Source organism: Amphritea sp. 1_MG-2023 (genome assembly GCF_030547545.1).
Classification (GTDB): domain Bacteria; phylum Pseudomonadota; class Gammaproteobacteria; order Pseudomonadales; family Balneatricaceae; genus Amphritea.
On record NZ_JAUOQE010000002.1, the window covers coordinates 57672 to 115342 of the forward strand.

At 47.8% G+C, this 57671-nt stretch carries 57 protein-coding genes (2 of these 57 cut by a window edge); 47 read left to right on the forward strand and 10 right to left on the reverse strand.

All coding sequences use genetic code 11. The features are described 5' to 3' along the window. From pqqE to Q4488_RS01620, 3 genes are all read left to right on the forward strand, one after another. Nucleotides 1-136: the final stretch of a pyrroloquinoline quinone biosynthesis protein PqqE gene (gene pqqE, locus Q4488_RS01610; RefSeq protein WP_303578701.1), read on the forward strand. Its footprint begins 1028 nt before the window's first position; the window shows 136 of its 1164 coding nt (coding positions 1029-1164); its start codon lies beyond the left edge, outside the window; the stop codon is at nucleotides 134-136. A gap of 47 nt (nucleotides 137-183) precedes the next feature. Further along, nucleotides 184-2217: a S9 family peptidase gene (locus Q4488_RS01615; protein ID WP_303578702.1), complete on the forward strand. Its 2034-nt coding sequence runs from the start codon at nucleotides 184-186 to the stop codon at nucleotides 2215-2217. A 467-nt stretch (nucleotides 2218-2684) separates the two neighbouring features. Continuing rightward, the gene (locus Q4488_RS01620) at nucleotides 2685-3731 is read left to right on the forward strand and encodes a hypothetical protein (protein WP_303578703.1); all 1047 of its coding nucleotides are present in this window, start codon (nucleotides 2685-2687) and stop codon (nucleotides 3729-3731) included. A 29-nt stretch (nucleotides 3732-3760) separates the two neighbouring features. Here Q4488_RS01620 and Q4488_RS01625 read toward each other — a convergent pair whose 3' ends face one another. Further along, entirely contained in the window at nucleotides 3761-4711 is a 951-nt protein-coding gene (locus Q4488_RS01625; RefSeq protein WP_303578937.1) for an IS110 family transposase, read from the reverse strand. A 260-nt stretch (nucleotides 4712-4971) separates the two neighbouring features. On the opposite strand from Q4488_RS01625, the gene Q4488_RS01630 reads away from it, so the two are divergent. The 3 genes from Q4488_RS01630 to Q4488_RS01640 all read left to right on the forward strand — a co-directional run bounded on the left by Q4488_RS01630 (nucleotide 4972) and on the right by Q4488_RS01640 (nucleotide 6130). After that, nucleotides 4972-5334, forward strand: coding sequence for a hypothetical protein (locus tag Q4488_RS01630; RefSeq protein WP_303578704.1), 363 nt, complete (start codon nucleotides 4972-4974; stop codon nucleotides 5332-5334). 235 nt (nucleotides 5335-5569) lie between these two features. Next, nucleotides 5570-5836 carry a type II toxin-antitoxin system Phd/YefM family antitoxin gene (locus Q4488_RS01635; protein ID WP_215951059.1) on the forward strand — a complete coding sequence of 89 codons (267 nt, stop codon included), beginning with the start codon at nucleotides 5570-5572 and terminating at the stop codon, nucleotides 5834-5836. A gap of 3 nt (nucleotides 5837-5839) precedes the next feature. Beyond that, the gene (locus tag Q4488_RS01640; RefSeq protein WP_303578705.1) at nucleotides 5840-6130 is read left to right on the forward strand and encodes a type II toxin-antitoxin system RelE/ParE family toxin; all 291 of its coding nucleotides are present in this window, start codon (nucleotides 5840-5842) and stop codon (nucleotides 6128-6130) included. A gap of 397 nt (nucleotides 6131-6527) precedes the next feature. Here the strand turns inward: Q4488_RS01640 and Q4488_RS01645 are convergent, their stop codons facing one another. Next, a complete protein-coding gene (locus tag Q4488_RS01645) occupies nucleotides 6528-7433 on the reverse strand; it encodes a LysR family transcriptional regulator (RefSeq protein WP_303578706.1) in 906 nt (301 codons plus the stop codon). A gap of 132 nt (nucleotides 7434-7565) precedes the next feature. On the opposite strand from Q4488_RS01645, the gene Q4488_RS01650 reads away from it, so the two are divergent. The 4 genes from Q4488_RS01650 (at nucleotide 7566) to Q4488_RS01665 (ending at nucleotide 9824) form a co-directional block, all read left to right on the forward strand. Next, on the forward strand, nucleotides 7566-8114 hold the full coding sequence (locus Q4488_RS01650; protein WP_303578707.1) for a carboxymuconolactone decarboxylase family protein: 549 nt from the start codon (nucleotides 7566-7568) through the stop codon (nucleotides 8112-8114). A gap of 55 nt (nucleotides 8115-8169) precedes the next feature. Continuing rightward, a complete protein-coding gene (locus Q4488_RS01655; RefSeq protein WP_303578708.1) occupies nucleotides 8170-8634 on the forward strand; it encodes a nuclear transport factor 2 family protein in 465 nt (154 codons plus the stop codon). A 90-nt stretch (nucleotides 8635-8724) separates the two neighbouring features. Further along, entirely contained in the window at nucleotides 8725-9339 is a 615-nt protein-coding gene (locus Q4488_RS01660; protein WP_303578709.1) for a pyridoxamine 5'-phosphate oxidase family protein, read from the forward strand. Continuing rightward, a complete protein-coding gene (locus Q4488_RS01665; protein ID WP_303578710.1) occupies nucleotides 9336-9824 on the forward strand; it encodes an exonuclease domain-containing protein in 489 nt (162 codons plus the stop codon). Before Q4488_RS01660 ends, Q4488_RS01665 begins: the two co-directional genes overlap by 4 nt. A 59-nt stretch (nucleotides 9825-9883) precedes the next feature. On the opposite strand, the gene Q4488_RS01670 is transcribed toward Q4488_RS01665, so the two are convergent. Next, a complete protein-coding gene (locus Q4488_RS01670) occupies nucleotides 9884-10570 on the reverse strand; it encodes a tRNA (adenine(22)-N(1))-methyltransferase TrmK (protein ID WP_303578711.1) in 687 nt (228 codons plus the stop codon). A gap of 607 nt (nucleotides 10571-11177) precedes the next feature. Then, a complete protein-coding gene (locus Q4488_RS01675; protein WP_303578712.1) occupies nucleotides 11178-12059 on the reverse strand; it encodes a LysR family transcriptional regulator in 882 nt (293 codons plus the stop codon). 205 nt (nucleotides 12060-12264) lie between these two features. On the opposite strand from Q4488_RS01675, the gene Q4488_RS01680 reads away from it, so the two are divergent. The 16 genes from Q4488_RS01680 to Q4488_RS01750 all read left to right on the forward strand — a co-directional run bounded on the left by Q4488_RS01680 (nucleotide 12265) and on the right by Q4488_RS01750 (nucleotide 25914). Then, the gene (locus tag Q4488_RS01680) at nucleotides 12265-13440 is read left to right on the forward strand and encodes an MFS transporter (protein WP_303578938.1); all 1176 of its coding nucleotides are present in this window, start codon (nucleotides 12265-12267) and stop codon (nucleotides 13438-13440) included. Nucleotides 13441-13482: 42 nt separating this feature from the next. Continuing rightward, nucleotides 13483-14400: a TIGR03571 family LLM class oxidoreductase gene (locus Q4488_RS01685; RefSeq protein WP_303578713.1), complete on the forward strand. Its 918-nt coding sequence runs from the start codon at nucleotides 13483-13485 to the stop codon at nucleotides 14398-14400. A 788-nt stretch (nucleotides 14401-15188) separates the two neighbouring features. Next, nucleotides 15189-15755 carry a YceI family protein gene (locus tag Q4488_RS01690; RefSeq protein ID WP_303578939.1) on the forward strand — a complete coding sequence of 189 codons (567 nt, stop codon included), beginning with the start codon at nucleotides 15189-15191 and terminating at the stop codon, nucleotides 15753-15755. A 365-nt stretch (nucleotides 15756-16120) separates the two neighbouring features. After that, nucleotides 16121-16243, forward strand: coding sequence for a hypothetical protein (locus Q4488_RS01695; protein WP_303578714.1), 123 nt, complete (start codon nucleotides 16121-16123; stop codon nucleotides 16241-16243). A 107-nt stretch (nucleotides 16244-16350) separates the two neighbouring features. After that, complete coding sequence (locus Q4488_RS01700; RefSeq protein ID WP_303578715.1) at nucleotides 16351-16581, forward strand: hypothetical protein; 231 nt, start codon at nucleotides 16351-16353, stop codon at nucleotides 16579-16581. Between the two features lie 424 nt (nucleotides 16582-17005). Continuing rightward, complete coding sequence (locus Q4488_RS01705) at nucleotides 17006-17326, forward strand: hypothetical protein (protein ID WP_303578716.1); 321 nt, start codon at nucleotides 17006-17008, stop codon at nucleotides 17324-17326. 61 nt (nucleotides 17327-17387) lie between these two features. Next, nucleotides 17388-17855, forward strand: coding sequence for a hypothetical protein (locus Q4488_RS01710; RefSeq protein ID WP_303578717.1), 468 nt, complete (start codon nucleotides 17388-17390; stop codon nucleotides 17853-17855). Between the two features lie 294 nt (nucleotides 17856-18149). Next, nucleotides 18150-18596: an META domain-containing protein gene (locus Q4488_RS01715; protein ID WP_303578718.1), complete on the forward strand. Its 447-nt coding sequence runs from the start codon at nucleotides 18150-18152 to the stop codon at nucleotides 18594-18596. Nucleotides 18597-18946: 350 nt separating this feature from the next. Beyond that, on the forward strand, nucleotides 18947-19555 hold the full coding sequence (locus Q4488_RS01720) for a MarC family protein (protein WP_303578719.1): 609 nt from the start codon (nucleotides 18947-18949) through the stop codon (nucleotides 19553-19555). Between the two features lie 288 nt (nucleotides 19556-19843). After that, nucleotides 19844-20422, forward strand: coding sequence for an alkylphosphonate utilization protein (locus Q4488_RS01725; protein ID WP_303578720.1), 579 nt, complete (start codon nucleotides 19844-19846; stop codon nucleotides 20420-20422). A gap of 601 nt (nucleotides 20423-21023) precedes the next feature. After that, complete coding sequence (locus tag Q4488_RS18825; RefSeq protein ID WP_368411565.1) at nucleotides 21024-21209, forward strand: cysteine-rich CWC family protein; 186 nt, start codon at nucleotides 21024-21026, stop codon at nucleotides 21207-21209. A 115-nt stretch (nucleotides 21210-21324) separates the two neighbouring features. Further along, on the forward strand, nucleotides 21325-22176 hold the full coding sequence (locus Q4488_RS01730) for a transglutaminase family protein (RefSeq protein ID WP_303578721.1): 852 nt from the start codon (nucleotides 21325-21327) through the stop codon (nucleotides 22174-22176). Between the two features lie 870 nt (nucleotides 22177-23046). After that, the gene (locus Q4488_RS01735) at nucleotides 23047-23718 is read left to right on the forward strand and encodes a peptidase (RefSeq protein ID WP_303578722.1); all 672 of its coding nucleotides are present in this window, start codon (nucleotides 23047-23049) and stop codon (nucleotides 23716-23718) included. A 314-nt stretch (nucleotides 23719-24032) separates the two neighbouring features. Continuing rightward, nucleotides 24033-24440, forward strand: coding sequence for a hypothetical protein (locus tag Q4488_RS01740; protein WP_303578723.1), 408 nt, complete (start codon nucleotides 24033-24035; stop codon nucleotides 24438-24440). 336 nt (nucleotides 24441-24776) lie between these two features. Next, nucleotides 24777-25604, forward strand: coding sequence for a pyrroline-5-carboxylate reductase (locus Q4488_RS01745; protein WP_303578724.1), 828 nt, complete (start codon nucleotides 24777-24779; stop codon nucleotides 25602-25604). 43 nt (nucleotides 25605-25647) lie between these two features. Further along, the gene (locus Q4488_RS01750; protein WP_303578725.1) at nucleotides 25648-25914 is read left to right on the forward strand and encodes a DksA/TraR family C4-type zinc finger protein; all 267 of its coding nucleotides are present in this window, start codon (nucleotides 25648-25650) and stop codon (nucleotides 25912-25914) included. 103 nt (nucleotides 25915-26017) lie between these two features. On the opposite strand, the gene Q4488_RS01755 is transcribed toward Q4488_RS01750, so the two are convergent. Then, nucleotides 26018-28066: an NADH:flavin oxidoreductase gene (locus Q4488_RS01755; RefSeq protein ID WP_303578726.1), complete on the reverse strand. Its 2049-nt coding sequence runs from the start codon at nucleotides 28064-28066 to the stop codon at nucleotides 26018-26020. 239 nt (nucleotides 28067-28305) lie between these two features. On the opposite strand from Q4488_RS01755, the gene Q4488_RS01760 reads away from it, so the two are divergent. Further along, nucleotides 28306-28983: a TetR/AcrR family transcriptional regulator gene (locus Q4488_RS01760; RefSeq protein ID WP_303578727.1), complete on the forward strand. Its 678-nt coding sequence runs from the start codon at nucleotides 28306-28308 to the stop codon at nucleotides 28981-28983. Here the strand turns inward: Q4488_RS01760 and yjeH are convergent. Continuing rightward, nucleotides 28978-30237: an L-methionine/branched-chain amino acid transporter gene (gene yjeH, locus Q4488_RS01765; protein ID WP_303578728.1), complete on the reverse strand. Its 1260-nt coding sequence runs from the start codon at nucleotides 30235-30237 to the stop codon at nucleotides 28978-28980. The genes Q4488_RS01760 and yjeH overlap by 6 nt on opposite strands. Before the next feature lie 129 nt (nucleotides 30238-30366). On the opposite strand from yjeH, the gene Q4488_RS01770 reads away from it, so the two are divergent. Then, a complete protein-coding gene (locus Q4488_RS01770) occupies nucleotides 30367-30792 on the forward strand; it encodes an Lrp/AsnC family transcriptional regulator (protein WP_303578729.1) in 426 nt (141 codons plus the stop codon). A 157-nt stretch (nucleotides 30793-30949) separates the two neighbouring features. Here the strand turns inward: Q4488_RS01770 and Q4488_RS01775 are convergent, their stop codons facing one another. After that, a complete protein-coding gene (locus Q4488_RS01775; protein WP_303578730.1) occupies nucleotides 30950-31864 on the reverse strand; it encodes an AraC family transcriptional regulator in 915 nt (304 codons plus the stop codon). Between the two features lie 207 nt (nucleotides 31865-32071). On the opposite strand from Q4488_RS01775, the gene Q4488_RS01780 reads away from it, so the two are divergent. The 15 genes from Q4488_RS01780 (at nucleotide 32072) to Q4488_RS01850 (ending at nucleotide 49925) form a co-directional block, all read left to right on the forward strand. Continuing rightward, the gene (locus Q4488_RS01780; protein WP_303578731.1) at nucleotides 32072-33565 is read left to right on the forward strand and encodes a CoA-acylating methylmalonate-semialdehyde dehydrogenase; all 1494 of its coding nucleotides are present in this window, start codon (nucleotides 32072-32074) and stop codon (nucleotides 33563-33565) included. 160 nt (nucleotides 33566-33725) lie between these two features. Further along, nucleotides 33726-34883 (forward strand): acyl-CoA dehydrogenase family protein, encoded by a 1158-nt coding sequence (locus tag Q4488_RS01785; RefSeq protein ID WP_303578732.1) that lies wholly within the window; start codon nucleotides 33726-33728, stop codon nucleotides 34881-34883. A gap of 92 nt (nucleotides 34884-34975) precedes the next feature. Further along, nucleotides 34976-35752: an enoyl-CoA hydratase gene (locus Q4488_RS01790; RefSeq protein WP_303578733.1), complete on the forward strand. Its 777-nt coding sequence runs from the start codon at nucleotides 34976-34978 to the stop codon at nucleotides 35750-35752. 21 nt (nucleotides 35753-35773) lie between these two features. Beyond that, a complete protein-coding gene (locus Q4488_RS01795; RefSeq protein ID WP_303578734.1) occupies nucleotides 35774-36877 on the forward strand; it encodes an enoyl-CoA hydratase/isomerase family protein in 1104 nt (367 codons plus the stop codon). Nucleotides 36878-37077: 200 nt separating this feature from the next. Beyond that, the gene (mmsB, locus tag Q4488_RS01800) at nucleotides 37078-37968 is read left to right on the forward strand and encodes a 3-hydroxyisobutyrate dehydrogenase (RefSeq protein ID WP_303578735.1); all 891 of its coding nucleotides are present in this window, start codon (nucleotides 37078-37080) and stop codon (nucleotides 37966-37968) included. A gap of 79 nt (nucleotides 37969-38047) precedes the next feature. Next, on the forward strand, nucleotides 38048-39934 hold the full coding sequence (locus Q4488_RS01805; RefSeq protein WP_303578736.1) for an AMP-binding protein: 1887 nt from the start codon (nucleotides 38048-38050) through the stop codon (nucleotides 39932-39934). A 161-nt stretch (nucleotides 39935-40095) separates the two neighbouring features. Next, nucleotides 40096-40845: an electron transfer flavoprotein subunit beta/FixA family protein gene (locus Q4488_RS01810; RefSeq protein WP_303578737.1), complete on the forward strand. Its 750-nt coding sequence runs from the start codon at nucleotides 40096-40098 to the stop codon at nucleotides 40843-40845. Further along, nucleotides 40845-41774, forward strand: coding sequence for an electron transfer flavoprotein subunit alpha/FixB family protein (locus Q4488_RS01815; RefSeq protein ID WP_303578738.1), 930 nt, complete (start codon nucleotides 40845-40847; stop codon nucleotides 41772-41774). Before Q4488_RS01810 ends, Q4488_RS01815 begins: the two co-directional genes overlap by 1 nt. A 265-nt stretch (nucleotides 41775-42039) precedes the next feature. Further along, the gene (gene fabV / locus Q4488_RS01820; protein WP_303578739.1) at nucleotides 42040-43233 is read left to right on the forward strand and encodes an enoyl-ACP reductase FabV; all 1194 of its coding nucleotides are present in this window, start codon (nucleotides 42040-42042) and stop codon (nucleotides 43231-43233) included. Between the two features lie 174 nt (nucleotides 43234-43407). Further along, the gene (locus tag Q4488_RS01825) at nucleotides 43408-45075 is read left to right on the forward strand and encodes a methyl-accepting chemotaxis protein (RefSeq protein WP_303578740.1); all 1668 of its coding nucleotides are present in this window, start codon (nucleotides 43408-43410) and stop codon (nucleotides 45073-45075) included. 439 nt (nucleotides 45076-45514) lie between these two features. Beyond that, the gene (mqo, locus tag Q4488_RS01830; RefSeq protein WP_303578741.1) at nucleotides 45515-47011 is read left to right on the forward strand and encodes a malate dehydrogenase (quinone); all 1497 of its coding nucleotides are present in this window, start codon (nucleotides 45515-45517) and stop codon (nucleotides 47009-47011) included. A gap of 160 nt (nucleotides 47012-47171) precedes the next feature. Next, entirely contained in the window at nucleotides 47172-47753 is a 582-nt protein-coding gene (locus tag Q4488_RS01835) for a rhodanese-like domain-containing protein (RefSeq protein WP_303578742.1), read from the forward strand. Nucleotides 47754-47806: 53 nt separating this feature from the next. Beyond that, nucleotides 47807-48247 (forward strand): DsrE family protein, encoded by a 441-nt coding sequence (locus Q4488_RS01840; RefSeq protein ID WP_303578743.1) that lies wholly within the window; start codon nucleotides 47807-47809, stop codon nucleotides 48245-48247. 116 nt (nucleotides 48248-48363) lie between these two features. Next, nucleotides 48364-48927: an LON peptidase substrate-binding domain-containing protein gene (locus tag Q4488_RS01845; protein ID WP_303578744.1), complete on the forward strand. Its 564-nt coding sequence runs from the start codon at nucleotides 48364-48366 to the stop codon at nucleotides 48925-48927. Then, nucleotides 48927-49925, forward strand: coding sequence for a class I SAM-dependent rRNA methyltransferase (locus Q4488_RS01850; RefSeq protein WP_303578745.1), 999 nt, complete (start codon nucleotides 48927-48929; stop codon nucleotides 49923-49925). The genes Q4488_RS01845 and Q4488_RS01850 overlap by 1 nt, the downstream gene beginning before the upstream one ends. A gap of 87 nt (nucleotides 49926-50012) precedes the next feature. Here Q4488_RS01850 and Q4488_RS01855 read toward each other — a convergent pair whose 3' ends face one another. Together Q4488_RS01855 and Q4488_RS01860 are read right to left on the reverse strand one after the other, a co-directional pair. Beyond that, entirely contained in the window at nucleotides 50013-50330 is a 318-nt protein-coding gene (locus tag Q4488_RS01855; protein WP_303578746.1) for a DUF3301 domain-containing protein, read from the reverse strand. Further along, on the reverse strand, nucleotides 50330-51193 hold the full coding sequence (locus Q4488_RS01860) for a DMT family transporter (RefSeq protein WP_303578747.1): 864 nt from the start codon (nucleotides 51191-51193) through the stop codon (nucleotides 50330-50332). The genes Q4488_RS01855 and Q4488_RS01860 overlap by 1 nt, the downstream gene beginning before the upstream one ends. Before the next feature lie 61 nt (nucleotides 51194-51254). On the opposite strand from Q4488_RS01860, the gene Q4488_RS01865 reads away from it, so the two are divergent. From Q4488_RS01865 to Q4488_RS01880, 4 genes are all read left to right on the forward strand, one after another. Then, complete coding sequence (locus tag Q4488_RS01865; protein WP_303578748.1) at nucleotides 51255-51965, forward strand: DUF599 domain-containing protein; 711 nt, start codon at nucleotides 51255-51257, stop codon at nucleotides 51963-51965. A gap of 117 nt (nucleotides 51966-52082) precedes the next feature. Next, nucleotides 52083-53990 (forward strand): molecular chaperone HtpG, encoded by a 1908-nt coding sequence (gene htpG, locus Q4488_RS01870; RefSeq protein ID WP_303578749.1) that lies wholly within the window; start codon nucleotides 52083-52085, stop codon nucleotides 53988-53990. A gap of 146 nt (nucleotides 53991-54136) precedes the next feature. Next, nucleotides 54137-55300 (forward strand): alcohol dehydrogenase-like regulatory protein ErcA, encoded by a 1164-nt coding sequence (gene ercA, locus Q4488_RS01875; RefSeq protein WP_303578750.1) that lies wholly within the window; start codon nucleotides 54137-54139, stop codon nucleotides 55298-55300. After that, nucleotides 55284-57047 carry a NahK/ErcS family hybrid sensor histidine kinase/response regulator gene (locus Q4488_RS01880; RefSeq protein WP_303578751.1) on the forward strand — a complete coding sequence of 588 codons (1764 nt, stop codon included), beginning with the start codon at nucleotides 55284-55286 and terminating at the stop codon, nucleotides 57045-57047. The genes ercA and Q4488_RS01880 overlap by 17 nt, the downstream gene beginning before the upstream one ends. 185 nt (nucleotides 57048-57232) lie before the next feature. Here the strand turns inward: Q4488_RS01880 and Q4488_RS01885 are convergent, their stop codons facing one another. Further along, a protein-coding gene (locus Q4488_RS01885; RefSeq protein ID WP_303578752.1) for a hypothetical protein crosses the window boundary here: on the reverse strand, nucleotides 57233-57671 show its 3' end. It continues 887 nt past the right edge of the window; 439 of the gene's 1326 nt are visible here — the last part of the coding sequence; the start codon falls outside the window, past its right edge; it ends in the stop codon at nucleotides 57233-57235.

A 57671-nucleotide genomic window follows, 5' to 3' on the forward strand; every position in this document is an offset into this window, starting at 1 on the left:
TAATGCCGATCCGGTGTGCAGTAAATCCCCCCATCACGATCTCATTGTGCAGGCACGTGAAGAAGCCGAGTTACCCACGCATCAAGAACCGATCTTCCGTAACGAGCGCAACTCACGGGTGTTTGCCAAGAGTTGATATGTTAGCCTGCAAGGCTTAGTTAACCCTGTGGATGAGAGCCCGTTATGCCCCAATATGGTTTTTTAAACTCGACACTATCCGCCGCCAATGCGGTGGCTGCAGGACTGGAATACGGCCAATTACAGGCGGTGGCTGAGGGGCTTTTCTGGGTTGAATATCGGCCAGATGAGGGGCGGAATTTACTGATTCAGCGTGGCTGGAACGGCGATATCCATTGCTTAACTCCGGCGGGATTCAGCGTACGCAGTTGCGTATATGAATATGGGGGTAAAAGTTGGTGCCCCGTGGGCAATCGGTTGGCATTTGTGAATGCCGCGGATCAGCAGATCTGGCTACAGCAGGGCGGTCAAATGCCTTTGCAGCTTACCCAAACTCTTGATTGCCGTTATGGCGACCTAATCTTTGATCAACCTCGTCAACGATTGCTAGCGGTGCAGGAACAAGCCAGCGATGATCCTACTCAACCGCTACATCGAATAGTGGCGGTGGATATTAACACTGGGGCGGTCACTGTGTTGGTCAGCGGCGATGATTTCTATGCCGCGCCCGTGCTAAGCCCCGATGGCCAGCAGTTGGCTTGGATCAGTTGGAATCATCCGCATATGCCTTGGGTGAGCACCCAGCTCAATCTGGCCCGTATCGCTTCAGCCAGTACACCTAAGCAAGTGCCTAGTGATACGCAGAGCGATAAAATAAACCCCGCCAGTGGCTTAATCGAGCATCGAGTGCTGGCCGGTGAGACGATGCAAGAGTCTTTGCAACAGCCGCGTTTCTTAAGCGATAACAGTTTAGTGGCGATCAGTGATATTTCTGGCTGGTGGAATTTATACCGTTATCTATTTGATGATGTTAATAATAAACCACAAAAACACGCCGTAGAGGCTGCAGCACCTACGCTCAATACATCCGAAATATCAGCATCGAACAACCTGTTAACAGGGAGCGGGGCAGATGGCGTTCGAGCCGAGCTTCTGTGGTCTCGAACAAATGACTTCGGTTTGCCATCCTGGCAACTGGGTGTGTCCACCTGGGATCAACTGGATGAACAGCGCCAAGTGGCCTGCTATATGCAACAGGGAGAGGGGCGCTTGGCTATCAACACCGCCTCGGGTGAGGTTCGGCTAGCCGAGCAGTTTAGCCTGTTTCGTCACATCTGTTGTTATCAAGGGCGTATCTACTGCATCGCATCGGCGAAAGATCGTTCCGCGGCCATCGTCGAGTTAGTGCCAGCGCAACTGGGCGAGCAAAGTCAGCTTAACCTGATAGCCGGCGGTCAGCGGCCCGAGAGTAAGGTCGCCTTACCGCAACCGATCGGTTATCCGGTGGCGGGGGAAACCGCCTATGGCTTTCTCTATCTGCCCTTATCGGCCACTGAATCGACTGAAGACTCGACCGTGCGGCCACCCTTGCTTGTGTTCAGTCATGGTGGCCCAACCGCGGCGACCTATCCACTCTATAACCCGAAAATTCAGTTTTGGACCAGCCGGGGCTTTGCCGTGGTCGATCTTAATTATCGTGGCAGTACCGGTTATGGCCGTGATTATCGCCTGCGGCTGGCGGGGAGTTGGGGGCAAACCGATTGGCAGGATGCCGAAGCCGCAGTGGATTATCTGGCTGAAAAGAACCTGATCGATCCCGCCCATGTGTTTATTCGCGGCGGTAGTGCCGGCGGGTATACCACCCTATGTGCACTGGCCTTTAGTGATCGCTTTAAAGGCGGGGCGAGTTATTACGGCGTCAGTGATCCGATGGCACTCACCCGCGATACCCATAAATTTGAAAGCCATTACTTAGATTGGCTGATCGGTGATCCACAACAGCAGGCCGAGCTATATCGGCAACGCAGCCCACTTGTGCATGCGGATCAAATCAACTGCCCGATGATCTTCTTTCAAGGTGGCCAAGATAAAGTCGTGGTGCCACAGCAAACCGACGTGATGGTGAATGCTTTAAAACAGCGTGGCATCGCGGTGGAATACCATCTTTACCCAGATGAACAGCACGGCTTTCGCCAAGCCAGCAACCAAGTGCACAGCCTCGAAGCGGAGCTGCAATTTTATCAGCGTCTTCTGACTTGATGCGCTTATCTTCTGCTACAGTGCGCGGCACCGGGACATGAATAGCGATCAAGCGTACAGCGCAAGCATGCTGGGAGCGCAGCGAATCTAAATATGAGCACGTATGGGGTGACGCAATCGATCGATAAAAAGGGAACTCATGGTGTACATCCTTGTACTGTCTTTCTGCAGTATGATTTGAGTTTTTCAAGGAAAGAGGACACACTGAGTTTTCGTGCTTGCCCGTTTATTCGGTTGGTGATAATTTGATCATCTATAAAATCAATAGGTTATTGATTTACACGTTTATAGGCCACTCGTCATCGAAATAGTGTGCACGCACGCTTTTCTGGAAGGGAATAGTCAAACTATGGAAGGTTTCAGAATGAAATCAGTTGGTTATAAGCACAAGCCCAGTGAGTTCTCGCCAGTATATCAGGCACGCGCAGGAATAAGCTGTTAACCTCTCGTCATAGATTGGAGAAATCTTGAAACGAATTAAGCGAAATCCAGAGAAGTTCGAAGTAATAGATTTATTTACTGCTTTGGGCCGTGAGCATGGATACAAACTAAGCGTTGAAGAAGATGCGGATGACTTTATTGAACGCATTGGTAACTCTCTAAAGGCGTCTAAGGATAACCCTAACCTCTTACACGGAAAGAGAGTTGAATCGCTTTTTGCTCATGTCGCTGGGGCATTAGGTAATTGCCGCCTAATAAAACAAGAAGATAGTGGAGAGGCATTTACTACAGAGCAGGATATTCAGGCTCCGGATTATAAGGTAATACTCAACGACGGAAGTCAGTATTTTATTGAGGTGAAAAACTGTCACTTCCCTAATTTCAAGTCGCCTTACCCTTTCAAAAAGGACTATCTAAGAAAGGTTGAGAACTACGCTGAGCTGCACAATACGCCTCTATTATTCGCAGTTTACTTTTCACGACACAATAAATGGTTCCTGTTACGTAAAGAATCTCTAATCGAGCAGAAAAATCGATATGTTACAGATTTCATAAATGCTACGGCACAAAACGAGATGGCTTTATTAGGTGATCGTACAATCGGTACAGAACCAGATCTATCAATAGAGTTACTTGCTGACCCCACAAAAGAGGCAAAGGTCAACGAGAATGGAGAAGCAAATTTTATTATCGGTGGCGTGAAGATATATAGCTCTGATCGGGAAGTCACGGATAACTTGGAAAAGTCGATTGCTTTCTACCTCATGAGATTTGGTACTTGGGTTGAGAGTGAAGCTGAAGGTTTATTTGATGATGGTGAGTTTTCAGGTGCTAAATATATATACTCGCCAGATTGCCCTCCTGAGGGACAGAACTTTTCCATGATTGGTGAGTTAAGCTCAATGGTAAGTGCATCGTATGGAGAGCAAACCACTTACGAACAGAGTGTCATTGCATTAGATACGAATCTGGACCCTGGTGTATTTTCCGTAAAGATCCCTGAAGGTTATAAAGGGAAGGACTTGCCACTATGGCAGTTTATAATGCAACCAAATCCAGATTTTAAAGGCTAACAAGTGACTGTGGTGTTCTGTCAATAATATCAGGCTGATTTTTCATTCCAGCGCTCCTCATTTTTCAGCATAGTATTTAGGATGACGATCAGCTTTCTCATGCAGGCGATCAGGGCCACTTTAGGGAGCTTCCCTACGGCCTTCAGGTGCTCGTAATGGCGTTTAAAAACAGGATTGCACTGTATCGAAGAGAGCATTGCCATAAACATTACTGTGCGTATGCGATGGCGGCCACCTCGGATACGACGTTTACCGTTGTACGAACCGCTGTCGCGGTTCATTGGCGCGACGCCGACCAGGGCGGCAATCTCTTTTCGGTTTAGTTTTCCAAGTTCTGGCAGTTCGCTGAGCAGGGTGTAGGCCAGAACTTTACCGACACCGGGAACACTGGTCAGTATTTCGGTTTTAATGCGCCAGTGCTTGACTTCAGCCACAAGCTGATCGAGTTTCAGAGTGAGCTTTTCGATCTGAGTTTGTAGCGATTTAAGTAAGGCTTTGATGGATGAATGCAGCTCCTTTGGCATGATCTGGAGACGGTTTTTCTCCATAGTTTGCATCTCTAAGAGCTGGGCGCGCCGGATAAGTAAATCCTTGATTATACGGGACTGTCTGTCGGGTATAGGCTTGATATCAGGTTGAATAGTGGCTGCGAATTGCGCAATCACTGTGGCATCAATTTTATCGGTTTTAGCCAGTACGCCGATGGCTTGAGCGTAGCGTCGGATATTAGTGGGATTGACCACCACAACAGGAAGATCCGCTTTGTCGCAGGCAAAGACAAAAGCGTGCTCGTAACGCCCGGTAGCTTCGATTACGATACGTTTAACCTGATGAGTTTTAAGAACTTGAACGATCTTTTGAATATGTTCATCATCGTTGGGTATTGAGAAATGGAGATCTAATGGATGAAGGACTATATCAAGCTTCGACTTACCGACATCAACACCGACGTTGATTTCAATGTGACTTTCCGTATTCATCATAATAAGCTGACTCTGCCTTGCTATGCGGGCTCGAGGCCCCAATGACTGTTCGAGTTATTGCTTCGGAGTTATGCAGCGCTACCCACTTGTTATCGGTCTCTCGCAAGAGGAGCCGGCGCACAATCGAGCTACTGCATAAAGACCCTCAATGGCCGTTGAGGGTGGGCCTCCAATTTACCCTGAAATGGAACGGAATTAACCATACAAACGCATTAAATCTGACGTCGCACATTGTCCGTTTTTTTGCTTAAAAGAAAATGACGCAAAAAAGCGTCCAACATACTCCGCAGTTTATGCGGGCGTTAAATTTAGAGGAGTGGATCATCGATATTTCAACGGGCGTAAATATAATTGTAGGTTTAATCGCAGCCTTGTCCGCAATTTATGCAAGCCGCTCGGCTAAACAAGCTGAAAAATCGAACTACATTGGCCGTTTGAATGCTTTGTTAGCACTCCGTCTGCATTATCTAGAGTTAATTGGGAAGAGACTGTCATTCATGGAGCAGTTTAAAGATACTGAAGGTGGGGAAAAAGCATTCGAATCATTTGCTAATCTTGATTCAAAACTACGTCAAGTAAATAAAGAAATTGAAAGTTACCATGATAAGGTAGTGAAATAATGAATTTAACAAGGCACAGCAGTTGCTCTAGTGGTCATTACACGATGAAGGAGGTAGGCGATTATGTTGGGGTTCTTCTACAATGAGTCAAAGAATAGCGGGTACCGCACGATGCAAAACCTGACCCTTAAGTGCTTAAGTTCCTCGCTTTACGTGCCACTTATCAGAGCGTCCGCTCTTTGACGAGACCTGCTAACAGGTGCTATACATAGGTCTTTAAAGAAAGGCTTTTATCATGAAAACAAAATTTTCCGAAGATATTATTCCGTTGTCTGACCTAAAGGTTAATCCTGGTAAGGTTGTAAACCATGCAAAGGACACGCATAGACCAGTACTAGTCACTAGCCGAGGGCGTGGAGTTGCTGTTGTCCAAGGACTCGATGATTACGAAAGCACCCAAGAAGAACTTGAATTCGTTAAGGCTGTGGCTCAAGGGTTAATAGAGATAAAGGAAGGTGAAGTTACCGATATCATTGATGTGAAAAAACAATTGGGTCTATAGTTCGTGAACATTTCTTTTTCTAAGTCAGCGATTGATGACCTTAAAAGTATCAAAGAGTATTACCAGGAGCAGGGTGTACCGCAAATAGGCCAAAACTTCGTAGAGGTAATTGTTGAACACATAGAAACGCTTAAGACCCATCCTGATATCGGTAGGGTCGTCCCCGAGTTTAGCGATGACTCTATCCGTGAACTTATTCATTCTCCGTTTCGGATTGTCTATCTTCGTGAAAGTGAATCAATCAATATTATTAGAGTATGGCGTAGTGAACGGTTGCTTAAGTTACTAAGTTAGAAGAGTTAAAAGGGTCAAAGCCCTTTTTTACAAGAGCGAGCAGAGACCGGCATACCTAAACGGACGTTGGCATATCAAGAGATAATTAAAGGGGTCAAAGCCCTTTTCTGAGGATCTCATCTGGACAGCAGCTACAGGCTATTTTCAGATAAGTGAGAAAACGGATATTAACGTGTCAATATGACTGGATAAATTTATGGGTGTCCCAAATTTTCCTTCTGCAAATTCTCGTATGTCTTTCTGTCTGTGTTTGTTTCGTTGCCACGCTCCCGCGTGGGAATGTATACGGAACCTGAATTATGCGGTGTAAAGGTTGCAGACCTTTTTCACTACCTCCCTCAACGGTATGATCGCTGATGGGAGTAGGCCAATAGGTTCCCCTGTAGACAGAGGGCTCTTAAGCGTGGTCTATATAGGGATTGGCTCTTAGTCGCTCAATCGCCAGGTCGATAAAGGCTCTGATCTTTGCGTTGGCTTGTCGCCCTTCGAGATGAACAATGCTGACCGGCAGTGGCTGGCTTTCATAGTCTTGCAGGATGCGCGTCAGGGAGCCGTTTTTTAATTCCTCGCCAACCTGATAGGACATCAGGCGGGTGATGCCAAACCCCTCTCTGGCCGCTGTTATTGCTGCACCATTCTGGGAGCAGTGCAGGCGTGGAGAGAGTTTTACGGCTTCCCTGCCTGTGGGGGATTCAAATTGCCACGTGGTTGACGGTTCAACCGTTGAAGCCTGAATGATTTCATGATCTCTGAGCTCGGCAGGGTGCCTGGGGGTGCCATGCTTTTGCAAATAGCTGGGCGAAGCACATACCAGCCGCTGCACGCTTCCGACTGGGGTGGCATAGATGCTTGAATCCTTGAGGTGGCCAATGCGGACAGCCACGTCCAGACCCTCATCGAGTATATTGCTGATGCGATCGTAGAAAACCGCTCTGACGGTTACCGCTGGATTCTGCTGCAAATATTCCGTCAGAATCGGTGCGATATGTATCTGACCAAACAGTACCGGAGCCGTCACCGATAACACCCCTTTGGGCTCGGCGTAACTTCCGGATGCGGTAGCCACGGCCTGTTCGACATCTTCCAGAATACGTTTGGCGTCTTCGAAAAACCGGGCTCCCGAATCCGTGAGCCGGACATGACGGGTGGTTCTGTTGAACAGGCGCACCCCCAGGGTCTTCTCAAGCTGAGCGACCGATCGGGTTACTGCTGGTGCTGACAGGTCCAGTGTGCGGCTGGCGGCAACGAAGCTCTGACATTCCGCAACCTCGATAAACACCCGCATCGCTTCAAGTTTATCCATTCTGTTTCACACAGTTTTATCGCATATATTATTTCACTAACAGTAATAGATAATTAAATTTCAGTCTAATTATCTTTATTCTTGTTACTTGTATGCTGGGCTCTCCAATCCGATAACATTTAGGAGTTAATTATGTCCCGTATACCTACACCGGCATCTGTGATGGCTGCACCGGAAGCCTCCCGAGAATCACTTGAAGCGGTTAATTCCCTTCTGGGCAGTGTGCCTAACCTGTTTCGCATTGTTGCCAACAGCCCGCAGACTCTGGAGGGCTACCTGGGTCTGAATGGTGCACTGAGTAACGGTTCGCTGGATGCCCGGACGCGTGAGCGTATCGCCCTTGCGGTTGCCGAGATCAATGGCTGCAACTACTGCCTCGCAGCACACCAGTATCTTGGTTCCAATCTGGCCGGACTGAGTGCAGCTGAAATTGAAGCCAATCGCCGTGGTACCTCCAGTGACGAAAAAGCGGCAGTTGCCGTGAGCTTCGCCGCCAACATTGTGAACAACCGTGGCAAGGTCTCTGACCGTGACGTCGGGGCGGTTCGTGCTGCCGGTTATAGCGATGCAGAGATCGTGGAGATCGTGGGCCACGTTGCCCTGAATACCCTGACGAACTACGTGAATGAAGTGCTGGGTACTGAAATCGACTTTCCAGCTGTTGATACCCTGGCGGCCTGAATCAGTGTGAGGGTGGCGCTTTCGCCACCCTTTACCCTTAAGAGGAGAATTTACTATGTCCAGACCCCCTTTACCGCCGTTTGATGAAGCTGCGGCCATCGAAAAGATCAGACTCGCCGAAGATGGCTGGAATGGATGCGATCCCCAGAAAGTCGCTCTGGCCTATACCGAGGACTGCTTATGGCGAAATCGTGCTGAGTTTGTAACAGGGCGCGAAGCCATTGTGCAGTTGCTGGCACGCAAGTGGACCCGTGAGCTTGACTACCGGCTGATCAAAGAACTATGGGCATACACGGATAATCGAATTGCAGTCCGTTTTGCCTATGAGTTTCATGATGACTCCGGACAGTGGTTTCGTGCCTATGGCAATGAAAACTGGGAGTTCGATTCTAATGGCCTGATGAGTCGACGCATCGCCAGCATTAATGAGCATGCGATCAGTGCTGAGGATCGTAAATTTCACTGGCCTCAGGGTCGTCGCCCTGATGATCATCCCGGCCTCAGCGATCTGGGCCTGTAAAAGGCACCTTAAAAAACCGTAACGAGCGGGCTTAGAGGCACGGCGCGCAGTAGGTTGTTCGAGGAGCCCTGGAGAAAGAGGTATATAAAGTTGACCTATACAAGCGATATCGCCTTTACCGCGAGTGTAAAGGCTATTCAGGCCAGAAAGGGGTCCAGGGATATTTATGCCCGAATGGAGCAGGGCGGCGGATGGCAACGTGACATCACGCCCGATCTGGCGGGCTTTATTGCGGCACAGAGGAGTTTCTATCTGGCGACCGCTAATGCTGACGGTCAGCCTTACATTCAGCATCGTGGCGGTCCACCGGGTTTTCTGAAAGTACTCGACAGGCAAACCCTCGCTTTTGCAGACTATAAGGGAAACAAGCAGTTTATTACTCAGGGAAATTTAACCGATAATCCCAGGGCGTTTATCTTCTTAATGGACTATGCCAACAGCGTCCGAATCAAAATCTGGGGTCGTGCAAAAGTGATAGAGGATCAGCCAGCGCTGTTAGCTGAACTGATGCCCAACCAGGACCAATACAGGGCGCGGCCGGAACAGGTATTGCTGTTTAGCGTTGATGCCTGGGATCGGAACTGTCCACAACATATTCCACAACGGATGGATCGGGAAGCGGTTGAAGCACTGTTGCAGCAACGTGATCAGCGGATCGCAGAGCTGGAGGAGCAACTGCGTCTTCTACAAGGAGAGACCCGATGAGTGATATATGGGTTTTAGATATCGAAGCCAGCGGCTTGAGTCCTGTTAGTTATCCGATTGAGATCGGTCTGGTGAACTCTGAACAGACCTATCAGACACTTATCCGACCTGAAGAGTCCTGGGAACACTGGAGTCTGAAAGCACATGAGCTGCACGGACTTTCGCGTCAGGATCTCTTCGACAAAGGCAGACCGGCGGATGTGGTCGCAAAGGAGCTTAACAGCTTATTGGCGTCTAAAGTCGTGTATTCCGACCATCAAGACTGGGACGGTTTCTGGATAAGTCGCCTGTTTGAAGCGGTGGCTATTGAGCAAACATTTAATGTTGCGGATCTCAGTACATTGCTGGGTGGTCACCGGGCGGGTACCTTCGCTACCTGTTTTGATGAATTGTCAGAAGCGAGTGATTATCGTGCACATCGCGCTTTGAACGATGCCCGTCTTATTCATCAGGCAGCTATGTTTGCCCTGAATAGTGATGAATAACCGGAGTCATTGACCTGACGGTAAGCTGTCCAGAGGGCATCGGTTCTGCGGTTTTCCCGCTACTCTATAAGGCAAATTGACAACTGAGTGGCAGCATCACAATGTAATCGCCCGATACGCCGCAAGGATATGGTCCACCACGACCTTGTCGCCTTGCTGAATCCGTTGGTAGTGGTTGAGGGTTTTACGCAGATAGGATTCGACGATCCGTTTTTGTGCAGCGGTTTCTGAGTGCCAAATTCTGTTGCCCACGGGGCTGATGATACCAGTATCGCTTCATAGAAACGTTGATTCTCTGCAATCAGAATTTCATCTTTTAAACTGCAATTCAGTTCGATCAGTTTCTCGCGCAAAGCATACTGCTGATAGACCGGGCAGAGCAGCAGATCAACATTCAATTGGGCATGTTGCTGATGGATCGCTTCAAGAAAATGAATCATTAGATCACCGCCGACCCCGGCAATAATGATCAGTTGTTTGCCACTGTATTGTGCCAGAGGCAGTGTCGCTACATCGATGCAGTGTGTTTCCCATCTTTCCCTGGCGTCGGGGTAAAACCGTCGCAGCCTGTTTTCCAGCTGTGTTATGAGCTGAGGCACGATATCCACAAAGTGGATGGTTGCGCTGGTTGGCCGAGATAGCAGCTCAGCCCCAAGAAAGCCATGATCACAGCAACAATCCCAGATATGGTCATAGTCTGAAGCCACTAGCTGTTCAATCTGTTGTAGTCGTTTGCTGAGTTTCAATGCATCGCCCAGGTGAGGTTTTCAAACGCGCATTGTAGAGTTTTTTAGATTTTGGCGAGCAAAAGAGCCGTTGGCCTTTTATAGAAAATGTCCGGAGATCCGACTGTCCGGACTGCTGCGCAAGCGCTGTGATTAACGCGTTTTTAGTGTTGAAAAAGCGCTGTCGGGTGCCGGTTTCTGGCTGAAAATCTTTGCTGTCATCTTCATTTCACCTTGAGGACTCGCCTGTTAGCAACTACTACTTAAGGTAATCAAATATGAATTCTGGTAGCGCAGAAGGTTGTCGTGCTGGTCAGTTTAGGGAGGCATTTCTATGGCTATAGAGGAAAACCGGGACACCCATAATTTAATCCTACCAAAATCAGCCGTCTGACCTATGAGTTATCTGGCCATTATCGTTGGTCGAGCTTGTGCCACAACAGCGGAATAAAAAATATCGATTTTTTCATACCGCACCCATCGTATGAAGCACTTGGTAAGAGTCAGGAAGCAAGGCATCGAAAGTGTCTGGAGCTATTCAAAGGGCAGATTGATGAGGATGCGACAGGGTTAGCGATGATCGATCGCCTATGGATCGACGTGAGCAACGACGCGTAAAAAGTCGACACTACAGCGATAACTTAGGTTGAATGAAATCAATAAAGGCGGAGATCCGTTTAGCGACCGATGAGGATTTATAGAATACGGCGTTAATCTGTTCTCTGTCGGTATGGGGCAATCTTTCATTTTCAAGCAAAGTGATTAAACGTCCCTCTGCAAGGTCTTTCTTGATCATGAAGCCCGATAGGCAAGCGATACCATTGCCCGCTAAGGCCAGCTGTCTAACGGTTTCACCATTACTGGAGGTCAGTGCCGGCGCTAAGGTTTTAAAGCCTTTCAGTGGCCAATTATTAAGTACCTTAGCACCGGTAAAGCCAAGGGTGTCATGCTGCACAAGATCGCTGGTTTTGTTTGGCAAGCCGCGTCTCGATACATAGTCGGGGGCTGCCACGATATATAACAAACTTCTGCCCAGCGGGCGCGCATGCAGAGTTGAATCGCTTAATTGTCCAATTCGAATGGCTAAGTCGGTTTTCTTTTCGAGCAAATCGACAAACCCTTCATTGGAGGTCAGTTCTAATTCGATATCGGGATACTCCTGACTGAAGGCTCGCATTAGCGGGACTATCTGATGAAAAACAAATGGGCTAGCGGCATCCACACGTAACCGACCTTTTGGTAGTTCGCCTCGGGCAATAATATCCTCTTCTGCTCGTTGAATGTGGATCAACCCCTCACGAACCGATTCAATAAACTGACGCCCTTCATCGGTCAGTTCTATCCGTCTAGTCGTGCGGTTGAGTATAGAAACCCCCAATTGTTGCTCGACTTTACTCACGGCCCTAGATACCCGCGCCACTTGAATATCTAATGTCTCTGCGGCAGCCGAAAACCCACCGCTATCCACCACCGTCAATAATATCTCTAAATCATCAGATCGTGTCAGCATGTCTCTATCCTATGGACGTTAGTATTCATGCACTGCCTATCAGCTTTATGTTTATTGCATTTATAACAAATATCATTTGTTAAAACCTCTATTTTTAACAAATAAGATCCGACGCATAATGCCCTTCATCAAAATCAAGCAGGATATGACGGTTATCTTCTTTCATATCGTGCTGTGTAATCCATTAACTGTAGTGAGTAATATTATGCCTTTAGCTCTTTTTGCATTGACGCTCAGCGCCTTTGCTATCGGGACCACCGAGTTTGTGATTGTTGGCTTAATTCCGACCATGGCCGCTGATCTGAATGTCTCTTTACCTTCCGCCGGGTTACTCGTTAGCCTTTATGCTTTGGGGGTTGCCATTGGTGCCCCAGTATTAACGGCGTTAACGGGGAAATGGAACCGTAAATATGTACTGCTTGCGGTGATGTCACTGTTTGTCATGGGTAACCTATTAGCATGGCAGGCGCCGGGCTATGACACCTTAATTATCGCGCGTATCTTGACTGGCCTAGCCCACGGGGTGTTTTTCTCGATTGGCTCAACGATCGCGACTGGCTTAGTGGCTAAAGAGAAGGCCGCCAGTGCTATCGCTATTATGTTTACAGGTTTAACGGTGGCATTAGTTACCGGTGTGCCGCTGGGTACTTATATTGGGCAAGTGTTCGGTTGGCAGGCAACCTTTCTAATTGTGGCGTTACTCGGCCTGATTGCATTGATCGGTAGCGCTATTCTCGTCCCTGCAAACTTAAAACAAGCGGCACCTGCGAAGCTATCTGAGCAGCTAAGTGTGTTAACGCAACCTAGGTTGTTACTGGTGTATGCCATGACGGCAGTAGGTTATGGCGGTACATTTGTCGCGTTCACTTACCTTGCGCCTATCTTAGAGCAAGTATCGGGTTTTGCCTCTAGCTCAATTGGTTTGATCATGTTGGTTTACGGTGTATCGGTGGCCGTGGGTAATATCTGGGGCGGAAAATTGGCTGATAAGTTGGGACCAGTTAAAGCGCTGCACATTATCTTCACTGCTCTGGCACTGGTGTTATTAGTCTTTACATTCACTGCGGGTCATCAAATAGGTGCAGTTTTAACCGTACTGATTTGGGGTGCCTTTGCGTTTGGTAATGTCCCTGGGCTACAGGTCTATGTGGTGCAGTTGGCAGAGAAGTACACACCGAATGCCGTGGATGTGGCATCAGGTCTGAATATCGCGGCTTTCAATGTGGGTATTGCTATTGGCTCTATTCTTGGCGGCATGGTCGTTGAGGACATGGAATTGATGGACACAACTTGGATCGGCGCATTGATTGTAGTGCTGGCTATTATCTTGACCAAAATCTCAGGTTTTCTTGATTCACGCGATCAAGCTAGAACAGCTTAAGACAAATATCAGGGGGGGCTTCCCCCCCATAGAGGAGTGCATATGAGTTTCGATAAATTACAGCATTTAGGCTTCTCAATCGGTATTGAGCTGCCTTTAGATAACGACTGGTCTCAAGACGGGCAGCATAAACGAGTCAAAGCGGGTAGACCATTTGGAGTGCCAGACATGCGCTTGCACAAAGAGCGTATTCAACTAGCCGATCGTTTAGGCTTTAGTACGGCATGGGTCAGAGATGTACCGTTATATGATCCTCAGTTTGGTGATGCCGCTCAGGTGTTTGAAGCGTTTACTTATCTGGGGTATTTAGCGGGCGTGACTGAGAATATTTTGTTGGGTACGGCGGCTATCGTGTTACCACTCAGACAACCTTGGTTAGTGAAGAAAGCCGCGAATACCACGGCAGAGTTAAGTCATGAGCGTTTGATACTAGGGGTAGCGAGTGGAGATAGGCCATCAGAGTATCCATTATTTGGGGTGGATTATGAATCCAGAGGGCAGCTCTTTCGGGAGGCGATCGACATCATTAAGGATCAATCAAATACAGCATTAACTGAAGGTCAAAAAATTTATCCCGAGGTCGATAAGTTTCCCGTGTATGTGGCTGGGCTCGCACAACAATCGCCTGAGTGGATAGGCAAAAACCTAGATGGCTGGTTGGCTTATCCCGGAACACCAACAGAGCATCAGCAGCGTGTCGCTTTATGGCGTAAAGTCGCCGGTTTAAAACCGTATGTCAGCTTCATTCATTTAGATTTAGTGGCTGATATTGATGCCCCTATCACACGACAACGTTTTGGAATAAAAACCGGCGTTAACGGTCTTATCAAAGAGCTTGAAAGCATGAAAGCGGCGGGAGTCGATCATATCGGTCTGCATTTCAGAACAAACGAAAGGCCGATAGAAGAGAGTATGACGGATATAGCCAACAGCGTGCTCTCCAGTTTTCATCAAAGGTGAGTCACTTATGAAAATTCAATCAAGGATCAATCAGCTCAACGATGATTGATCTGTTATTGAGCTCATGCGTTAGCGAGGCCGAAATTTTATATGACGCATCAAAAGGAGGTAATGTCTTTTTAAGCGTGGCAATTGCGGTGACTTTTAGTGTTACCGCCTAGTGTCACCGCTGATCGCATTAGCCTGTCGATGGACCTATGAGAGCGATCAACGAGAAAGTTTTTAGACTTTGATATTTAAACAGATATGTTATCGCCTATGCGACGTTATCATTAAGGCAGGCCGCCATTCTATGTACATGCGGCCTGAACTCGCCATTGCTCGTGTTTACGAACGGCGTTAGGCTAACACCATGAGCTTTTTCGATATCCTTGGCGTTGCCGCGATCTTTATCACGCTTTTCGTTTTCGGCCTTCCAGCGAAGGTAAAGATTGTTAATGGCTATATTCACTTTAAGGTTTGGCCCTTTTTCCGCCGAACCCCAAAACACATTTCTGAGTTACGCTATTTCCACGTAAAAATAGGTGCAATGCCTGTGTGCTTCAAATTCAAAGATGGTACGGTATTCCGTTGGACATCCTTTCCCATTTCTCAGCACAACCGATTGAAGAAGGACGTGGAGAGCTGCATTCGACAATACAGAGATAACCCTCATCAATAGCGATCGCTTTTCAAGCACAGTATCAGCGTCCCTCATCACTCACGTTAGACCCGTGAAACAGCAAACCTCAAAAAAAGTAATATACTGGTAGTTACGCGCGTGTAAAGGAGAGATTATTGTGAAAAAAATGTGCTTGATACTGTTGGCTATGCTGGTGTTGACGCCCAGTGCATTTGCTCAATGGGAATTGCTAAATGATGAATCGACTCTTAATTTCGTTTCAGTTAAAAATTCAAAAGTAGGAGAAATACATTATTTTAAGAAGCTGAGTGGGGTGATTGAGAAAAACGGTGCGGTGTCGATTAATATTGATTTGAGTAGCGTGGAAACGAATATTCCGATTCGTAATGATCGAATGAAGACAATACTTTTTGAAATCGCAGACTTTGCTGATGCAAAAATCACAGGAACTGTTAACGTCGATGATGTGTCTAGCTTGGCCGTTGGCGGTACCTATAGTGATTCAATCAAATTAACGCTGTCTCTACATGGCGTTTCACAAGATCTTAACAGCGATGTACAGGTCACTAAGTTAACCCAGCAAAGCGTACTCGTCACCACCTTGAGGCCGATTCTGATTAATGCTGAAGACTTTAACTTAGCTGACGGAATAGAAAAACTACGTTCAGTTGCAGGCCTTTCTACAATAAGTACCGCTGTACCGGTTACATATAGCTTAGTGTTTAAGAAGTAATTTATTTAACAAAAGCGGTTAAGCGGATGGTCTTGGTTCTCTGCGGTGTTCGTTTATGCTTAATAGCACTAAGGAAGGTGCGAATAAGTCCGATATGTTCTCTGCGGACATTAGAATGGCCAGATACGCGAAAGCCAGAGGCGTAATTGACTTTTTCGCACCTTCCCTAAGAGTAAAGCCCTTTTCTATATTCTGACGGTAATGAGATACATTGAGCTGAATCCGGTTCGGGCAGGTATGGTTGAGTTACCCGATCATTACCGTTGGTCGAGCTTTTGTCACAACAGTGGAATAAAAAATATCGAGCTTTTCATACAACATGCATCGTATGAAGCACTTGGAAGAACCAGGAAGAAAGGCATCAGATGTATCAGGCGCTATTCAAAGGGCAACTTGAAGAGGATGCTATGAAACGTATTCGAGAAGCTTGGCAGACAGGTGCCCCGCTGGGTAATGATATATTGCGGGACGAGATTGAGCGGCAGTGACACTGTAAAGTGGGATATGCAAAACGAGGACGCCCAAAGAGGAGAATTGATCAAAAAGGGCTTTTATCCCTTTACTCTTCAATTGAATTAATATATTTGAGGCGATAATGGATAACTATAATCCAAATAATTCAATAACTGCACAAGAATGGTTAGCACTCGATGAAGCTAAACAAATAGAATTGATTAGCGATTTTCATGCTGAATTCGTTAAGGACTTGCCCGATGATGCACTGATGGTACATTCATCAATTCACGTTATAGTTGAAAACCAGCTAGCTATGGGTGTTGATTTAATACCTGAAACAATCGCTAAACTTATAAGGCAGGGTGGATAGGCATGAAGCAATTCATGCAGTAGGTGCAATAATATCAGAAGATATTTTTGATGTTATCAAGGGGAATGTTGAGGAGCTTTCGCCTACTAAGTACCGAAGAAAACTTGAAAAAATAACAGCAAAAAGGTGGCGTAAAGGCCAATATTAAAATCAGCACCTAACAAGCCAATACGAGGTTTAGGGAAGGTGTAAACTTCATAAAGCCGCTGCTTAGTATGGTGCGATTCGCAAGCTCATCTGTACACTACGTATGGGGAAGGGACGTCATGGCAGGCGTCAGTAGGATATTCAGTGTCAGGGTAAAAAATATAGGGATATTGACTGATTCTGCTTGATAGCCGAGTATTACTGTTTTAATAACCCATTATCAAGGACGATCAATGCCGGTTCACCTCTCTTATAGCGCTTCGGAGACTAGCGATTTATGAAAGTAAGTAATGATTTTAGGGGTGCGCTTCGAACGTTTGCATATTTCATGGCAAGCGGTACGCATTACATGCTTAAAGATGTTGAATACTTGGATTTATATGGCGAAGATCCCAGTGCTATCGAAATGGCATATGCAATTTTTTCAAATGTTATAGAAATGGATTCAAAGGGCAACGTGTTAAATTTTACGGTTGCTCAAAGAAGAGCAACAGATTATATAAAATCATATTGCATACCTTCATTTGAAGTTTCTCCACCTTACGAAGATTGGGAAATAGAACTATATGATCCACCAGCTATACATGAAAAAATATAGTGTTATCGAAAATTGATCAAAAGAGCAAAAATAGTTGGCCTTTATTTCTTCGTGATATGCAATGGTGAATATTAAAACAGTAATAACACAAACAGCGAGAATGAAAATCTGTGTTAATGTTATTTTGACGCTTTTAGTGTCTAGTTGTGCATTAGTTTTTATTCCACTTACATATGAAAAAGCGATGGTTTGGTTTGTTGGGGTTTCAATTGCTACTTATCTCTTTGTTCACTTTGGAATGGTGCTTCGTAGTCGAATAACTCTAGATAAAAATCTAAAATATACCATGAGTATTCCAGATTATTATTCAAATGCAAATATTTATATTCCAATAGAGTACATTGCAAATATTGAAGTCTGTGAATATAAGCTATTTGAAAAAGATTGTTGTTATCCCGATGGCGTCAATAAAGAATATTATTACAGGAAAAAATTATTTGGCTACTTAGGCGCTGGATTGATTGTATGCTATCAGCTTCCTAAAGCTATGACGGGAGATTCAATTATTCGAGGCATAAAGTTTCCCTAATGAAGTCATTGATTTCATCAAAAAAGTCAGGACTGATACTAAACATGAGAATATTTTGTGAAAAATCACTCAATCAATGACGCTGACTGCATTCATCACAATGCACATCAGTTTAGTCTATGCGCTTGCTATCGTGACGGACACGCATATGTTCGCACAGTTTATGAATAGAAGGAGAGCTTTTAGGGGTAGGCTTGTAGTGTGTTTATGAAAAGTGTTCAATGAGGTAGAGGTTTGGGATTAGTTGGCCACGACAATTAGTCTCATTAATCGTGAAATAACCTAGGAGCGAAAATGAAAACGGCTTTACTTCCTTTTTTGATGCTTATGTTAGCCTCAGTGCTGACGGGCTGTGTTACTAAAACGCCGCTTTCGGATACGACGGTTAAGGGCGTGAAGTTAAGCGGTGATTGGCAGATCGAAATGATTGATCAAGGCGGTATTATCGATAATAGCCTGATCACATTGCAATTTACAGAAACCAACCGCATCGCCGGTTCTACTGGATGTAATCGATATGTTGCGGCAGTCGATACCCGTAATAATGCCTTCCGTGTCTCTCAGGCAGGGGTCACTCGGCGCGCTTGTTTAACCGCCTTAGCAAAGCAAGAACAGCGCTTTTTAGCCGCGTTAGATGACGCGGTGGCTTATAAGATGACAGCAGCAACCGGCTTAATAATTTACGATCAACAGCATCATCCACGGCTTAAGTTGATTCAGATAGTCCCTAAAGTTGATTAATCGTTATCACGGTGAAGGCGTTTTCACTGTGAATTATTAGGCTCGTTTGTTAGCCGTTTTATCGGGCCTGAAAGTATTGAGTTATGGCTAGCAAAATGGCTGGCGTTTCAACTGTATATTTTAATGGCCATGCTGTTTGCTGTTCGTTACAAGGGTGTGTCCGTTGGTGCAATGGGATGAGAGGCTGACAAGATTGATAGCGAGTATTTGAGCGGCTGAGGTAACGCTTCTGTTTGCAGGGCAAAGCGATAATGAGTAGAGGGTAAGGAGTACATATAGGGGCGCTAGATGAGTGTTTTTTTGCCAATATGTCTAATCAGACTGTCTCGTGATACAGAAGGTACTTCGACATGATTGATTTTGTAGCAACCTTTATTACTTTTTTCGCCGTCATTGATCCTATCGGTACTGTGCCGGTCTTTATTGCCGCTACGTCTCATTTCGGTACCGCTGCGAAAAACAAGATAGCGCTGATGTCGATCGGTGTGGCTGCCTTGATTTTGCTGTTTTTCGTCGTCGCGGGTGAATTCATTCTGCTTGCCATGTCGATACCGCTACCGGCATTTCAAATTGCCGGTGGCATCGTTCTGTTTTTATTTGCCTTGACGATGATCTTTGGTGAAAGTAAACCGGACGAAGAGTTAAAGCTGGTTCGTGATCACCGTGATACGGCTATCTTTCCGCTCGCCGTGCCATCCATCGCCAGCCCCGGTGCCATGTTGGCCGCCGTGTTGTTGACTGAGAACAAACGCTATAGCACTTGGGAGCAAGCGCAAACCGTTTCTATGATGTTTGCGGTACTGGGAGTGACATGCCTGTTTATGCTGCTTGCCGGTAAAATCAATCGACTCATTGGTGCGAGTGGCGCAAGTGTCGTGAGCCGAGTGATGGGGCTGATACTGGCGTCGGTGGCTACATCCAATACCCTCGCAGGCATCAAAGCGTATTTTGGTTTATGAGTGCTGACGGCATAACAAAAGCACTCTATCAGACACCGAAATGGACTGCTTCCTTGGTTGGAGGGGTAGCTTGTGAATGTGGTGAAATACCATCTTTAGCCTAATTAATAGCGCGGTTTTCGCCAAACAAGCAACTAAAAGCATCCTTTGAAACCGAACTTCTGCTTTTTTGTAGGCAAATAGCCTGATCGTGAGACAATCTTCTGGTACAATGCGCGGCTTCAAAAATCGGCCTTTATCCTGCGGCTCTGGGGCAGAGGCATGGTGACTAACCTAACAGGAGTGAACATGAGTACAGAACAAGCCCTTCGGGATCGCAGCGAATCCAAGTGTGAACTGTGTAGCGCAACCGATAACCTGAGTGTTTATGAAGTACCACCGGGTTCGCTTGGCGGTGTTGATGATTCTGTTTTGCTATGTGGCACCTGTAAAGGTCAGATTGAAAATCCAGAAACTACCGATGCCAATCACTGGCGTTGCCTTAACGATAGTATGTGGAGTCAGGTGCCAGCCGTTCAGGTAATGGCTTGGCGGATGCTGAATCGTTTGCGCAGCGAAGGTTGGCCGCAGGATCTGTTGGATATGCTTTATCTGGATGATGAAACCACTCTTTGGGCGAAAGCCACAGGCGATCACCTAGATGACTCTGAAAAAGTTATTCATCGTGATAGCAACGGCGCGATTTTGACCGCCGGCGATAACGTCGTCTTGATTAAAGATCTGGACGTTAAAGGCGCAGGCTTTACGGCTAAGCGTGGCACCGCTGTACGGGGTATCTCGCTGGTGCAGGATAACGCTGAACATATCGAAGGCCGCGTTAATGGTACGCGTATCGTTATTTTGACTAAGTTTGTTAAGAAGTCTTAAGTCTCGATAATGACGACAGATAAAACGCGCCAATCGGCGCGTTTTGTTTAAGGAAGATGCGAATAAGTCCGATATGTTTTCTGCGGACATTAGAATGGCCAGATACGCGAAAGCCAGAGGCGTAATTGACTTATTCGCACCTTCCTTATCCATTGCCTATTTGTTTATCGCTTGCCTAATAGGCTAATGCGTAACGCGTGAACGATTTACTTTCTGTATATGGCTAGGCTTAATCAGAACCCCGCGCCATTCTAATCTGTCAGTTTTAGTCTATAGTGAATAGCAGTCATTAATTCAAGAGACTTCCTTGCTGTTGACGGTCGAGCACGCGAGCCACTATCTTAATTAGAAAGGTGGCGCTACTTGGCTAACAGCCGCTCATGACTAACAGCCGCTCATGACCAATCAGAAGCACATGGTTAAAAGAGGCTATGATCAGATAGCCGGTCTAAGCGTTTTAGCATCTGCATGGTGGGTGTGATCTTAAATAGTAATGAATTATGATAGTGCTGAATGAGGTAAGCTTGTTATCTCTAGCACAATTTCATTGAGGCTGTTGGCTTTGTATCAAGAAGACGTATGTGCACCGGATAAATGCCCATTGTGTGGTAAAGATAATAACTGTGGTCACCTCAATGTAAGTGATCAAAATCAACCTTGCTGGTGTTTTGATAGCCAAATCAGGTTTGCTGATGGGCTATTAAGTCAAGTGTCAGCATCGCATCTTAATCTTGCGTGTATCTGTAAAGATTGTGTCTTAGGGGCGAGATTTAACGACGAGCCCTGATATCCCTTTGGATCATCATCTGTTGTGTCTCGGCTGGGTGTATGTAGCCGATTAGGGCCACTCAAGAGACCCGCACTATTCTGAAATGGAGCCGACAGGGAAGAGCCGGATAACTATGAAACGTTATAAAATCATTCATCGTACTTATTACAACTATACCGACACCGTCACCCTTGGCGCGCATCATCTGCTGTTACGGCCTCGGGAAGATCATGAGTTGCGTATTGAGTCTTTTGCGTTGCAGATTACCCCTGAGGCGAAGCTCTATTGGCATCGCGATGTCGAGGGAAACTCTGTCGCTATTGCCAATTTTACTCAGCCCACTCGACAGTTGATGATCGAAAGTGATGTGATCATTCAGCAATATAATGAGTCACCGTTGGATTTTATCGTGGCGGACTATGCCATGAACTATCCATTTAACTATCACGAAGGGGATCAGTTTTTACTGTCACCTTACCGTGTGCTGCCGGATGAAAAGACGCGCCGCTTGTTAAATAATTGGATATTCGATGTTTGGCAAGCCGGAGAGTCGGTACAAACCTATACGTTATTGCAGCGTTTAACGGCGAGAATCTATCACACCTTGGTTTACAAAGTGCGAGAGGAACCCGGTGTTCAATCGGCGGAAGATACTTTGCAGTTGGGGTCGGGCTCTTGTCGTGATTTTGCTTTGCTCTTTATGGAGGCGGTCAGGTGTCTTGGCTTGGCCGCGCGTTTTGTTAGCGGCTATCTGCATGCGCCATTAATGTCTAATCAGGTGGGGTCTACACATGCTTGGGCTGAAGTCTATTTGCCCGGCGGTGGCTGGAAGGGGTTTGATCCGACGATTGGCGATATTGTCGGCTCAGATCATATTCCTGTCGCGGTGTCGCGCTTGGCTAAATCGGTGCCGCCTATTGCAGGGTCCTATGCAGGAACGGCGACCTCGGAGCTGGATGTGGGGGTTTGGGTGAGTGAATGCTAAAACCGAGGTCAATGTTGCTTGTGCTAAGCGGCTCAGCATTGTCTAGTTGAACTACGTCTGCGGCAGCATTAAGCATTAGCGACCACTTCTGCTATCAAGCACCTTCCCTAACTGTATGGGCCGAGCGAAATCGATGGTTTTCACTCGATAGTGGGATCTATCCGTGATTGACGTTTAGAGTATTAATGATGGCTATTAGCCATCGATCTCTTTTATCCAACCGCTGAAAAAAAACAGGCTGACGTGTCATATGGATGCCGTTCGATAACAATATCTCAATGTTTAGGGAAGGTGCGAATAAGTCAATTAGGCCTCTGGCTTACAGAGAAGCTGGAGATCTAGGCAACAGTTACAGGCATACTGGTTGTACGTCGAAAAATGTTAACGCTGAGATCCCGCTTCTCTGAAAGCCCCGAAGGGCGGATATTAGAATGGTCATCTACTTTGTCAGCCAGCTTGAAAAGGTCTAGACATTTCGCTGCACTGGCTTTCGCGTATCTGACCATTCTAATGTCCGCAGAGAACATAACGGACTTATTCGCACCTTCCTTAGGAAGGTGGCAGTGGTGCGTGGTTTCCTTGATAAATGAATGAGAGAAGATTGCTGATTAAAAAAACATTTAAAATCAGTTGGTTAAGATGGATTTGTCTTCGCTGATCCTGAAAATTGACCGTTTGGCATAAATAAATGACACTTCTGTTTTGTAAAACTCTTATAATGGGCGCAATTTGGAAAGCCAAGGTATTATGACGGTTTGCAAGCGCTCAGGTTAGCGCTGCTGGTATCATCGCCTATTGACGCCTTCCTTCGGTCTTCAGGAGAGAATAGTGACTTACTGCGTTGGTATAAGAACAAATCAGGTGACAATAATGATTTCAGATTCTCGCACGAGTGCGGGAGTCGATAACATTAGCAGTTATAGCAAAATGTGGCGCTATGGTGTGCCTGGCCAACGGCAGTTTGTGATCTGTAGTGCTGGCAATCTGGCCACCACGCAAGCGGTCATTGCGGCGCTTGAACGAGATATTAAGAATACAGAAGAAACCAGCTTACTCAATGTCACTGATATGCATCAGGCCGCGGAATATATCGGTAAAATCAGTGTCGATGTCCAGGAAAAAGCGGGTGGCGGTTCGGTGTTTGAATCGACTTTCCTATTAGCGGGAGAGATTTTAGGTTCACAAAGCGCACTGTTTATGATTTATGCGCAGGGTAACTTTATTGTCAGCTCGTCTCAGGTGCCTTTTTTACAGATAGGTGAGATGAAATACGGTAAGCCGATTTTGGATCGAGTTATTCAGGAAAGCACCGCAACCGATAGAGCGGTGGTTTGTGGCCTTCTGTCAATGGATGCGACCTTGAAAAGTAACTTAACCGTCGGGCCTCCGATTGAACTGTATATTCTACAGCATGGCAGTTTGACGCTGGGACGTTATCGTTCGTTTGGTGAGGATGATGATTATATGCGTGATCTGCGCAAGCTTTGGAATACCGCCATGGAAGACGCGATTGATGCGATGCCGCTGTTAACATTAGGCTAATGTGTCAATGAGGCGATTGTGTTTAATATCGTTGCTTTAGAACTCGATTAAGTGATGTCGCTAACCGCCCTGATTAACGCCTTAAACGTTGCTTGATATCAGGGTTTTTAGTCATCATTTATGTAAACTTAGGTTAGCGCCGCTAAGTCGCTAATAAAGTGTTGTCTTTATTTTTAAGGCAAGATTTATTCAGTGCGCTACCCTGCGAGTGTTGTATAGAAAAGTCTAGATAACTTGTATCGATACACTTTGTATAGATGAATTGTATCGATGTGCTTTGTATCAATCAGTTGAAGTTGTATTGAGGTAGTCAGATGAAAATAGCTGTTGCCAGTAGAGATGGTGTTTCCGTGACCGATCGTGTCGGTAAATGTAAGAGCTGGATTGTGTTTCAAGCTGATATATCGCCAAACTCTCCATCGCAAGCACCACGATTAAAGATGTTAGAGTTGATCTCGTTACCAAAGCCGTTGGTATTTCATCATTATAAAAATGATGTGCCGCACCCGCTAGCCGACTGTGATGCGCTTATCGGTGGTAGTGCTGGAGAGTGTTTTATCAGTCAGGCAGCCTTGCTGGGTGTTGAAGCGTTCACCACCGATCAGTCTGATCCTGTTCAAGCGGTTAAAGATTACCTTAAGCATCATGCGCTACCAATAGCCCCTCACGTTATCGGTGAATTGGGTATGAATAGCAGTGATCTTTTAAGCTCAGGGCATTAATCAGTAGGGTTTCATTCAGTACTGTTTATTTAGTAACATTTCATGTAATACCATTCAATCTAGGGCAGTGTGACACCCGCACTGCCTCCTTTCTTGCTTATCTATACTGTAACTTGGGTATCTTTTTTGGCTCTCTTGTGTCGCTGAGGCTTGTCGCTTAAATTAGTCCCGATGAGAGATCGCACATGATGCAGATTATTTGATGTCACCGTCGGGTGATGGAAATTGTCGGTCGCATTTGGACGCTATTACGCCTTTTCGATACTCTACAATAGTGATTTATGGTCGCGCGAGTGTGACGGTAGGTGATAGATCTTTAATGGAGTGTGATGGCATATGCAGGATAATCTTTGCTTGGGTATTATTGGTGGCGCTGGTCACTTGGGCGGGGCTATTGCTCAGGGGGTGCTACGTAATGGCGCGGTGTTGCCTGAAAATCTGTGGCTATCGAGTCGAACGCTTGCCGCGAGTCATGGCTTGGCAGCAGACCCTAAAGTGCATCGCACCACTAGTAATCAAACGCTGATTGAGCATTGTGATATTGTTATTGTCGCGGTGCCGCCGCATCTAGCCAATAGCCTAGCGATTAATGCGAGCGAGACCGGTTGTCTGATTATCTCGGTGATGGCTGGGGTGACCGTAACGCAGTTACAGCAGTTAAGTGCTACCGAGCGGGTCGTGCGAGCGATGTCGAGTCCCGCGGCTGAAACTGGTTTGGCCTATTCACCTTGGTTTTCAAGTGAGGCGATTACCGATACCGATCGGCTTAAGATCCGTCGAGTGTTCGAGGCAATCGGACAGACAGATGAGGTATTTGACGAGTCGCATATTGATCAGTTCACTGCTTTAATTGGTCCTGTGCCTGGGTTTGTGGCTTACTATGCTGATTGTATGGTCAACTATGCGATCGATCAGGGAATTGATTCAAACGTGGCTGAGCGAGCCATACGGCAGTTGTTTAAAGCCAGTGGCGTGATGTTAGCCGATTTAGATCTATCTCCTCGGGCCCATGTGGATGCCATGATCGATTATGATGGCACCACGGCGGCGGGGCTGAAGTGTATGCAAGCGTCAAGGTTATCGGCCTCGATTGATCAGGGGCTGACGGCGGCGGTTGAAGCAACGCGGAAAATGAGTGAGTCGTTGGGCGATTCAACGTCATAACAGTCATTGTTAAACAGGGTGATATTAAGCAGGAGGGTGAGTGATGGCCGGTGGATGGGCGCGTGATGGCGCGGTACAAGATCAAATTGATGCCAGTGTTGATGATGCCGTGCAATTGGCGCGCAGCCGTTTAAACGCCGGTGAGAGCTTAACCGAGTGTGAAGAATGTGATGCGCTGATTCCAGAGAAACGGCGGCTGGCGATTCCCGGTATTCGTTTATGCATTCAGTGTCAGACAAAACGCGAGCAGCAAGAGAGCAGTAGCGGCGGGATAAACCGTCGTGGCAGTAAAGACAGTCAGTTAAGGTAGTTTTGTCTTTATCATTGTTATCACGTAGCTCCTTAAGATCATCCGTCAGGTTAATCCAGTTGGAAAAACCTGACGCTTGGTTTGCGCTTTTTTAGCGGTTTTTTTATAGGTCTTTTACGAGGCGTAACGCATCATAAATCGCTGCATGCGTGTTACGGGCCGAAATCGCATCACCGATGCGGAACAGTTGAAACTGCCCCTCATGGTTATGAGTGAGTGCCTGCGGTGTGCCGTGAATCAGGTCGTTATAGTTCACTTCCCCCTCATTGGATGATAAACCGCGTAGTTCAAAATAGAGATCATCAAACGGCAGGGTGCCATGATTGATGATCACTTGATCGACTCGACGGGTCTGAGTAAAGTCGCGACTACCATCATCATAGTCGCTGCCGATGGTGGCCAGCAGTTGATCGCCATCACGGCTCACGGATTTCAGACGATAGGTGACCGTAAAGGTGACAGCCTGTTGCTGCAGTGTGCGCATGTAGGGTACCAAGTTCATCGCCATCACTTCTGGTGCGAAGCTCCGATCGGGGGTAATAATCTCAAGGTTTGCACCACTGTTAGCGATGACTTCAGCCGCTTGAAGGGCAGCATGATCACCGGCATCATCGAACAATAAAACATTACTGCCGGGTTGGATGCTGCGAGAGAGAATATCCCAGCTTGAAACCACCAGTTCATTGCCTTTATCGAGTACCTCGGTGTCGGGTAAGCCGCCGGTGGCGATAATCACTACATCGGGTTTTTCCGCCTGTATGTTGTCGACTTCGGCATAGGTATTAAAGTGGAACCTAACGCCGAGCCGTTCACACTGCGACATACGCCAATCGATAATACCGATCATCTCTTGCCGACGAGGGCTTTGTGCCGTTAATCGGATTTGCCCACCGGCATCGTTTAGGGCTTCAAAGACGACCACTTCATGGCCGCGTTCGGCGGCAACGCGGGCCGCTTCGAGTCCGCCAGGGCCTGCACCGACGATAACGATCTTCTTGCGCACCTCGGCTTTAGGGATATCGTGCGGCATGGATAGTTCACGGCCGGTGGCCGCGTTATGAATACAGAAGGCGGCACCGCCCTGATAGATTCTATCGAGACAGTAATTGGCACCGACACAGGGGCGAATGTTATCTTCGTCGCCGGCAATAATTTTACGGATAATATGAGGGTCAGTCATGTGCGCACGAGTCATACCGACCATATCGACCTTGCCGCTGACGATGGCGTGTCGGGCGGTGGCGACATCGGGTATTTTAGCCGCATGAAAGGTTGGCATATCGGTGGCGGTGCGAATCTCACCGGCAAAATCAAGGTGCGGTGAGTTACGCATCCCTTGAATCGGAATCACATCAGTCAGCCCCGCATCGGTATCGATATGACCGCGTACCACATTCAGGAAATCCACCATGCCGCTGTCTTTCAAGCGCTGAGAGATCGATAAGCCATCTGTCATACTTAAGCCTCCAGCAAGCATCTCATCACCGGTATAGCGCAGACCGACAATAAAGTCATCGCCCACCCGCTGACGGATCGATTTGAGTAGCTCAAAGGTGAAGCGAAGACGGTTATCGAGATTGCCGCCGTAAGGGCCATCCAGAGTATTGGTTAAGGGCGACCAAAATTGATCCATGAGGTGGCCATAGGCCTGTAGTTCGATGCCATCTAATCCCGCCGCCACCATGCGTTCGGCCGCGTCAGTATAGTCTTTGATAATCCGCTGAATATCCCACTCTTCCATCTTTTTCGGAAACGCTCGGTGCGCCGCCTCGCGTCGATGAGACGGGGAAAGCGCCGGTAGCCACTCGCCTTTATCCCAGCGAGTACGTCGGCCTAAATGTGTTAGCTGAATCATCACGGCAGCACCGTGTTCATGGCATTCATCGGTCAGATCTTTCATCCAAGGCACAATTTCATCCTTGTAGACCAACAGGTTATCGAATACCGGCGGGCTATCGAGCGATACCGCGGCGGAACCGGCGGTCATGGTGAGGGCGACACCGGCTTTGGCTCGCTCAACATGATAGGCGCGATAGCGTTCGGTGGGCATACCGTTTTCAGAATAGGCGGGCTCATGCGAGGTGATCATGATGCGGTTGCGTAAGCGCAAATGTTTTAGTTGATAGGGTTGCAGCAATGGATCATTGGACATCTTGAGTCCTCCCGAACGGTTATCAATATGAACGTAGAACAGTCAATTTAGTTTAAAATGTACATATACGTCAATTAAATGTTCATGATTGTTTTAGTGCTCCGAAGGTTCGCTAAGAGGTTAGGTTTACTTCAGCTAAACAGTTATGTACATTCCCTTGGCAGGGTATGTCGGTGTGGCGTATGGGCGGTAGGCTCGATGGCATCCAGCGGTTGGCAATAGAAGATTAACGGGGTGATATGAGTAACGATCAAGCGACGGATCAGACGAATAACGGTGATGCGGGTGTTGTTAGTGTCACAGATAGCGGCTGGCGGGGGTCTGCGGATGTTTGGTTGCAGGCCGCCTATGAAGCCTTGATTGAGTCGGGATTGGATGCGGTGCGCATTCAGACATTAGCGAAAAAACTGTCGTTATCTCGAACCAGCTTTTATTGGTTTTTTAAAAATCGTCAGCAGTTACTCGATGCCCTATTAACGCAGTGGCGCAATAAAAATACGGGTAACTTTGTCGCGCAGACGGACGCGTATGCAGAGACTATTGCGGAGGCAATATTAAATGTATTTGATTGCTGGCTGGATGGCGATCTATTCGATTCACACTATGAGTTTGCGGTGCGTAGCTGGGCGTTACAATCCGCCGAGGTGACGGCTCAAGTCGCGCAAGCGGATGCACAGCGGTTGACGGCTTTACAGCAGATGTTTATCCGTTTCGGTTATCAAGCCGATGAGGCCGATGTACGTGCTCGCACTATTTACCTGACGCAGATCGGCTATATCTCGATGAAATCGGCAGAAGATGTTACGACTCGGTTACAGCGTATCTCGGGGTATGTTGAGATCTTTACCGGTCGAGCGCCCGAGCCACGTGAACTCGAACGCTTTTATGCGCGGCATACCGATAGGCATGGATTATAAATCAATCGGGTGTTGCAGCCGATAATGGCGTTGCCAGCGTTGCTGCGTTAGCAGTACAAGACTGATGAGCAGACCGATTATTAAGGCATAGAGCATGGCGGCCCCTAAGCAGTAGGTAAACAACGCGCAGGCGCATAGGCCGATGATGATGGCCGGTTTATGACGGTGAGGTAATAGCTTCCATGCGGCCAGCATTGAGGCGCTATAAATCACGATAAACGAGCCATTAACCCAATGGGCCATCAGCGAAAAATCGAGATTTTCCAGATAGCTGATCAATAATATAGCCGCAGAGATCAGCATAAACGTGATCAGCGCTGTGGTGGGTATTTTGTGCCGGTTAAGGGATTGTAACCCTTGCGGGAGAATCCCTTCTTGGCTGTAATTCCAAGCGAGTCTGGATAGGCTGGCAAAATAAATATTGATAGTGGCGATGCCACTGATAAAGCCTAGCGCACCGATAATCCAACGACCATTGCTGCCGAATAGCATCTCAAATACACCGACCATTGCCAGTGGCTGCTCGGGTGCCAGCATCGATAACCAAGTGCAGCCGATAAAAATCAGACCGACTAAGCTAACACCAAGCAGGCTCGCGGGAATGAAATCCCGTTGGACATCTTTGAATTCGCCTGCCAAGTGAGTGATCGCTTCAATGCCGATAAAGCTCCAGATAGCAAGACCGATAGCGGGCATAAGACTGCTACCATCGGCGGATATGGCTGTGGTGGGATCTACGGTTGGGGGATGAATAACAACCATGACCATCATTAACAATACGACCAAGAGAATCAGTAGCGTGAGGCCCATCTGAATGCGGCCGGATAATTGAAGCCCACGTCGATTGATAAAAAATAGCAGCGCAAAAACCAAGAGTTCAGCAACCAAGGTTTGTGCGTCACTGAGGGTAATGATCGGTTGAATGAATTTAAAGGTCATGATTAATGCGGCCGCGACGCCCGGTGGCACGGTAAACAAAAATAGTAGGCCGATAAGCCGTCCAGAGAACTGACCGAAAGCCCGTTCAACAAAGTAAGCAGGGCCCGCCGCGTGGGTAAACCGTCGCCCTAGTTCGGCAAAAATATAGGCCAACGGCAGAATACCCAGTAGTAGAATCACCCAAGCCCAGATCGCCTTATCACCGGCGGCGGCAATGGTGAGTTGTGGCAGGATAAACACACCGGTACCTAAAAGCGTGGTGGCAATGAGTCCTACCCCTTGCCAGCGAGTGATTGTTTGATTTAGCCTAGGCATCTTTTTTCCAGATCGAAATTTTTGTCAGTAGAGTGTACGCCGAGTACGGTCATTAATACGTCGTGGTTTACTGTCGATCTGCAGCATTTTTCACAGAGCTACTGACGTTTTGAAACCTCGGGTATACGCATGGATAGTTTTGATCAAAAAATAATCGCCGCGCTGCGACGTAATGCTCGTCAGAGTGTCTCCGCCATCGCCGAGCAGGTGAGCCTGTCTCGTCCTGCGGTATCTGAGCGCATCAAGCGCATGGAAGAGCAGGGGGATATTCTTGGGTATCGGGTGTTGACCTCCACTCACGTCGATCCAAGTGGGCCACTGAAGGCACATTTTGAGATTAAGAACGGTGGTTTTAAGTGTCGGCCCTTGGTGCAGTTTCTGCTGCAATACCCCGAAGTTAAGTACTGTCATGGTATTAGTGGCGCCGTGGATCTGTTGGTGTATCTTGAATTTTCATCGATGCAGCGCCTGCATGATATTCTCGAAGAGGTGGATCAAGAGCTGCCCAGTGGCGTCAAAGTGGTTACGCATGTGGTGATGCAGGAGTGGCAATAACCGCTGCGCCGGACTCAATAGCCCGATAGTTGAGATACCCCCGTCAGTCATAATGGCTGTATGGTTAATGACGGCGGTTGTGTGCTGATAGGACTAAGGCACTGTGTTTCTTGATCGCTTAAGCGGCTTGCTTAACTTGCTCATTTAGCTTTTCAGTTTAGCTTTCCTGATTAAAACTCTTATAGGACCAAGCGCCGACCTGCAGTTTGCGATATTGAGTCGGTGAAATCCCCATCACTTTTTTAAATATTCTGGAAAAATAATAGGCATCTTCATAGCCCACCATAAACGCGACTTCGGCAATGGTGCGGGTGCTTATATCCAGTAGATGGCAGGCCCGTTCGATCTTTAATTGAATAAAGTGATTGATTGGTGTGGTGCCGGTGGCATCTTTATAACGTTTGATAAAGTGGAATTTCGATAGATTGACGCTGCGAGCGAGGGTATCGATATCCAGTTGTTCGTGAATATGCGCTTGCATCAGACTGTGAATTTTTTCCAGATTGAAACTATCGGCATCCTGACTCCGCACCAAGGGTTGCAACAGCGCAATATGGGTGAGTATCTGACGCAACTGATTCGCCGCATTAATAAAGGCGTTGAGATGATAGCTGCTATGGCGGGCCTCTAAGAGAGCTTCGAACTCGCTCACTAGATTACTGTGCAGGCCTAAATGAACCACCGGTTTGTTACTCGGAATCTGGAGGTGATGAATAAAATCATCGGCCAACTGACCTTCAAAGTGACACCAGTAGATGGTCCATGGAAAGTTTTGGCTAGAGGCGTATTGATGACTCGCACCTCGAGGCAGTACCACTAAGTCACCACTGTTGACCGCAATATTCTTCTGGTTAAATCTGATTTTACCCTTTCCCTCGAGACAATAGATGAGTAAGTGATCATCGTGTTTAAGGCGTTCCATTCGATGCCCTACGGCATGTTTATAATAACCCGCACCAAGCGGGTAAATATCTCTTGAAAGACTGTTTTGTATGAGTTTTTTGATGATTTTATGCGGTATGACAAAGCGAATACTCTGGGGGGGTAAAGGCCAGTTGGAAGGGGTACTCATTGGCAGCACTCGACTAAGGTATTAAGGGGTTATTAGGGTATTCATGTATTAAATAGCAATATAGTCCATTAATATAGCAACATTATCAATCATAGCGAATCAGAAGCTATGGTTTAATGTGAACCCATGAGTTGCTCGACCCGCTTAGTAAACGGGATCTACCAAAAACAAAAATAGATGGTTTAACAAACTTCAAAGGTGCAAAAGATGACGCAACAAGTTCCTCTACTGATCAATGGCGAGTTGGTTCAAAGCCGTAGCGATAACTGGATTCCGGTGACTAATCCGGCGACTCAGGAAGTGATTGCACAGGTGCCCTGCGCGACAGCGGACGAAGTCGAACAGGCGATTGAAAGTGCCAAGACGGCATTTGAAACATGGAAAGAGATGCCTGTGGGTGAACGTGCCCGTTTAATGCTGCGTTATCAGGCGTTGCTAAAAGAACATCATGATGAGATTGCTGAACTGCTATCTCAAGAAACCGGTAAAACCTTTGATGATGCTAAAGGGGATGTATGGCGTGGTATTGAAGTGGTTGAGCATGCCGCCAATATCGCTTCCTTGAGCATGGGTGAAACGGTAGAAAACGTTGCCCGTAAAATCGATTGTTACAGTATTACTCAGCCGTTAGGTGTGTGTGTCGGTATTACCCCCTTTAACTTCCCCGCGATGATTCCGTTGTGGATGTTTCCGATGGCGATTGCTTGCGGTAATACCTTTGTCTTAAAGCCCTCTGAGCAAGATCCGTTGACGCCGATGCGCTTGGCTGAGCTGTTTGCAGAAGCCGGTGCGCCTGCAGGTTTGCTACAAGTTGTGCATGGCGCTAAAGATGTCGTTGATCAGCTGTTAACGCACAAAGATACCCCCGCGATATCGTTTGTCGGTTCGGTGGCGGTAGGTGAGCATATCTATCGTACCGGTACTGACCATATGAAACGGGTACAGGCGTTTGCCGGTGCCAAAAACCATATGGTCATCATGCCGGATGCGGCTAAGAATCAGGTTGTTAACAGTATTGCAGGTGCCTCTGTTGGTGCGGCGGGTCAGCGCTGTATGGCGATTTCGGTAGCCGTATTTGTCGGTAAATCTCGTGAGTGGATTCCTGAAGTACGTGATGCGCTGGCTAAAGTACGCCCCGGTGCATGGAATGATCCAGAAGCCGGTTATGGTCCGCAGATCAATCCACAGGCTAAAGCGAAGGTGCTTAACTTCATTCAGGAAGGTAAAGATGCCGGAGCGGATTGTATCCTTGATGGTTCTGAGTGTGTGGTCGAAGGTTATCCCGATGGTAACTGGGTAGGACCCACCATGTTCCGCAATGTCACCCGTGATATGTCAATCTACCAAGAAGAGATCTTCGGACCGGTTCTGATTACTCTGGAAGTGGATACCATTGAAGAAGCGATTCAGCTGATCAATGAAAACCCATACGGTAACGGTACCTCTATCTTCACCTCTTCGGGTGCGGCGGCGCGTAAATATCAGCATGAAATTAAAGTGGGTCAAGTCGGTATCAATGTACCGGTGCCTGTGCCACTGCCGATGTTCTCTTTCACCGGTTGGAGAAAATCGTTTTACGGTGATCAGCATGCTTATGGTAAGCAGGCGGTTAAGTTCTACACCGAAACGAAAACAGTCACGGCGCGGTGGTTTGAGGATGATATTGATCAGGGTGTTAACACCACCATCCACCTTAAATAACGATGCCTCAAGGCCGCTGATCTGTAGAGGTTAGCGGCTAACGTTGCCTGCAATATTTGACGACAGTCAACGGCGGGCTTCGGCGGTGAGCGTCATTAAGCATAATACGTGAATGGTTATAACAATAAGAATCTACTGAGTTTGTCGGTACGGAGTATTTATGGATTTTGAACTGAACGAAGAACAGATAGCGTTTGCCGATATGGCCCGCGCGTTCGCTCAGAACGAGCTGACGCCGCATGCGGGTGATTGGGATCTACAACAGACATTTCCTGTTGAGGTGCTGAAGGCGGCAGGTGAATTAGGTTTCTGTGGTTTGTATAGCCATGAAGATGTCGGCGGCTTAGGCCTCAGTCGCTTAGATGCCAGCATTATTTTCGAACAGTTGGCGATGGGGTGTACGTCAACCACGGCCTTTATCACGATCCATAATATGGCGACTTGGATGATCTCCGAGTTTGGCGCAGACGCGGTACGGCAACAGTGGTGTCCTGAGTTAACCGCCGGTGAAAAGTTAGCCTCTTACTGCTTGACCGAGCCGAATGCGGGGTCCGATGCGGCCGCGTTGAAAACCAGTGCCCGTCGAGACGGAGATAACTACCTATTGAATGGCAGTAAGATTTTTATCTCCGGTGCCGGAGCGACCGATTGCTTAGTGGTGATGGCGCGTACCGGTGGCGAGGGAGCCAAGGGGATTTCTGCCTTTGCCGTGGATGCCAAACTGCCTGGCATTACGTACGGTCGTAAAGAGGAGAAAATGGGCTGGAATAGTCAGCCGACCCGCATGATTACCTTTGATGATGTGCGCATTCCAGCGTCCGCCTTGTTGGGGCAAGAAGGCGATGGCTTTAAGATCGCCATGCGTGGCCTCGATGGGGGGCGTATTAATATTGCCACTTGTTCTATCGGTACCGCTCAGCAAGCGTTAAATAATGCCACTGAGTATATGCATGAACGTAAGCAGTTTGGTCAGAACTTGGCGAATTTTCAGGCACTGCAGTTTAAGTTGGCTAATGCGGCAACCGAGCTGGTGGCCGCCCGTCAAATGGTGCGCATGGCCGCTTCCCGTCTCGATAATAATCATCCAGATAAAACCACTTACTGTGCCATGGCTAAACGCTTTGCCACCGATGTCGGCTTTAGCGTGGCCGATGAGGCCTTGCAGATTTTCGGGGGTAATGGCTATATCAAAGAGTATCCGATGGAGCGTTTCTTAAGAGATAACCGTGTCCACCGGATTCTGGAAGGTACCAATGAAATTATGAACGTGATTATTGCCCGTCGATTATTGCTAGAGAATGCGGCCGAGTTGCTATAACGGCTCGCGTCACGGGTAAATTTTAATACTTCAATCACCCTCGATGAGTGATAACCGGTGTTAAGGCACCGACACGGTAAAGGAACATCAATATGACCGACAAGTTGATCGTTGAAAAACGGGGCAATATTGCGCTGCTGACTATGAATAACCCGCCAGCCAATACCTGGACTGAAGAGAGCCTAAAGGGGCTAAAAGCGCTGGTAGAAGAGCTGAATGCGGATCGCAGTATCTATAGTTTGGTGATTACCGGTCAGGGTGAGAAGTTTTTCTCTGCTGGGGCCGATCTCAACCTGTTTGCCGATGGTGATCGTAGTGTGGCACGGGATATGGCGCGCTATTTTGGCGAAGCCTTTGAGGCGCTCAGTCAGTTCCGTGGCGTCTCTATCGCGGCGATTAATGGTTTTGCTATGGGCGGTGGTTTAGAAGTGGCATTGGCCTGTGATATTCGTATCGCGGAAGAGCAGTCCCAGATGGCTCTGCCTGAAGCCAAAGTGGGGTTATTGCCCTGCGCCGGTGGGACACAGAATCTGACCATGTTAGTCGGTGAAGGCTGGACGAAACGGATGATTCTCTGCGGTGAACGCATTAAAGCGGCTAAAGCAGAGCTGATCGGCTTAGTGGAAGAGGTTGTTCCGCAAGGGCAAGCATTAGAGAAAGCGCTGGAACTCGCCGCCAATGTCGCACAGCAAAGCCCAACATCGGTCGCATCATGTAAACAGCTGATTCAGAATAATCGCACGCAGCACTGGGATGCCGGCTATATCCTAGAGCGTGAATTGTTTGTCGATCTCTTCTTTACTGAAGATCAAAAAGAGGGTGTAAATGCGTTTCTTGGCAAACGCGCACCGGAATGGAAAAACCGCTAAGCGGGATACAGGAGAATAATAATGAGCTGTGTGCTGTTTAATGAATATCCTACTCAGGATGGTAAAAAGATTGTTGAGATTCAGCTAAACGCAGAGCGTACCTTGAATGCGTTGACGTTAGAGATGATCGACTTGATTCAACCTAAACTAGAGAGTTGGAGAGAGGATGATACGGTCGTCGCCGTGCTGTTTGATAGTGCGGGTGAGAAGGCGTTTTGTGCCGGTGGCGATGTGGTTAATCTGTATAAATCGATGAGCGGCGATGCCGATCCTGACTTCCCCACGGATTTCTTCACCCGAGAATATATCCTCGATTACAGCATTCATACCTACCCTAAGCCAATTATCTGTTGGGGCCACGGTATCGTCATGGGCGGCGGTATGGGCCTGATGAACGGTTGTAGCCATCGGGTTGTAACCGAACGTACTCATATGGCGATGCCTGAGGTGACGATTGGGCTGTATCCCGATGTCGGTGGTAGCTGGTTTTTGAATCATATGCCGGGCCGCACGGGACTGTTTTTGGGGCTCACCGGTAATCCGATGAATGCTGCCGATGCTCTGTTCTTAGGCTTAGCGGATCGCTTTATCGCTTCGGATCGCCGCGCTGAACTAGTTGAAAAGCTGCAATCTGAACAGTGGGAAGGTTGTGCCTATGGCGCGACTAATCGTGTCTTACGGCAACTAGAAGCCGAGTCTCAAGCAGCCTTTAATGCTGACTCACCAGTACAGAATCATTACCGCTTTATTGAGCAGATCACCGATGCCGATTCGTTAGCCGATTTGGTTGAGGGGCTGATGGCGGTTGAAAGCGATGATAAATGGATCTCGCGGGCGAAAAAAGCGATCAGCCATGGTAGCCCACTGGCACTGCACCTAATTAAGAAGCAGCTTGAAGTGACTCAACATATGTCGCTTAAAGAGGTGTTTGAGAGCGAGTTAGTGTTGTCAGTGCAGAGTTGTAAACACCGTGAGTTTCCAGAGGGTGTGCGGGCGTTGTTAGTCGATAAAGATGGCGCGCCGCAATGGACCTACAAAACAGTACACGAGGTTGATCCGGCGTTTGTCGATCAGTTCTTTGTTGCGCCTTGGGCGGTTAACCCTTTGGCGACGCTGTCAGCATAAAAGTACTGCATAAAAGTACTGCATAAAAGTAGAGCATGAAGGTTTCGAGTTAAAAACGATTGATAACAGTTTTTTGCAATCCAAGGACATCGATAAAGGCCGTCTGAAGTACGTCACTGTTATGATAACCGAGCGTTGTCGAGCGGCGAATTCAGTCGGCGGCGGTTGAAGTCCAGAATAAGTATAAGAGGCAAAGTGATATGGCAACTATCGGATTTATTGGTTTGGGCAACATGGGCGGTCCCATGGCAATTAACCTGCTGAAAGCAGGACATGAGGTTAAGGCATTTGATCTATCTCAGGCAGCACTAGATAGCGTCGCGGCCGAGGGCGGACATGCTGCCGCATCCGCAGCCGAAGCGGCCACCGGCGCCGACTTTGTGGTATCGATGTTACCCGCCGGTGTCCATGTGCAAGGGTTGTATCAAACCGGTGATGCACCGTTGTTTGATGTCATTTCAAAAGACGCGCTGATTATTGACTCTTCAACCATTGATGCAGCCACTGCTCAAAGTGTATCGGCCGCGGCCAATGAGCGAGGCTTAAGCTTTATCGATGCGCCGGTTTCTGGCGGTGTCGGTGGTGCCGTCGCGGGAACGTTGGCCTTTATGGTGGGGGCGACGGATGCACAGTTTGCCAAAGCTAAGCCGATTCTTGATTGCATGGGTAAGAATATCTTTCATGCGGGGCAAAGTGGTGCCGGACAGATCGCCAAAGCTTGTAATAACATGATGCTGTCGATTCTGATGGCGGGCACCAGTGAAGCGCTGAATATGGGCATGAAAAATGGCCTCGATCCAGCCGTATTGTCTGAAATCATGAAGCAAAGCTCTGGTAATAACTGGGCGCTACAAGTGTACAACCCAGTGCCGGGTGTGATGGATGGTGTGCCTTCCTCGAATGATTATAAAGGAGGTTTCCAGGTCGACCTGATGTTTAAAGATCTCGGTTTGGCGATGCAACTGAGTCAGCAGAGTAATTCACCCGTCCCGATGGGGTCTGCTGCCCGTTCCTTGTTTAGCCTGCACAAATCCAAAGGCAATGGCGGTCTCGATTTCTCGAGCGTCATCAAACTGTATCAAGACAATTAATTAGCACTAAAAATCTAGCACCGCTGCCGGTGTTCATCGCCGGCAGACTCCCTCTATAAAAACAACACCGGAGTCGGTAATGGGATATAACGAAGAATATCTGGCCGCGCAACAGAATCCAGAAGCCTACTGGGCTGAACAAGCAAAGCGTATTCAATGGTTTAAAGCGCCGGAAACGATTCTGAGCAAAACCGAAAATGGCACCTTTAGTTGGTATGCCGATGGCGAAATGAATAGCTGCTATCTCGCACTGGATCAACACCTCGAAACGCGAGGTGATCAGGTTGCCCTGTATTACGATTCACCCGCCAGCAACAGTAAACAACAGATTACCTATAAACAGTTGCATGCCAAAGTGGCTCGCTTCGCGGGCGGCTTAAAACGGCTGGGCGTTGGCAAAGGGGATACGGTGGTTATCTATATGCCAATGATTCCCGAGGCGGCGGTGGCCATGTTGGCATGTGCCCGCTTAGGCGCGATTCATTCGGTTGTTTTTGGGGGCTTCGCGCCTAACGAGATGGCGATTCGTATCGATGATGCTCAGCCGAAGGTGATTTTGACCGCTTCCTGCGGCATCGAATTTGATAAGACCATTGCTTATAAGCCGCTGGTCGATAAAGCGATTGATCTAGCAACCCATAAGCCAGAGCATACGATTGTCTGTCAACGGCCGATGCTACTCGCCGAGATGAATTCGGCGCGAGATCTGGATTGGTATGACTGTCAGCATGGCGTAGAGCCTGCCGATTGTGTGCCCGTAAAAGGCAGTGATCCGCTGTACATTCTTTATACCTCAGGCACCACGGGGGCACCCAAGGGTATTGTGCGTGATAACGGCGGCCATGCGGTTGCGTTGAATTACGCGCTGCATAATGTCTATGGCATGAATCCCGGTGATGTGTGGTGGGGTGCATCCGATATTGGTTGGGTGGTGGGCCACTCCTTTATTGTCTATGGCCCGCTAATGGGCGGTTGCAGTGCGATCTTCTTTGAAGGTAAACCGATTAAAACCCCCGATGCGGGTACCTTCTGGCGTGTGATCGATGAATATAAGGTTAACTCGATGTTCTGCGCGCCCACCGCGTTTAGGGCGATTCGTAAAGAAGATCCTGAAGGATCGTTGGCCCAGAAGTATGATCTATCCAGCCTGAACTGGGTGTTCGTTGCCGGTGAAAAACTCGATTCGTCCACCTACCAATGGCTCGATACCTTGTTGCAAGTACCGGTGATCGATCACTGGTGGCAAACAGAAACGGGTTGGCCGATGACCTCGCCGATGATGGGGTGGGAGAATCCCTCAGAGGCGCGTTTAGGGTCCACCAATAAAGCAATTCCTGGTTATGATATCCGCGTGGTCGATGGTGAAGGACAGCCGGTTGAAGCCAATGAAACCGGGAATATTGTCGTTACGCTGCCAATGCCGCCGGGTGTGGCTTGGGATATCTGGAATCAACCGCAGCGGTTTACCGATTCCTACCTCACTGCTTTCCCCGGCTATTATCACACCGGTGATGGTGGCTTTATCGATGATGATGGCTATGTCTACATTACTGGGCGTACCGATGATGTGATCAATGTCTCGGGCCATCGTCTGTCAACGGGGGAGATGGAAGAGGTAGTGTCTTCCCATCCTGCCGTCGCCGAATGTGCGGTGATCGGCGCTAACGATGCACTCAAAGGGCAAGTACCGGTAGGACTGATTGTGCTAAAAGCGGGCGAAGAGGTCGATGAATCCCAGCTAGAGGCTGAACTGGTGCAGCTAGTGCGTGATCAGGTTGGCGCATTGGCTTGTTTCCGTCGAGCCATCATCGTGCAGCGCTTACCGAAGACTCGCTCCGGTAAAATTTTACGGGCTATCTTACGTAAAATTGCCGCCAACGATGAGTATAAAATGCCATCGACAATCGATGATGAAAGCATTCTGGGTGAGATAGCAGACCTGATGGATCAGGCAGGCATGCGTTAAAGCCCTGAGCTTCGCTTGATAAGCCTCTCCCCCGATAGGGTGGTTGTGTCATCGGGCTTGAAAGATAGAATGAGGAGTAACTTAAGCTTCTGTTTTTATTAGAAATATGAGTTAAGCGTGATCCATTTTAGATATAAATATAAGTAAAAGGCGAAAGACAGATGAAAGTGCTAGTAACTGTCAAACGGGTTATCGATTACAACGTTAAAGTGCGCGTGAAATCTGATAACAGTGATGTTGATCTGAATAATGTAAAGATGGCGATGAATCCCTTCTGTGAAATTGCCGTAGAAGAGGCCGTGCGTTTGAAAGAAGCCGGCGTTGCGTCTGAAATCGTGGTGGTTTCTTTAGGCCCGCAAGCGGCACAAGAGCAGATTCGGACGGCCTTAGCCTTGGGAGCCGATCGGGGAGTCTTGATTCAATCCGATGATAATCTTGAATCCTTAACGGTGGCCAAGTTACTGACCAAAGTGGTTGAAGAAGAGCAGCCTGGGCTGGTTATTTTGGGTAAGCAGGCAATTGATTCTGATAATAATCAGACTGGTCAGATGTTGGCAGCATTGACGGGTATGCCTCAAGGCACCTTTGCCTCAGAGGTTAAAGTGGCGGACGATAAGCTTCAGGTGACGCGTGAAGTCGATGGTGGCTTGCAAACAGTAGAACTGCAGATGCCGGCTATTGTGACGACCGACCTGCGCCTCAATGAACCGCGCTATGCATCATTGCCGAATATCATGAAGGCGAAGCGTAAACCGCTAGAGACTAAAACGCCAGAGGCGTTGGGTGTTGAGGTGAAAGCTCATACACAGCTATTAAAAGTCGCTCCGCCAGCTGAACGTCAAGCGGGTATTAAGGTGACCTCGGTTGATGAGTTAGTGGATAAATTGAAGCATGAAGCGAAGGTGATCTGATGGCTATTTTGATTATTGCAGAACACGATAACCAATCTTTAAAAGGCGCAACGTTAAATGCGGTGACGGCGGCGTCGCAAATTTCCGCAGATATCCATGTGTTAGTTGCCGGAGGACAATGTCAGGCGGTTGCCGATGCTGCCGTCAAAGTGACAGGCGTTAGCAAAGTTTTACTGGCCGATAATCCAGCTTATGAACATCAATTGGCTGAAAATATGAGCTTATTGGTGGCAGAACTCGGCGCGAATTACTCACATGTAATTGCGCCTGCGACAACGGCCGGTAAAAACCTCCTACCACGGGTCGCCGCGTTGTTGGATGTGGTTCAGTTATCTGATGTCATCGCGGTTGAGAGTGAGGATACCTTTGCACGACCCATTTATGCGGGTAACGCCATTGCAACGGTTAAATCCCTCGATGCGATTAAAGTAATGACTATACGCACAACCGGCTTTGATGCCGCGGCGGCTGAAGGTGGCAGCGCGGAGATTGAAACTATTGGAGCGCTTCATGATGCGGGTATTTCACGCTTTATTGGTGCAACCATGGCTAAAAGTGATCGTCCAGAACTTACTGCGGCAGAGGTGATTGTGTCCGGTGGTCGAGGTATGGGTAATGGTGAAAACTTTGCCTTGCTGGATTCGTTGGCGGATAAGCTGGGAGCGGCTGTCGGTGCATCCCGAGCTGCCGTTGATGCCGGTTTTGTACCGAATGATATGCAGGTTGGTCAGACTGGTAAAATTGTCGCTCCGGATCTGTATATCGCCGTGGGTATCTCCGGCGCGATTCAGCATTTAGCGGGGATGAAAGACTCTAAAGTGATTGTTGCTATCAACAAGGACGAAGAAGCGCCCATTTTCTCTGTGGCCGATTATGGCTGGGTGGCGGATCTGTTTGAGGCGGTGCCCGCACTCGATGCAAAGCTTTAAGCGTTAAGTTAACCTCAGGAACAAGGCGGATGTGATCTTTTTCAGGGAGTCATCGCCGCTTATAACCGCCTAAAAGCTCGCTTTATTCAGTTAAAGTGGGCTTTTTTTATGTGCTATACGTCTGCTTTACCTGTATTGTCGGGTTAAAATCAGTTATCTTTATCGGCTGTTTCAGCTGCCGATTCAAACAGCGATTTAAAATCATCTCGGTACGGATAGCTTAACCACATCCGACAGAGAGAATGACAAGTAAAGTGGATCCATAATGATTATCAAACCGAAGATTCGTGGCTTTATCTGTACCACAACTCACCCCGTTGGATGTGAACGTAATATTCAGGAACAAATCGATTATACTCAGGCGCAGGGGGCAATAGAAAATGGCCCTAAACGTGTTTTGGTAATAGGTTCTTCCAGTGGTTACGGTATGTCGTCACGTATCTCTGCTGCATTTGGATGTGGTGCCGCGACAATTGGCGTGTTTTTTGAAAAACCTGCGACGGAAAGAAAGACCGGCACGGCGGGTTGGTATAACGCGGCGGCATTTGATAAAAAAGCGCATGAAGCCGGTTTGTATGCTAAAAGCTTAAACGGCGATGCTTTTTCGAATGAAGCGAAGCAAAAAACAATCGATTTGATTAAAGCCGATTTGGGTCAAATAGATCTAGTGGTTTATTCATTGGCTTCGCCCGTGCGTAAACTGCCGGATACCGGCGAAGTGGTGCGTTCATGTTTGAAGCCCATTGGCGAAAGTTATCGTTCGACGGCAATCGATACTAATAAAGATACTATTATCGAAGCCGAAGTCGAGCCAGCAACCGAACAAGAGATTGCCGATACTGTTACCGTGATGGGCGGTCAGGATTGGGAGTTGTGGATCAATATGCTGGATGAGGCTGGGGTGCTGGCCGATGGTTGCAAGTCAGTTGCCTATAGCTATATTGGTACCGAGATTACCTGGCCAATCTATTGGGATGGTGCGCTGGGACAGGCAAAAAAAGATGTCGATCGTGCGGCGGCAGAGTTAAACACTAAATTAGCCGCAACGGCTGGTAGCGCCAATGTGGCGGTTTTGAAATCCGTGGTGACGCAGGCGAGTTCTGCTATTCCGGTAATGCCACTGTATCTCTCGATGGTGTTCAAAATCATGCGGGCTGAGGGCGTTCATGAAGGTTGCATGGAGCAGGTGTTCCGTTTATTCAGCACCGGTATTGCGGGTCAAACGGGTCAGGTCGATGACAAAAACCGCTTGCGCATGGATGACTGGGAGCTGCGCGATGATATTCAACAGAAATGTAGCGAACTCTGGCCGCAGGTAACCAGCGATAACCTCTTTGAGTTGACCGATTATCAACTTTATAAGGATGAGTTTTTGAAACTGTTTGGCTTCGGTTTGGCGGATATCGATTATGATGCCGATGTGAGCCCATTAGTCGAGTTTGATGTGATTGACATTTGATGCATTACGTCAGTATGAAAGCGGCTTATGCCGCTTTTTTTATGTCAGTTTGATCTATCTGTTTTGTCGCTTCGTGGCCTGCTTTATAGGGCCTCGAAATGGTGAGTCTATGATTGAAAACTGTGCCGATTGTGTATGTAATATGCCTAACCACTTATAAAAGAGACTCGTTAAATGGCTTTATCAATCAGTAAGCGTCTTACCATCATGAGTACTGTTCCTGTTGTTGTATTGGCGCTCGTTTTGTTTGTGCTCACGTTCATTGAAAGTGATCATTTAAGACAGGAGCAGCTTAAGCTTACCGAAGCTAAGTTTATGGACATCAAGCGTGAAGAGCTTAAGTATATGGATCAGATCGCCTATGGCGCTATTAAGCATCTTTATGAAACCGGCGGCTCGCTCGCAGAAGCCTTGCCTATCCTGAAGAATCTTCAATATGGCGATAATGGCTATTTCTTTGGCTATACCGGCAAGGGAGAGCGGGTATTTACAGGCAATAGTGATAAGGGTATAGGCAAGAGTTATTGGGATTTGCAAGATTCAAACGGTGTTTATATCGTGCGTGAACTGCTTAAAGTGGCTAAGCAGGGCGGCGGTGTTGTCAATTACCATTATCCGAAGTTGAATCAACAAATACCGGAAGCAAAGCTGTCTTATGCGCTTTACCTTGATCGTTGGGATTTGATGCTCGGTTCTGGGTTTTATCTCGATGATGTGCATTCGGTACACGCTGAGATGGATCAGGCTTCTAGCGCTAGTCTAAACGATCTAATGACCTATTTCGGAATCGCGAGCCTGGTGCTATTGCTGTTGGTTGTTATCTTTAGTTCGCTGGTTAAACGTTCCATTATGTTGCCGTTACAGAGTATCTCCGTGTCGATGAAAGAGTTGGTCTCAGGTGAAGCGGATCTGAGTGCTCGATTACATGTTGATGGCAATCATGAATTAGCCGAACTAGCGCATAACTTTAATCACTTTGTTGAAACGCTAGAAAAAATGATTAGTGATGTTATCAGCCTGTCTAACAGTGTGACTCAACGCGCGAGTTTTATCAGCGATAGAATCCATGCGGTCAGTGAACAGCAAGAAAAGCTGCAGATACAGATAGAACACTCGGCATCGGCAATGTCTGAGATGTCGGCAACGGCTGCCGATATTGCGCATAACACCGCTGAAACAGCGACCTCAACCAACGAATCCCGTGACAATGTGGGACGTGCGGGGGAAAGTGTTACCGAGTTGACGACATCGGTCAAAGTGTTGGCCGAAGATGTCTCTGGCTCGAATAAAGCGATTTCGACTTTAGAGCATAATGTGCAGGATATTATTTCGGTGGTCAGTGTGATTCAGGAAATTGCCGAGCAGACTAATCTATTGGCCTTGAATGCGGCTATCGAAGCGGCTCGTGCCGGCGAGCAGGGGCGTGGATTTGCCGTAGTGGCCGATGAAGTGCGTACCTTGGCAACCCGCACGCAAACGAGCACCTTGCAAGTACATGAAAGTATTGAGCAGCTGAAAAAGGCCTCGGGCGAGGCGGTGAGAAGTATGCAACATAGTTTTCAGCAAACCGATCTGGCAGTGCAGCAGTCAGAGCAAGGCATGTCAGAGCTGAATAAAGTGGTTGAACATATGAATCAGATTCAGGATATGTCGGTGGTGATTGCCACGGCGGCAGAAGAGCAGAGTCAGGTATGTGAAAATCTGAATCAAACGGTAACTGAGATCGCCGGTTACTCGGAGAATTCTTCGACGATGGCCAATGAAAATAAAATAGCGGTCAAGCAGCTTGCTGAGGATGCCGACAAGCTGCAAGCATTGGTGGCGCGCTTTAAATTATCTTGATGGTGTGTGACTTGGGTATAAAGAGGCCGTTGGCCTTTTTATAGCCCCTATGTTGATGGCGATGCTGCGCCTGTGAGGCTGCGTTATCGGGTGTTTCGCAAGCCAACGCATATCAATCTGTTTTACAATCCTCCTTACGTTCATACGCTTACTACTTTAGGATGACAATAAGCCTAAGGGATGATGACATTTTACCGCGATGCACAAGATTTTTTCGTTGGAATGGGTATAATCAGCGGCACAGCATAAGTCTGAGATATTGTTGAATTGCTTTTTCGAGCGAGCATTAAGTGTATCTACTCAGACTACCAGGGATTGTTTCAGTTATATCAAGCGGTTATATCACTAGTTCTATTGTTGTATGCGCTTGTTCGGCCAAAAGCTTCCTTTCTGAAAGGGTCTCTGCATCCATATTTCTATATAAAGTGGTGAAGTTTGTATGACCTCAAAATCTGTTGATGTACTGCTGGTTGGTGCAGGTGCAATGAGCACTACATTGGGGGTTCTGCTAAAACAGTTGGATCCCTCCCTAACAATCACCATGGTCGAACGTCTTGATCATGTGGCTGAAGAAAGTACCGATGCGATGAATAACGCGGGTACGGGTCACGCGGCCTATTGTGAACTCAATTATACCTCTCAGAATGATGATGGCAGTATCAATACCGACAAGGCTTTTGATATTAACGCCGCATTTGAACAAAGTTTGCAGTTTTGGTCTTATCTCGTCGAGCAACAGCATCTGCCTGAACCGCACAACTTTATCAATAATGTGCCGCATCAAAGCGTTGTGATGGGGGCCGAAAATGTCGCTTTTCTGCGTAAACGCTATGAAACGTTGAGTGCGACAGCGCAATTTGCAGAGATGGAGTTTTCCGAAGACCCTGATGTGTTGCGTCAGTGGATGCCACTGATTATGCAGAATCGCCAATCCGATGAGCCGATTGCGGCGACTCGGGTAGCGCATGGTTCTGATGTGAACTTCGGTTCACTGGCCCGCAATATGGTTAGCTATCTGCAGCAGCAAGAGGGTTTCGATCTGTTGCTGAGTCACTCGGTTGAAGGCATGTCGCAATATAGTGATGGCGATTGGCGAGTTGAGGTTAAGAACGGTCATACGGGCAAGACTGAAAGTATTCGTACTAAGTTCTTGTTTTTTGGTGCGGGTGGTGGCGCATTGCCACTGTTACAGATGTCGGGTATTCCAGAAGGCGACGGTTACGGCGGCTTTCCTGTGAGTGGTCAATGGTTGGTGTGTAAGAAACCTGAGATTGTTGAACAACACCTATCTAAGGTTTATGGTCAAGCACCCATTGGGGCACCACCGATGTCGGTGCCGCATTTAGATACCCGTGTTATTGATGGTAAGCGTGCACTGTTATTTGGGCCGTTTGCCGGCTTCACCACGAAGTTTTTGAAAAAAGGCTCTGCGCTGGATATGCCGTTGAGTATGCGACTCAACAACCTTAAACCGATTATGCAGGTCGGTATTAAGAATATGGATCTGACGCGTTACCTGATCAGCGAGGTGATGCAGTCTCACGCCGACCGAGTCGATTCATTGCGGCGCTTTTTCCCCGATGCCAAGGATGAAGATTGGGAACTGTCTTACGCGGGGCAGCGAGTACAGATCATTAAGAAAAATGAAAAGGGGCAGGGTAAGCTGGAATTTGGCACGGAGGTTATCTCCTCTGAAGACAAGCGTCTGGCAGCGTTGCTGGGTGCTTCTCCAGGGGCTTCAACGGCAACCCCAACCATGATTGATGTGATTGAACGCTGTTTTCCCGAACGTATGGCGACGCCTGAGTGGCAGGCGAAGATGAAACAGATGGTACCGTCTTATGGTCAATCGTTGACCGATAATGGTGAGTTACTACGTAATATCCGACAGCGCACCTTATCCACGTTGAAGCTTTCTCAAGACTATCGAGCGTGATCGCAGTATGAGCGATTGATTCGCCTCAGTATAGAAACCACTCTTCGGAGTGGTTTTTTTTTGCTTTTTTATGGGTATTAATCTATTTAAGTCTTTTATTTATTAGCATTCTCTAATATAGTGTTTTCATCAAATGAGGAAACACTTCTGGAGAATGGAAATGAGAAAAACACTGATTGCAGCCAGCCTATTGAGTTGCTTGATGGTGACACCATCATTTGCCGCCGAAAAGCCTGTTAAAGCCTCAGCGCAAACCCAACTCGATCTCTATGCGACGGCCACTGAAGCATGGGATATTTTAAATCAAGATAGCCGCGCTATTTTGATCGATGTGCGTGATCCTATTGAGATTAAGTTTACCGGTTTTGCGACGCCAACACGTATTCATGTACCTTGGATGGTGGCTGATACGCAGCGCTGGAATGATAAGCAAGGCTGGGCGATGGTGAAGAACACAAACTTTGTTCAGCAGGTAACGGATAAGCTGACGCAGCTCAACGCGACCACCGATACACCGATCATTATGATGTGTCGTTCAGGTTCAACACGCAGTGCGCCGGCGGTGGATGTCCTCGCTGAGCAAGGCTATACCAACGTCTGGACCGTGGTCGATGGGTTTGAGGGGGGCAAGTTGAAAGAGGGTGATTCTAAAGGTGTACGGGCACTTAACGGCTGGCGTAACTCGGGACTACCTTGGAGCTATAAGGTGGATCGTGCGGTTGCATGGCATCCGGCTAAGTAACGGCTTTACCTGAATATTCCCTACAACGATTTTTTACTATTGGAAGAAACCTAATGAAAAAAGTAATGACAGCGATGGCGATGACCACCGCACTGAGTGCTCCTGTTGTCGCGAATACTGCTGCGGCAACTGAGCTGGTTGATAAAGTTGTTATTACCCTAACCAGTGCGGAACAGCAAACCCGTGGTATGGCGATGGTGCTGGGCAATGCGATGCAGGCTAAAGGTGCGCAGGTGAGTGTACTTTTGTGTGATAGTGCTGGTGATATGGCGCTCAAAGAGCAGCAAAGTGCAGCGTTGAAGCCTAACGATGTGACGCCCGAGGAACTGATGAAAAAGCTCATGTTAGGTGGTGCGAAAGTAGAGGTGTGTGCCCTGTATCTGCCTAATAAAGGCGTCGCGGGTGATGCGTTGATTGACGGCGTAGGTATGGCGAAACCACCGGCGATGGCGGAGGCTCTAATGGATAGCGATGCGCGCGTGTTTAATTTCTAAGCGCAGGCTTGTGATACCAAAACGCATCGACGCTGTATAGCCGATGCGTTTTTTTATATATCAGGACAATTATTCTGAACTATCACCGATAGCGGTTAACGCTCTATAATGAGTGGATGAAAACGTTACCGTTATTTCCTCTACCTGTTGTGCTGTTTCCGGGTGCCTTACTGCCGTTGCAAATCTTCGAGTTGCGTTACCGGCGCTTAGTTAAAGAAAGTCTCGCCGATCATGCCGCTTTTGTTGTCGTGCAGTCGCGAGAGGCTGTCCATGGAGATCATCATTTTTATCCGTTAGGCACCACCGCCACCATTATTGATTGGCAACCGTTGCCGAATCAGATGATCGCTATTGAGGTGCAAGGACAGCAGCGAGTTAGCGTCACAGATATTACTCAAGATAGCGATGGCCTGTTGCACGGCCATAGTGAGCCGTTAGTCGATTCTTCGACGATGAGCGATGCGCAGTGGGCCCGTTATCTCGCGATTTGCACACATCTTCAGCAGCATTCTCTGTTATCATTCGACGCTTCTCAGATTCGTGTTGCGACAGCTGAAGCCTTTAGTTTTCAGTTGGCATCGTTGTTACCTTTTTCAAGCGTCAGTAAACAGCGCTTATTGGCAATAGACAGCCCGCTAGAGAGACTCGAATTGATTGATACTCTGCTTAAGGAATTTTGATGCTTGATTTGATTCAAACGGCGTTACGCCATCGAGGCCCATTACTGCAAGCTCTAGAGGCTGAAAACAGTGATTGTTATCGGCTGTTTCATGGGGTTAATGAGGGCTTCCCCGGTCTGACTGTCGATCGTTATGGGCCTCAGTTATTGATTCAGACATTTCATGAATCAATTACCGATGAGCAAGTGAGCGCGATTCAACAACAGGTAGAGGCATCGCTGGGCTGTACCCTTGAGTGTGTCTATAACGATCGAAGTTCGGCTAACTCTCGTCGCCGTGATGACTTTAAAGTGGATCACTGGCAAGGGGTTGCTCATGAGTTGGGCATTCGCTATCGAGTGAAGGCTAAGCATGAGGGGCAAGATCCGCTCTTGTTTCTCGATATGCGCGCCGGACGACGCTGGATACAGCAGCATGCCGCCGGTAAATCGGTATTAAATCTGTTTTCCTACACCTGTGGTGTCGGCGTCGTGGCTGCTGCAGCAGGCGCGAAACGAGTATTGAATGTCGATTTCTCGACCCGTTCGTTGGATATCGGTCGCCAGAATGCGCAACTCAACGCGCTAGATGCAGCACAGATTAGTTTTTTTCAGAGTGATTTTTTTACCGCCGCTAAGCAACTCGCCGGTTTACCGATTAAGCAGCGAGTCGGTCGGGGACGTAAGCCTAAACCCTTTCCTCGTATCGATGCAGAGCAGTTCGATCTGGTTTTTTTAGATCCGCCGCGTTGGGCTAAAAGTGCCTTTGGCACGGTGGATCTCATCCGTGATTACCCGAGTGTATTGAAGCCCGCATTGCTGGCCACTCGTCCGGGTGGGCAGTTAGTGTGTGCTAATAATGTTGCCAGTGTTGGCTATGATGAATGGCTTGATATCTTACACCGTTGTGCGCTTAAAGCCGGGCGACCGATTAATCAAGTGACGCGGCTTGAGCCTGAAGCGGATTTTCCTTCCCCAGATGGCCAATTTCCATTAAAGCTGGTGGTGTTACAGCTCTGATCATGGTTTCAATCATCTTCGCGGGTAAGTAAACAGTGCCGCTCTCGCACCGTGTCGTTCTCGAACGCTAATCTCGAGTTTGTTGCGTTAAATGCGATGCGCTTCTAGGGTGATGCCGGTCACCAGTAAGCCGAGTAGTACGATACGTCCTTTAGCGCGGTCATCGCCGGTGGCGGTGAAATCAAATAGATAGGATCGCCAGATCCTTATCTTGCCCTGTTGATCTCGCTTCAGCCAGAGGCCTCGCAGGTAGACGCTTTGATCTAAGAGCTGTAGATCGAGTTCTTTACAATGCGATGAGGCGGCCTTCAGTGCTACCTCTTTGACTTTAAGCGATTGCCACCAGTGCAGTAGTAATAACACCATTAGGGTAAGCCAAAATAGATCAGATAGGTCTAGATACATCAGTTTTTCTCCCGTCCCAGCCATACAGAGCCTATGCCGCCGCAGATCACTAATGCCGCGCCGATCAAGGACATTATATCCGGTAGCTGTTGCCAAAAAAGCCAGCCGAGCAAGCCCGCAAACAGTACCCCAAAATAACTAATCGGGGCAATGATGGTTGCTTTCGCATAACTATAGGCTTTGGTGTATAGCCACATGGTACACCAGATAGACACACTAATGGCCAGCAATGATGGCAGATTGGTAAGTGCGATGGGTTGCCAATCGACTAAGGCAAGAGGCAACGAAAAGAGAGCTGAGAGAGCGAAATAATAGAATAAAATGCGGTTGGTTGGTTCTGACATCGTTAATACGCGAGTGGTGACAATGGATATCGAGAGTAAGACCGCCGAAGCAATCCCAGCAAGATGCCATGGATTAAATGGGGTTGCTTCGGGTTTGAGTACCAAGGCAATACCGATAAAACCGATAATAACGGGTAACCAGTTGATGGGAGGTAGGCGATATTTTAACCAGACCCAAACCAGTAAAGGCACGATTAAGGGCGCGGCGTTACGTAACAAAGCCGCTTCGCCGAGGGGGATTTCGTTGAGCGCTAAATAGTAGCTATAAAAACCCAGCCAACCGGATAATCCTCTGATCAGGTGTAATCCCGGTTTATCTGTTTTAATGGCGCTGAGCCCGTGACGGCTTAGCCATGGCAGCATGACGCAAGTGCAGCAGATAAATTGTGCCAGCACGATCTGTTCAATAGAAATCTGTTCTGCCGTGTATTTTGTGAGTGCCGCTGCTAGGCTCATAATCAGTGTGGTCGCCAGAGCGAAAGCAGCGCCTAGGAGAAGCTTGGAATATTGGCTGAGCAAGGTTGTCTATCCTGTTGTTTTATTTACAATGACACTCTGCTTTTAATTGACGGGAATACCTATGGAACAGTTGCTTAACTTTCTTCATACCAACTGGCTGAATCTGTTAGCGCTGAGCTGGTTTCTGCTCTGTTTTAAAGGTTATAACTCCTATTCACGCCGCAGAGCGAAGAGTTGTTATTGTCTTGCCAGTGTCATGCATAGCTATCGTTTGGAATGGATGACGCGCATGTTACGACGAGAAGTCCGTATTGCTGATACGGCAGCGGTCGCCAATCTGGAGCGTAGCGTATCATTTTTTGCTTCTTCGACCATGCTTATTTTAGCGGGCTTAATGACGGTGCTCGGTTCTACGGATAAAGCGATCGATGTGGTGGGGGATATTCCGTTTGTCAGTCATGCCACTAAATCCGAGTGGGAATTGAAGCTGCTAGTATTGATTGGTTTATTTGTGTATGCGTTTCTGAAGTTTACCTGGAGCCTGCGTCAGTATGGCTTTACCTCCGTGATGATCGGTGGGGCACCGCAACCCGCTGATGCCTCAGAGAGTGAAGTGAAAGCCTATGCATCGCGGTTAGCGATTATGAGTTCAATGGCGGCGAATAACTTTAATTTGGGTCTGCGGACCTATTATTTTAGTTTGTCGGTGTTGGCCTGGTTTATCAATCCGTGGCTGTTCATGTTGATGGCGACTGGTGTGGTGGTGATTCTTTATCGACGCGAATTTAATTCCAGCACATTGCATCAATTGGTGATCAGCCGAATGGAGTAATTTGTACGGCATTTCTCTATCGTCCCCTTGAAAAGCAAGGGGCTGTCCCCATCTTTAGGTTCAACGGTAAACGTTTTAACAGTAAATCTTTGTCACAATAAGATTGGGAATTGATAGATGAGCACAGAAACTCAGCAGGAAACACTTGGCTTTCAAACTGAAGTGAAGCAATTGCTTCACCTGATGATTCATTCTTTGTATTCAAACAAAGAGATCTTTCTTCGTGAGTTGATCTCGAATGCTTCGGATGCCGCCGACAAACTGCGCTTTGAAGCATTATCAAATAATGATCTTTACGAAGGTGATGGCGATCTGCGTATCCGCGTTGAATTCGATAAAGAGGCTAACACCGTTACTATCGATGATAACGGTTTGGGTATGAACCGTCAGGATGTGATTGAGCACCTCGGTACGATTGCTAAATCGGGCACGTCTCAGTTTTTGTCTGAACTGAGCGGCGATCAAAAGAAAGATTCTCAACTGATCGGTCAGTTTGGGGTTGGTTTTTACTCTGCTTTCATCGTTGCTAAAGAGGTGGAAGTGATTACCCGTAAAGCGGGTGAGTCAACCTCTAACGGTGTGCATTGGGTATCTCAGGGTGAAGGTGAATTCACCGTTGCGGCGGTTGAAAAAGCACAGCGCGGTACCACCATTATTCTGCACCTGAAAGATGATGAAACTGAATTTGCCGATGGTTTCCGCCTGCGTAACTTGGTCCGTAAATATTCTGATCATATTTCACTGCCGGTGATTATGCAGAAAGAGCCTGAGCCGGTTGAAGAGGGTGAAGAGCCTGCTGCGCTGGAAGATGAAACGGTTAACTCGGCGACGGCATTGTGGACCCGTTCGAAAAGCGATATCAGCGATGATGAGTTTAAAGAATTCTATAAACACATCTCCCATGATTTCCAAGAGCCGATGAAGTGGAGCCACAACCGCGTCGAAGGTAAATTGGATTACACCAGCTTGCTGTATGTGCCAGCCCATGCGCCTTATGATTTGTGGAATCGTGATACGCCTCGTGGTTTGAAGTTGTACGTTCAGCGCGTGTTTATTATGGATCAAGCCGATCAGTTCTTGCCAATGTATCTGCGCTTCATTAAAGGTGTTGTCGATACCAGCGATCTATCACTCAACGTTTCGCGTGAGATTCTGCAGAAAGATCCCGTGGTTGAAAAACTGAAAACTCAGTTAACTAAACGTTCACTCGATATGCTGGGTAAGCTAGCTAAAAATGATCCTGAACAGTATGCCAAATTCTGGACTGAATTCGGCGAAGTGCTGAAAGAGGGTCCTGCTGAAGATCAAGCTAACCGTGAAACCGTCCTCAAACTGTTACGTTTTGCCTCGACTCACAATGACTCTTCAGAACAGAGTGTCTCGCTAGACGATTATGTTGCCCGTATGCAGGAAGGTCAGGAGAAGATCTACTACGCAGTGGCCGAAAACTACAATACGGCTAAGCATAGTCCGCACCTTGAGATCTTCCGTAAGAAGGGTATCGAAGTGTTGTTGATGTCAGACCGCGTCGATGAGTGGCTGATGAGTCAGTTGTTCGATTTCGACGGTAAGTCATTCCAGGATGTCAGCAAAGGTGAACTGGATCTGGGTGAAACTGAGAACGAAGACGAGAAGAAAGCTCAGGAAGAGACGGCTAAAGAACTCGAAGGTTTGACCGAGCGTCTGAAAACTAGCCTTGAACAACAGGTGAGTGAAGTGCGTATTACGCATCGTCTGACCGACTCTCCTGCCTGTGTTGTGCTCGGCGCTTATGATATGGGCTTGCAGATGCGTAAGATCATGGAAGCGGCGGGACAGGCTGTACCTGAAAGCAAGCCAATCTTTGAGATCAACCCAGAGCACCCATTGATCAGCAAGCTGGATAACGAAGCCGATGAAGATCGTTTCGGTGAGTTAGCGTTGGTGGTGTTTGAGCAAGCGCAACTAGCCGCCGGCGGTCAGTTGGATGATCCTGCGGCGTACGTTAACCGTCTGAATAAGCTATTGCTTAATCTGATCAGTTAATTTGCTATTTTCTTTATAACTAAAGGCGACCATGGGTCGCCTTTTTTATGCCTGAAACACTGCTATAATCATGCCTCTACGCGTGAGCGATCATGCGCACAATAACAATAAAATAAGTGACTTGTTCACTTTGATCAGGATCCAAAATGAGTAATGATATTGCCAACCTGCGTAAATTTGTGGCCCCTGAAATTGTCTTTGGCGTTGGCGCTAGAAAAACAGTTGCTAACTTCGCCCGCTCATTTGGTGCGCGCAAGATATTACTGGTGTCGGACCCCGGCGTGGTGGCGGCCGGTTGGATTGATGAGGTGGTGCAAGATCTGCGCATGGGCGGCTTTGAATATGAGTTGTTTACCGCCGTTTCGCCTAACCCGCGTGCTGAAGAGGTGATGAAAGGCGCTGAGCTTTATCGTCAGCAGGGCTGTAACTTGATTGTGGCCGTCGGCGGCGGTAGTCCGATGGATTGCGCTAAAGGTATTGGTATCGTTGCCACACATAATCGCCATATTCTCGAATTTGAAGGCGTGGATACCATTGAGGTGGCGATTCCACCCTTGATATTTATTCCTACCACGGCCGGTACATCGGCTGATGTCTCGCAGTTTGCTATCATCTCTGATCAGCAGGAAAAGATGAAAATTTCTATTGTCAGTAAAGCGGTGGTGCCCGATGTCTCGCTCATCGACCCGGAAACGACCTTGACGATGGATGCCTTTTTAACCGCGTGTACCGGTATCGATGCGCTGGTACATGCGATTGAAGCCTTTGTATCGACAGGCTCGGGCCCGCTGACGGATATGCATGCGCTTGATGCCATTAAGCTGGTGAATGATAATTTAGTGGCATTGGTGAAAGATCCGACGGATCTTAAATTACGCGAACAAGTGATGCTCGGTAGCATGAAGGCGGGGTTGGCTTTTTCAAATGCGATTCTCGGTGCGGTACACGCGATGTCGCATAGTCTCGGCGGTTTTCTTGATCTGCCACATGGGATGTGTAACGCCATGTTATTGGAACACGTGATCGGTTTTAACTTTAAATCGTCAGAAGATAAATTTCGTGTTGTGGCTGAAACGATGGGCATCGATACGCGAGGCATGAGTAATCAGATGGTGCATAAGCGGCTGCAGGATCGAGTGATTCAATTAAAACACGATGTCGGGCTGGTGGAAGGGCTAGCCTCGAGCGGCGTTAATCTTAGCGATATACCTACCTTGTCTGCTAAAGCGATTCGAGATCCCTGCATTCTGACAAATCCGCGTAAATCTAATAAGCGGGATGTCGAGGTCGTGTATGAAGAAGCGCTCTGAGGTTCATTATTCTCCCAGTGATCGTCTGACTGTCGAGCGCCTGATGGGACTCGGTGGGCAGTCCGCTCGCAAGAGTCATTATCCGGAGTTAGTCGCTAAGATTGAAGAGCTGGAAGCTGAGCGCAACCGTTATAAGTTGATCTTCGATCATGCACAGCACGGTATCTTTCAAGCGCGGCTTGATAATGGCCTCATTACCGCAAATCCTGCGTTGGCGAGAATCTGTGGCTATACCGATCCGCAGCAACTGTGTCGTCGGGTTGATGCCTTTGCCACCGATCTATTATTCGATGCCGATGAATATTCGCCGTTATTAGCCAAGCTACAACTGTGCGGTAAATTGTTTGGTTATGAGACCCGATTTAAGCGTCAAGATGGCAGTGCTGTGGCGGTCTCGTTGAATGTATTGTTAAAACAAGATGATCGAGGGGATCTGCTAGAAGTTTTTGTTGCAGATATTACCGAGCGTCGAAAAGCGCAGAATAACTTAAAGCGCTTGAATGAAGAGTTAGAGCAGCGAGTGGCGGATCGCACCCGAGAGCTGGTTTCTTTGAATCAGCAACTGGTGAGTGAAAACGCCGAGCGTAAAGCGATAGAGCAAGCGCTGAAAGTTGCGCGAGATGCAGCGGAGCAGGCCAATAAGAGTAAGGATAAATACTTGGCGGCCGCCAGTCATGATTTGTTACAGCCGTTGAATGCCGCGCGGTTACTGGTTTCGACGCTGCAAGAGCGAGAATTACAGCAGGATAATAATCATCTCGTTGAACGGATACATATGGCGTTGGAAGGCGCTGAAGAGCTGCTCAGTGATCTATTGGATATCTCCCGTTTAGATCAAAATGCGGTACAGCCCGACCTGATCAGTATTCCCGTCAACTACTTATTTCGTATGCTGCAAGTGGAGTTTCAACCGGTGGCTGAACAGCGACAGGTGCTGTTTCGCGTCTGTGGCAATGGCCTGAATGTACAGAGTGACACGCGTTTGTTGATGCGAGTGTTGCGTAACTTTCTTAGTAATGCGTTTCGTTATACTCCGCGAGGGCGGGTACTACTCGGAGCTCGCCGTCGTGCTGATCGGCTCGAAATTCAAGTATGGGATACCGGCCCCGGTATTCCCGAAAATCGGTTGGATGATATCTTTAGAGAGTTCCAGCAGATCGATCATCAGTATCAGACCGGCCGTAAAGGCGTGGGCTTGGGGCTGGCGATTGTCGAGCGCATCGCCGGGATGTTAGATCATCCGGTAGGGGTGCGTTCCCAGTTGGGGAGGGGCACGATGTTCAGTGTCTCGGTGCCCCTAAGTGGTGAGGTGATCGAGCCGATCCTGCAGCCGCAGCAATTACCTCAGCATGACCTGAGTGGGCGCACGATTCTGGTGATCGATAACGAGAAAGACATTCTTGTGAGCATGAAGGCGTTGCTAGAGCAATGGAATTGTCAGGTTTACGTGGCGATTGATGCTATCGAGGCTATAGATTATTCTCTGAGTGAAGGGGTGATACCCGAACTGATTCTGGCTGATTTTCATTTGGACCATAATACCACCGGCGTTGCGGCCGTCGCGCAGGTGCGTGAATATGTGGGAATGGCCATTCCAGCAGCGATTATTACTGCTGATCGTTCACCCGAGGGACGTAAATTGTTTCGCGCTCATGGTTTGCCGGTGCTCAACAAACCAGTCAAAGCCGGTAAGCTAAGGGCTTTAGTAAGTCACTTGTTGCAACCTGGATGTAGGGTCGGTGAGTAATCAGCAGGCACAAGGCTATGCCGCTTTAGCTGCACTCAAAGCTGAGTTGAGCGAAGAGCTAGTTGGCTTTGGGTTAGTAACCAATCGGTGATATTTGATCAGTCAGCCATTGGGCCAGAGCCTCGGAAGGGCTTTGTCACACACAATTTTAATGGCCATGGTTGCACGGCGGCTTCTGCTGAGTACTATTGAACCCCCAAGGCTTGCATCAGAAAGATCATGCCGCAGCCCGCTGTTAGCATCACCAGATTGTAAGGCAATTGATGGCGGATAATCTCACCATCTGTGACGTTAAAGCGAGACTTCATAATAAAGTTAAGACCACTGAAGGTGCTGCCGGACATCGCTAATGAAGTGCCGAGCACATAGGCGACCGCCATTAGATTGGGGGTGACGGTAATATCCGCCAGCAAGCCGGCAAAAATAGCCACTAGCGCCAATTGATGAATGCCTAGATAGGCTAAGCCGACAATCATTAGCAGCACTAAAGAGGCGACACTCGCATCTGTTTGCGTAAACGGTAAGCTAATCAAACCTACTCCGATGCAGGCTTTAACCCCCGCGGCTAGCACCCCCGCACTCATAAAGAGGCTGATTTCTGCACGGCTCTCTGATAATTTTTCG

Coding starts and splice junctions, on each gene's coding strand:
- Q4488_RS01615 (WP_303578702.1), top strand. CDS start 184: ATGCCCCAATATGGTTTTTTAAACTCGACACTATCCGCCGCCAATGCG.
- Q4488_RS01625 (WP_303578937.1), bottom strand. CDS start 4,711: ATGAATACGGAAAGTCACATTGAAATCAACGTCGGTGTTGATGTCGGT.
- Q4488_RS01630 (WP_303578704.1), top strand. CDS start 4,972: ATGACGCAAAAAAGCGTCCAACATACTCCGCAGTTTATGCGGGCGTTA.
- Q4488_RS01635 (WP_215951059.1), top strand. CDS start 5,570: ATGAAAACAAAATTTTCCGAAGATATTATTCCGTTGTCTGACCTAAAG.
- Q4488_RS01645 (WP_303578706.1), bottom strand. CDS start 7,433: ATGGATAAACTTGAAGCGATGCGGGTGTTTATCGAGGTTGCGGAATGT.
- Q4488_RS01650 (WP_303578707.1), top strand. CDS start 7,566: ATGTCCCGTATACCTACACCGGCATCTGTGATGGCTGCACCGGAAGCC.
- Q4488_RS01655 (WP_303578708.1), top strand. CDS start 8,170: ATGTCCAGACCCCCTTTACCGCCGTTTGATGAAGCTGCGGCCATCGAA.
- Q4488_RS01665 (WP_303578710.1), top strand. CDS start 9,336: ATGAGTGATATATGGGTTTTAGATATCGAAGCCAGCGGCTTGAGTCCT.
- Q4488_RS01675 (WP_303578712.1), bottom strand. CDS start 12,059: ATGCTGACACGATCTGATGATTTAGAGATATTATTGACGGTGGTGGAT.
- Q4488_RS01680 (WP_303578938.1), top strand. CDS start 12,265: ATGCCTTTAGCTCTTTTTGCATTGACGCTCAGCGCCTTTGCTATCGGG.
- Q4488_RS01685 (WP_303578713.1), top strand. CDS start 13,483: ATGAGTTTCGATAAATTACAGCATTTAGGCTTCTCAATCGGTATTGAG.
- Q4488_RS01690 (WP_303578939.1), top strand. CDS start 15,189: ATGTGCTTGATACTGTTGGCTATGCTGGTGTTGACGCCCAGTGCATTT.
- Q4488_RS01695 (WP_303578714.1), top strand. CDS start 16,121: ATGTATCAGGCGCTATTCAAAGGGCAACTTGAAGAGGATGCTATGAAA.
- Q4488_RS01700 (WP_303578715.1), top strand. CDS start 16,351: ATGGATAACTATAATCCAAATAATTCAATAACTGCACAAGAATGGTTA.
- Q4488_RS01705 (WP_303578716.1), top strand. CDS start 17,006: ATGAAAGTAAGTAATGATTTTAGGGGTGCGCTTCGAACGTTTGCATAT.
- Q4488_RS01710 (WP_303578717.1), top strand. CDS start 17,388: ATGGTGAATATTAAAACAGTAATAACACAAACAGCGAGAATGAAAATC.
- Q4488_RS01715 (WP_303578718.1), top strand. CDS start 18,150: ATGAAAACGGCTTTACTTCCTTTTTTGATGCTTATGTTAGCCTCAGTG.
- Q4488_RS01720 (WP_303578719.1), top strand. CDS start 18,947: ATGATTGATTTTGTAGCAACCTTTATTACTTTTTTCGCCGTCATTGAT.
- Q4488_RS01725 (WP_303578720.1), top strand. CDS start 19,844: ATGAGTACAGAACAAGCCCTTCGGGATCGCAGCGAATCCAAGTGTGAA.
- Q4488_RS01730 (WP_303578721.1), top strand. CDS start 21,325: ATGAAACGTTATAAAATCATTCATCGTACTTATTACAACTATACCGAC.
- Q4488_RS01735 (WP_303578722.1), top strand. CDS start 23,047: ATGATTTCAGATTCTCGCACGAGTGCGGGAGTCGATAACATTAGCAGT.
- Q4488_RS01740 (WP_303578723.1), top strand. CDS start 24,033: ATGAAAATAGCTGTTGCCAGTAGAGATGGTGTTTCCGTGACCGATCGT.
- Q4488_RS01745 (WP_303578724.1), top strand. CDS start 24,777: ATGCAGGATAATCTTTGCTTGGGTATTATTGGTGGCGCTGGTCACTTG.
- Q4488_RS01750 (WP_303578725.1), top strand. CDS start 25,648: ATGGCCGGTGGATGGGCGCGTGATGGCGCGGTACAAGATCAAATTGAT.
- Q4488_RS01755 (WP_303578726.1), bottom strand. CDS start 28,066: ATGTCCAATGATCCATTGCTGCAACCCTATCAACTAAAACATTTGCGC.
- Q4488_RS01760 (WP_303578727.1), top strand. CDS start 28,306: ATGAGTAACGATCAAGCGACGGATCAGACGAATAACGGTGATGCGGGT.
- yjeH (WP_303578728.1), bottom strand. CDS start 30,237: ATGCCTAGGCTAAATCAAACAATCACTCGCTGGCAAGGGGTAGGACTC.
- Q4488_RS01770 (WP_303578729.1), top strand. CDS start 30,367: ATGGATAGTTTTGATCAAAAAATAATCGCCGCGCTGCGACGTAATGCT.
- Q4488_RS01775 (WP_303578730.1), bottom strand. CDS start 31,864: ATGAGTACCCCTTCCAACTGGCCTTTACCCCCCCAGAGTATTCGCTTT.
- Q4488_RS01780 (WP_303578731.1), top strand. CDS start 32,072: ATGACGCAACAAGTTCCTCTACTGATCAATGGCGAGTTGGTTCAAAGC.
- Q4488_RS01785 (WP_303578732.1), top strand. CDS start 33,726: ATGGATTTTGAACTGAACGAAGAACAGATAGCGTTTGCCGATATGGCC.
- Q4488_RS01790 (WP_303578733.1), top strand. CDS start 34,976: ATGACCGACAAGTTGATCGTTGAAAAACGGGGCAATATTGCGCTGCTG.
- Q4488_RS01795 (WP_303578734.1), top strand. CDS start 35,774: ATGAGCTGTGTGCTGTTTAATGAATATCCTACTCAGGATGGTAAAAAG.
- mmsB (WP_303578735.1), top strand. CDS start 37,078: ATGGCAACTATCGGATTTATTGGTTTGGGCAACATGGGCGGTCCCATG.
- Q4488_RS01805 (WP_303578736.1), top strand. CDS start 38,048: ATGGGATATAACGAAGAATATCTGGCCGCGCAACAGAATCCAGAAGCC.
- Q4488_RS01810 (WP_303578737.1), top strand. CDS start 40,096: ATGAAAGTGCTAGTAACTGTCAAACGGGTTATCGATTACAACGTTAAA.
- Q4488_RS01815 (WP_303578738.1), top strand. CDS start 40,845: ATGGCTATTTTGATTATTGCAGAACACGATAACCAATCTTTAAAAGGC.
- fabV (WP_303578739.1), top strand. CDS start 42,040: ATGATTATCAAACCGAAGATTCGTGGCTTTATCTGTACCACAACTCAC.
- Q4488_RS01825 (WP_303578740.1), top strand. CDS start 43,408: ATGGCTTTATCAATCAGTAAGCGTCTTACCATCATGAGTACTGTTCCT.
- mqo (WP_303578741.1), top strand. CDS start 45,515: ATGACCTCAAAATCTGTTGATGTACTGCTGGTTGGTGCAGGTGCAATG.
- Q4488_RS01835 (WP_303578742.1), top strand. CDS start 47,172: ATGAGAAAAACACTGATTGCAGCCAGCCTATTGAGTTGCTTGATGGTG.
- Q4488_RS01840 (WP_303578743.1), top strand. CDS start 47,807: ATGAAAAAAGTAATGACAGCGATGGCGATGACCACCGCACTGAGTGCT.
- Q4488_RS01845 (WP_303578744.1), top strand. CDS start 48,364: ATGAAAACGTTACCGTTATTTCCTCTACCTGTTGTGCTGTTTCCGGGT.
- Q4488_RS01850 (WP_303578745.1), top strand. CDS start 48,927: ATGCTTGATTTGATTCAAACGGCGTTACGCCATCGAGGCCCATTACTG.
- Q4488_RS01855 (WP_303578746.1), bottom strand. CDS start 50,330: ATGTATCTAGACCTATCTGATCTATTTTGGCTTACCCTAATGGTGTTA.
- Q4488_RS01865 (WP_303578748.1), top strand. CDS start 51,255: ATGGAACAGTTGCTTAACTTTCTTCATACCAACTGGCTGAATCTGTTA.
- htpG (WP_303578749.1), top strand. CDS start 52,083: ATGAGCACAGAAACTCAGCAGGAAACACTTGGCTTTCAAACTGAAGTG.
- ercA (WP_303578750.1), top strand. CDS start 54,137: ATGAGTAATGATATTGCCAACCTGCGTAAATTTGTGGCCCCTGAAATT.
- Q4488_RS01880 (WP_303578751.1), top strand. CDS start 55,284: ATGAAGAAGCGCTCTGAGGTTCATTATTCTCCCAGTGATCGTCTGACT.